General features: G+C 48.4%; 32 protein-coding genes. 19 read left to right on the forward strand and 13 right to left on the reverse strand.

Annotated features, from left to right (window positions below; all coding sequences use genetic code 11):
* Positions 1-50: 50 nt before the first annotated feature.
* The 4 genes from PsW64_RS23000 to PsW64_RS23015 form a co-directional block, all read right to left on the reverse strand.
* The gene (locus tag PsW64_RS23000; RefSeq protein WP_063297700.1) at positions 51-527 is read right to left on the reverse strand and encodes a formate dehydrogenase subunit gamma; all 477 of its coding nucleotides are present in this window, start codon (positions 525-527) and stop codon (positions 51-53) included.
* A 104-nt stretch (positions 528-631) separates the two neighbouring features.
* Complete coding sequence (locus PsW64_RS23005; RefSeq protein WP_057463682.1) at positions 632-1,528, reverse strand: LysR family transcriptional regulator; 897 nt, start codon at positions 1,526-1,528, stop codon at positions 632-634.
* Between the two features lie 204 nt (positions 1,529-1,732).
* Positions 1,733-2,554: an EamA family transporter gene (locus PsW64_RS23010; RefSeq protein ID WP_063289343.1), complete on the reverse strand. Its 822-nt coding sequence runs from the start codon at positions 2,552-2,554 to the stop codon at positions 1,733-1,735.
* Between the two features lie 232 nt (positions 2,555-2,786).
* Positions 2,787-3,560 (reverse strand): DeoR/GlpR family DNA-binding transcription regulator, encoded by a 774-nt coding sequence (locus PsW64_RS23015; RefSeq protein ID WP_063299015.1) that lies wholly within the window; start codon positions 3,558-3,560, stop codon positions 2,787-2,789.
* Positions 3,561-3,774: 214 nt separating this feature from the next.
* On the opposite strand from PsW64_RS23015, the gene PsW64_RS23020 reads away from it, so the two are divergent.
* Positions 3,775-5,289 (forward strand): alkaline phosphatase family protein, encoded by a 1,515-nt coding sequence (locus PsW64_RS23020; RefSeq protein ID WP_063305120.1) that lies wholly within the window; start codon positions 3,775-3,777, stop codon positions 5,287-5,289.
* A gap of 59 nt (positions 5,290-5,348) precedes the next feature.
* Here PsW64_RS23020 and blaPSV read toward each other — a convergent pair whose 3' ends face one another.
* Positions 5,349-6,203 carry a PSV family class A beta-lactamase gene (gene blaPSV / locus PsW64_RS23025; RefSeq protein WP_063305121.1) on the reverse strand — a complete coding sequence of 285 codons (855 nt, stop codon included), beginning with the start codon at positions 6,201-6,203 and terminating at the stop codon, positions 5,349-5,351.
* Between the two features lie 277 nt (positions 6,204-6,480).
* Here blaPSV and PsW64_RS23030 point away from each other — a divergent pair, with 277 nt between their 5' ends.
* The 5 genes from PsW64_RS23030 (at position 6,481) to PsW64_RS23055 (ending at position 13,041) form a co-directional block, all read left to right on the forward strand.
* Complete coding sequence (locus tag PsW64_RS23030; protein ID WP_063305122.1) at positions 6,481-7,377, forward strand: LysR family transcriptional regulator; 897 nt, start codon at positions 6,481-6,483, stop codon at positions 7,375-7,377.
* A gap of 426 nt (positions 7,378-7,803) precedes the next feature.
* Positions 7,804-8,508: a hypothetical protein gene (locus PsW64_RS23040; protein WP_063305124.1), complete on the forward strand. Its 705-nt coding sequence runs from the start codon at positions 7,804-7,806 to the stop codon at positions 8,506-8,508.
* Between the two features lie 86 nt (positions 8,509-8,594).
* Complete coding sequence (locus tag PsW64_RS23045; RefSeq protein ID WP_206599573.1) at positions 8,595-9,329, forward strand: hypothetical protein; 735 nt, start codon at positions 8,595-8,597, stop codon at positions 9,327-9,329.
* 56 nt (positions 9,330-9,385) lie between these two features.
* On the forward strand, positions 9,386-12,046 hold the full coding sequence (locus PsW64_RS23050; RefSeq protein WP_153042414.1) for a glycosyltransferase family 29 protein: 2,661 nt from the start codon (positions 9,386-9,388) through the stop codon (positions 12,044-12,046).
* 191 nt (positions 12,047-12,237) lie between these two features.
* Positions 12,238-13,041 (forward strand): FkbM family methyltransferase, encoded by an 804-nt coding sequence (locus PsW64_RS23055; RefSeq protein ID WP_159096948.1) that lies wholly within the window; start codon positions 12,238-12,240, stop codon positions 13,039-13,041.
* 19 nt (positions 13,042-13,060) lie between these two features.
* On the opposite strand, the gene PsW64_RS23060 is transcribed toward PsW64_RS23055, so the two are convergent.
* From PsW64_RS23060 to PsW64_RS23070, 3 genes are read right to left on the reverse strand one after another with little or no spacing between them, the layout of a single operon-like run.
* Positions 13,061-16,384: an error-prone DNA polymerase gene (locus PsW64_RS23060; protein WP_082831193.1), complete on the reverse strand. Its 3,324-nt coding sequence runs from the start codon at positions 16,382-16,384 to the stop codon at positions 13,061-13,063.
* Positions 16,381-17,853 carry a Y-family DNA polymerase gene (locus tag PsW64_RS23065; RefSeq protein WP_082831194.1) on the reverse strand — a complete coding sequence of 491 codons (1,473 nt, stop codon included), beginning with the start codon at positions 17,851-17,853 and terminating at the stop codon, positions 16,381-16,383. The genes PsW64_RS23060 and PsW64_RS23065 overlap by 4 nt, the downstream gene beginning before the upstream one ends.
* Positions 17,807-18,442: an ImuA family protein gene (locus PsW64_RS23070; RefSeq protein ID WP_208980979.1), complete on the reverse strand. Its 636-nt coding sequence runs from the start codon at positions 18,440-18,442 to the stop codon at positions 17,807-17,809. Before PsW64_RS23070 ends, PsW64_RS23065 begins: the two co-directional genes overlap by 47 nt.
* Positions 18,443-19,997: 1,555 nt before the next feature.
* Here PsW64_RS23070 and PsW64_RS23075 point away from each other — a divergent pair.
* From PsW64_RS23075 to PsW64_RS23095, 5 genes are all read left to right on the forward strand, one after another.
* Positions 19,998-21,179 (forward strand): MFS transporter, encoded by a 1,182-nt coding sequence (locus tag PsW64_RS23075; RefSeq protein ID WP_063305130.1) that lies wholly within the window; start codon positions 19,998-20,000, stop codon positions 21,177-21,179.
* Between the two features lie 22 nt (positions 21,180-21,201).
* A complete protein-coding gene (locus PsW64_RS23080) occupies positions 21,202-22,542 on the forward strand; it encodes a lysine N(6)-hydroxylase/L-ornithine N(5)-oxygenase family protein (protein WP_063305131.1) in 1,341 nt (446 codons plus the stop codon).
* Between the two features lie 154 nt (positions 22,543-22,696).
* Entirely contained in the window at positions 22,697-24,421 is a 1,725-nt protein-coding gene (locus PsW64_RS23085) for an IucA/IucC family protein (protein ID WP_193757851.1), read from the forward strand.
* Entirely contained in the window at positions 24,408-25,466 is a 1,059-nt protein-coding gene (locus PsW64_RS23090; protein ID WP_082831195.1) for a GNAT family N-acetyltransferase, read from the forward strand. Before PsW64_RS23085 ends, PsW64_RS23090 begins: the two co-directional genes overlap by 14 nt.
* Entirely contained in the window at positions 25,463-27,247 is a 1,785-nt protein-coding gene (locus PsW64_RS23095; RefSeq protein WP_082831196.1) for an IucA/IucC family protein, read from the forward strand. The genes PsW64_RS23090 and PsW64_RS23095 overlap by 4 nt, the downstream gene beginning before the upstream one ends.
* 148 nt (positions 27,248-27,395) lie before the next feature.
* On the opposite strand, the gene PsW64_RS23100 is transcribed toward PsW64_RS23095, so the two are convergent.
* The 3 genes from PsW64_RS23100 to PsW64_RS23110 are packed head-to-tail and all read right to left on the reverse strand — an operon-like array spanning position 27,396 to position 30,505.
* Positions 27,396-28,610, reverse strand: coding sequence for an aminotransferase class V-fold PLP-dependent enzyme (locus tag PsW64_RS23100; protein ID WP_193757852.1), 1,215 nt, complete (start codon positions 28,608-28,610; stop codon positions 27,396-27,398).
* 47 nt (positions 28,611-28,657) lie between these two features.
* The gene (locus PsW64_RS23105) at positions 28,658-29,782 is read right to left on the reverse strand and encodes a cupin domain-containing protein (RefSeq protein ID WP_063305135.1); all 1,125 of its coding nucleotides are present in this window, start codon (positions 29,780-29,782) and stop codon (positions 28,658-28,660) included.
* A 54-nt stretch (positions 29,783-29,836) separates the two neighbouring features.
* Complete coding sequence (locus tag PsW64_RS23110) at positions 29,837-30,505, reverse strand: helix-turn-helix domain-containing protein (RefSeq protein WP_063305136.1); 669 nt, start codon at positions 30,503-30,505, stop codon at positions 29,837-29,839.
* 346 nt (positions 30,506-30,851) lie between these two features.
* Between PsW64_RS23110 and PsW64_RS23115 the strand changes: the two genes are divergently transcribed.
* The 5 genes from PsW64_RS23115 to PsW64_RS23135 all read left to right on the forward strand — a co-directional run bounded on the left by PsW64_RS23115 (position 30,852) and on the right by PsW64_RS23135 (position 35,504).
* A complete protein-coding gene (locus PsW64_RS23115) occupies positions 30,852-32,057 on the forward strand; it encodes an ABC transporter substrate-binding protein (protein WP_063305137.1) in 1,206 nt (401 codons plus the stop codon).
* A 115-nt stretch (positions 32,058-32,172) separates the two neighbouring features.
* Positions 32,173-32,949, forward strand: a complete 777-nt coding sequence (locus PsW64_RS23120; protein ID WP_063293621.1) for an ABC transporter ATP-binding protein — start codon at positions 32,173-32,175, stop codon at positions 32,947-32,949.
* Entirely contained in the window at positions 32,942-33,667 is a 726-nt protein-coding gene (locus PsW64_RS23125; protein ID WP_063293620.1) for an ABC transporter ATP-binding protein, read from the forward strand. Before PsW64_RS23120 ends, PsW64_RS23125 begins: the two co-directional genes overlap by 8 nt.
* Positions 33,664-34,551, forward strand: a complete 888-nt coding sequence (locus PsW64_RS23130) for a branched-chain amino acid ABC transporter permease (RefSeq protein WP_063288917.1) — start codon at positions 33,664-33,666, stop codon at positions 34,549-34,551. The genes PsW64_RS23125 and PsW64_RS23130 overlap by 4 nt, the downstream gene beginning before the upstream one ends.
* A complete protein-coding gene (locus PsW64_RS23135; protein WP_063305138.1) occupies positions 34,551-35,504 on the forward strand; it encodes a branched-chain amino acid ABC transporter permease in 954 nt (317 codons plus the stop codon). Before PsW64_RS23130 ends, PsW64_RS23135 begins: the two co-directional genes overlap by 1 nt.
* Before the next feature lie 51 nt (positions 35,505-35,555).
* Here the strand turns inward: PsW64_RS23135 and PsW64_RS23140 are convergent, their stop codons facing one another.
* Together PsW64_RS23140 and xrtT are read right to left on the reverse strand one after the other, a co-directional pair.
* Complete coding sequence (locus PsW64_RS23140) at positions 35,556-37,748, reverse strand: VIT and vWA domain-containing protein (RefSeq protein WP_063305139.1); 2,193 nt, start codon at positions 37,746-37,748, stop codon at positions 35,556-35,558.
* Between the two features lie 19 nt (positions 37,749-37,767).
* Positions 37,768-39,228 (reverse strand): exosortase T, encoded by a 1,461-nt coding sequence (gene xrtT, locus PsW64_RS23145; protein WP_063305140.1) that lies wholly within the window; start codon positions 39,226-39,228, stop codon positions 37,768-37,770.
* A gap of 1,365 nt (positions 39,229-40,593) precedes the next feature.
* Here xrtT and PsW64_RS27440 point away from each other — a divergent pair.
* The 3 genes from PsW64_RS27440 (at position 40,594) to PsW64_RS23160 (ending at position 42,078) form a co-directional block, all read left to right on the forward strand.
* The gene (locus PsW64_RS27440; RefSeq protein ID WP_153042415.1) at positions 40,594-41,259 is read left to right on the forward strand and encodes a DUF11 domain-containing protein; all 666 of its coding nucleotides are present in this window, start codon (positions 40,594-40,596) and stop codon (positions 41,257-41,259) included.
* A gap of 144 nt (positions 41,260-41,403) precedes the next feature.
* A complete protein-coding gene (locus PsW64_RS23155; protein ID WP_153042416.1) occupies positions 41,404-41,862 on the forward strand; it encodes a hypothetical protein in 459 nt (152 codons plus the stop codon).
* Positions 41,863-41,889: 27 nt separating this feature from the next.
* A complete protein-coding gene (locus PsW64_RS23160) occupies positions 41,890-42,078 on the forward strand; it encodes a hypothetical protein (protein ID WP_063305143.1) in 189 nt (62 codons plus the stop codon).
* The last annotated feature ends 26 nt before the right edge of the window (positions 42,079-42,104 follow it).

A 42,104-nucleotide genomic window follows, 5' to 3' on the forward strand; every position in this document is an offset into this window, starting at 1 on the left:
GCCAACCGCCAAAGCAGCAGCGTCGCAAGGAACGTAAAGGACAGCCCCCATCACTTCACCTCCTCAACAAGCTTCAGCACAGCGTCTTCATCAAGGCGGCCATGCAGGTTGCCATCCATCATGGCAGCTGGTGCACACGAGCACAGGCCAAGGCAATAGACCGGCTCCAGTGTCACCTTCCCATCAGGCGTGGTTTCGTGCCACTTGATGCCAAGGTCTCTTTGAATATCATCTGCAAGCTTTTCGCCGCCCATCGACTGGCAGGCTTCTGCACGGCAAACCTTCAACACATGGCGTCCGGCAGGTTCTGTACGAAAGTCGGGGTAAAAACTCATTGTGCCGTGCACTTCAGCACGGCTCAGGTTCAACCGATCTGCGATCTTTAAAAGCGCATCCTCGGGAACATAACCAAATTTCCCCTGCACATCGTGCAGGATTGGCAGGAGCGGCCCTTCCTGATGTTCGTGGACATCAATAATCGCGGCCGTTTCTTTTTCTATATCCTGCGATTGCGTCTGCAAGGCCATAAAATCCTCCCTCCTCGCACGTCAATGCTTCGTGTTGGCACAATATGTCGCAGGCAATCAATATGATATATCCGTTGGGCGATTGCACATCCCTATCAAGGAAATCACGTAGAGAGCTCTTTGCCCTGCGAAATTCTAGTAATTCTCTTCAAAAAAATGTCCAAAAGCGGCGCACGAGGCTCACGCTGCGTCGCAATCAATCCAACCATAATACTGGCATAAGGATCAGAGATCGGGATAATCTCCAGATGATCGGAGGCAATTGTCTGCGCCACGGCCTGCGGGATAATCGTCCCCCACCGCCCGGTACGCACATGCGCCAGCAGGCACATGATGGAATCTGACTGCAGTACAGGCTTTGCCACCACATCAACATCATGCAGGATATTGTTGATGATACGCCGGCATTGCATGTCACTGGTCAGCAAGCACAACGGGACCCTGCTCACATCCTCCAGCGTGGCATGCTCGCGGCCAGAAAGCGGCCCACCTTCAGCCACTACAAAGCAGTAGCGCTCCCGGTAAAGAGGAATTTGCAAAACCCGCCCCAAAGGCTCGTTATCCAGATAGGTCAGCCCCACATCAATTTCCAGATTTTCCAGCTGCGCCAGAATCTCAGAGGACGGTCGCGAGAACACCGCAAAATCAACGCCCGGGTTTTCCTCGCTAAAGCATGTGGTGAGTTCTGGAACATAGGTCAGAGCTGTGGGGATGGAGGCAATCCGCAACGTACCCGATTGACCATCACTGACCGCCTTCAGCTCCTGCTTCATGGTCCGCGTATCAGCCACAAGCTTGCGGGCCCATTCCAGCACCCGCTCCCCTTCAGGCGTCAGCCCCTGAAAACGCGAGCCACGCAGAACCAGCAGAGCGCCAAGCTGTTCTTCAAGATGTTTGATGTTGGCCGAAAGCGTCGGTTGCGTCACACCACACTCGTCCGCCGCCTTCCCAAAATGCTTCTCACGCGCCAACGCAATAAACATCTCCAGCTTGTCGATCATGGATTATCCTCGCAAACGTTCCCGCAACACCATCCATCAGCAAGCACCAGTCTGTCAGACCGATACCGCTCGGGATTGCTCATATCCTCCTACAAGCAATCCCTTAGATGTTTTTTCTTAGCTCTGAAATGAACTAGCATATTCAGAGCAAGAACGATAACGCGGAACGTCAAGAACACGGCGCGGTTTGGATAAACTCTGCAATCAGACGTTCATACCGATGAAGCTTACACCAGCGACCATGAATATGGCGGCCAGCATGCGGCGCACCCAGTTGCCTTCACCCAGGACGACAAAACCGATTAAGGCGGCAAAGATGACGGAGGTTTCGCGCAAGGCTGAGACAGCGCCCAGCGGGGCAAAGTTTTTGGCGTAAAGCACCAGACCATAAGCAATCATGGAGACCAGACCACCCGTCAGGCCCAGCGCCCATGTTCTCCTGGAAAGGCTTGGCAAAACAGACCACCGCCGCACACCAATGAAGGCTGCGATAAAGACCTGCAAAAACGCACCCCACGCCCAGTAACTCAGCGTGTTGCCAGAAAGCCGGACACCAACACCGTCAACCAGCGAGTAAGCGGAGATACAAACACCTGTGGCAACCGCAAACCCAAGCGCTGCACCGCCAACACCTTGCCGCAAGGCAGACCAGCTGGACATCTGAATACCAAACCCGATCAAGCCAATGCCAAACCACGCCCAAAACGGCAGCACTTCCCCCACAAACAGCATGGCCCATAAGGAAACCAGAGCCGGGACAATACCGCGTGCGATGGGATAGACCACACTCAGGTCCCCATGACGGTACGCCTGCCCCAGCGTGTAGTAGTAGACAAAGTGAATGCAGGTGGAGAGCGCCACATAGCCAAAACTCTCAGGTGCAGGCAAAGGCAGGATCATGATCATGACACCTGCCGGGATCACATGCCCAAACGCCACAAGTCCGAGAGTAAGTGTACGGTCACCCGCTGTTTTAACAATCGCATTCCAGATCGCATGCAACAGTGCTGCTGCAAGGATTATCATTATGATGGATAGGCTCATCAATCAAAACCATTCGTAGTGTGGAAGCCTGCCCGGCAGCTTTAAAAAAGCTCCATCATCCGATCTGCGACTGACCTCGCAACACCAGATAACCGGCTTCCATCTTGTTTTATCTATCTTTTAAAATGCTGTAATTTCGAAGGTTTTCGATTTCTGCATCTGATTGCCTGCGTGCCGCTTTAAGCAGATCACAGGCGGGTAGTCTTGTTTCAACTCAGCTTTTTCGGGAGGCTATGAAGCTTTGAATGCCCCAGTCCGCAAAGGCAGTCACAAACGGTTCGTCAAGCGGGCTGTCGGTCACCACATAATCCACCTGTCGTGGGTCCGGTCCTACATACGGTGCTGTCTCACTCAGCTTGCCATGATCAAACGCAACCAGCACCTGATCCGCTTTCTCTGCAATGGCAGCACTCAGTTGGGATTCAACACTACTTTGATAGAGAAACCCCTTGCTGGCAGAGACCGCATCAAGGCTGAAGATGGCCATATCAAGCGCGAACCGCTGTACCTGACAATAGGTGTCGTGACCAAAGGTTCCCCGGTCATTGACCTGCATTTCACCACCAAGCAAATGCACGCGGTTGCCGTTCACATTCACCAGTGTCTGCGCAACACCAATGGAGTTTGTGACCACCGTCAGGTTCCTACGCAATCTCAGGTCTTCCGCCACATATGCCGTGGTGGAGCCGACATCCAAATAAACGGTCATGCCATCTTCAACCACATCACACACAACAGCGGCGATCAGCCGTTTTTCATTGGTTCGCTGTGAAATACGGCGAAAGAAGCTTGGATCATTTTGCGAGCTCGCCAGATAGGCCCCGCCACGCACCCGCTCAAGGTCTGAAGTCATCGACAAAGACTTCACCGTCCGGCGCACAGTTTCTTCAGAAACATCCAGTGCCTTTGCCAGATCAGCATTGCGTGCCGATCCGCCAAGTCGTTTCAGAACTTCCAGCAGTTCCAGTTCGCGGTGGCTATGAGACATCTGCCCCTCACGTTTGCGCGGATAATCACGTTCTGTGACTGCCTTACTCCACAACTACAGTCAAATTCCAACACATATGTCGATTTATGTTGGAATTTGTGTGCAACTGTGGATTATTTGCTGGCAAACGACCACAGTTACATCTCTCTTTCATATTGCCGGAGTAACGGTCTGTCGGACTGCGCCACACCTGTGGCTTTGGGGGATCAGGAACATGCAAAACAAACGCAATGTGCTTTTTATCATCATCGACCAGCTGCGCGCGGATTGTGTGTTCGGTGAACTTGGCAAACACGTAAACCTGCCAAACCTGCGCGCGTTCATGGAAGACAGCGTCACCTTTACGCGTCACTTCTCCGTCACCAATCCATGTGGCCCGTCCAGAGCGTCACTGCTGACAGGGCAATACGCCATGAACCATCGCTCCGTGCGCAATGGCACACCGCTGAGGCACGACACGCCCAACATCGCAACGCAAATGCGCAAGGCGGGCTATCTGCCCATGCTGTTTGGATACACGGACACCTCACAGGATCCCCGTGCCTTCCATCCGAACGACCCAGCAGTCAGAACCTACGAATACCCGATGAACGGCTTCCATGAGATAACGGAGATGCGCATGGATATGTCCTATCCATGGCAGTCTCACCTCATGAACCAGGGGTATAAATTTGAGAAGTACTGGGACGTCTACAAGCCCATCTCACCCAAAGGCAAAGCCCCACGCCTCAACGATCCTGCGCTCTATGCAGCTGAAGACAGCGACACGGCGTTTCTAACAGATGCCTTCCTCAAGACAATGCCAGCCTACAGTCAGCAAAGCTGGTTCGCGCATCTTACCTACATTCGCCCTCACCCTCCGCTCGTCGCTCCTGCCCCATATAACGACATGTACGATCCGCAGAGCCTGCCGCTCCCAGAGCGACTGGAAAGCGCAGAAGACGAGCAGGCCCAACATCCGTTCTTCACCCCGGTCATGCAAAACAACAGCGCAGCCAGCTTTGTTGAAGGCTTCCCGGATCTGGAACCAACAGACGAGAACATCCGTACCCTGCGCGCAATCTATCTCGGGCTAGCCACAGAAGTGGATCACCATGTAGGCCGTGTTGTGCAGTTCCTCAAAGACACAGGACAGTACGAGGATACTATGGTGGTGATCACGGCTGACCATGGCGAAATGCTGGGCGACCATTACAGCTGGGGGAAAATGACCGTTTATAATGCGGCCTACCACACCCCTCTCATCATCCGCATGCCAGAGGGAGAGCACGGAACGCAGGTCTCACAGATCACCGAGCCCATCGATATCATGCCGACCATTCTGGAATGGGTCGGGCAAGATGTTCCAGGCTCCGTGGATGGCAAGTCCCTACTCCCGTTCCTCCAAGGTGAAACACCTGAGAACTGGCGCACAGTCTCTATGTCAGAGCTGGACTTCGCAGACCCGTTACAGCCAACTCTCTGGCAGCAACAGCTTGGAACCAAACTGGACAACTCCTGCCTGAGCATCTTGCGCGATGAGCGTTTCACACTTGTGGAGTTTGCAGCTGATCTGCCCCCCATGCTGTTTGATGCTAAGGGCAAAGGTGAAATGGAAAATCTGGCGCAAAAGCCAGAGCATGCTCAAACACTGGCACGTATGACCCGTGAACTGCTCCGCCACCGTATGAAGAACATGGACAAGACCCTGTCCAACTGGATGATCACCACAGACGGCCCGAAACACTGACCCGGGAACGGGGCATCACACAATGCCCCGTTTTTCATCACGGACAGACAAACAGCTGATCAGCGCTGTTTAATCTCCTCAATCATCGCCTTCCCGATCTCAGCAATCACCGCATTGCGCTGCTTAAAACTCGCATCACTGCCCGTCATATAGGCTGCTGCAAGATATGGCTTCCCCGTTTCCGGCCAAATAACACCGATAATCCCCCGCGAACCATTGTGACCAGCACCGCTCTTGTCTGCTATGCGCCAGCCCTTCGGCAGATGCTTTCGGATCAACTCATCCGCAACCTTGTCATCCACCATCCACTGCTGCAGCTGTGCACGGGAAGATGGAAGCAACACATCCTCAAACAGCAACCTGTCCAATGTCTTGAGCACAGCAGAAGGCGAAGTAGTATCACGGGGATCTCCGCGCCTGGCTTCGTTCATAGCTGGCTCATTCCGGTCCAGACGCGTCACCCGATCACCAAGCCCACGTAAGAATCTGGTCAGCCCTTCCGGCCCATCAACGCGTTTCAAAAGCAAGTTTGCAGCACTGTTATCGCTCATGGTGACCGTCGCTTCACACAGCTGGCCAACACTCATTCCAGAAGCCACATGGTTCTCCGTAACAGGAGAATAAGAGACAAGCTCGGTTGCTTTGTAAGTGACAAGATCACCAAGGCTCTCTTCACCGCGATCAACACGGCTTAAAACGGCTCCGCAGAGCAATGCCTTAAACGTGCTGGCCATAGGAAACCGCTCATCCGCCCGATGCTCAACGGCCCAGTCAGAACCGGTATGGCGCAGCACCACACCAATGCGCCCTCCAACCTCATCCTCCAACTGACCGACTGTATCCATCAGTGGCCCAGCCTCACTGACCAAAGGCAAGCTCAACGTGAAGGCCAACGCACATGCAAACCGTTTCATAGGAACGCAGCTTTCCTCTAAAAAACGCAACATTCTCCAATTCCTTTCATGACGAGCAGCGGCCCCATCAACAAATAAATTTCATGAAACAGGCACAGCGTATCCCCTGCTGTAAAGCAGAACACTCAGCAGCATAAATTCGCCAAAACCAGCGCTTAAGCTAGAAATTTCATGTGGTGGGCACCGGTATAATCAGATGCATCCTCAGACCTAAACACTTTTAGGTAGAGCCACAAACGACTAATTCTCGACACAAATATTAGAAAAACTAATAGGCATGGACCGACCAAACATCCCCCTCAACGCCCTCCGCGCCTTCGAAGTCGCTGCCCGGCAAGGCAGTTTTACCCGCGCGGCAATCGAGCTGAGAGTCACACAAGCTGCTGTAAGTCATCAACTTATCGCTCTGGAAGAACTACTGGGAACACCTCTTTTCCACCGCACCCCGAAAGGTCTGATCCTCACCGATGAAGGCACAGCCCTGCACCCCATCCTCACTCAAAGCTTCGACAGGATCGGAAACATCCTCGACCGTTTCCTTGATGGTCGCTATCAGGAAACCCTCAATGTCGGCGTGGTAACCACCTTTGCAACTGGCTACCTCATCGAGCGCCTGCCGGACTTTCAGCAAAAGCATCCCGGTGTGAACCTGCGCCTGTTCACCAACAACAACCGCGTCAACATCACCAAAGAAGGTCTTGATATCGCAATACGATTTGGCGAAGGCCTCTGGCCGGGCCTGCAAGCAACACCATTGCTGACCACCCCTTTAACCCCATTGTGTTCACCAGATATCGGACTCTCTCTCAAAACCCGTCAGGATCTCACCAATCACACGCTCTTCCGGTCCTACCGTTCAGATGAATGGGAGTTATGGTTCCAACACGCAGCGACAGCCTGCCCCAAAATCACAGGCCCGGTCTTCGATTCATCCCTCGCCATGGCCGACATGGTTGAAGCAGGTTTAGGCATCGCCCTTCTACCCCATGACATGTTCAAGCGCAGAATTTCAGAAGGTCGCCTCGTCAGACCATTCCCCCTCGAAGTCACAACCGGCAAATACTGGCTCACCCACCTCAAATCCAAACCCGCCACCCCAGCAACCACCCTCTTCAAAAACTGGCTACTCACCCAAAAGTTAGTTTCCCTCAACTCGACACACACAGCTTCCTAAGTAATGGGCGCACTTTCATTTGCGCAGTTCGACAAAGTGTGGCCAATCATAATTAGGTCGGCAAGTTAGACTGCAGTTAAGGTTCATGCCCCTTCAAGGCAATTACCAGCCACCCTAAACATTCGAAAAGCGACTGGAGATTTAATAGCCACCTAAATAAATTTAATTATTTGGCGATCATCAACAACCTCAAACAACATAAAAATTATATCATTTACTATTCTCACAATAAAAACAATGATATAATAAATAACTATTGCACAGAGCATAAATTTGCACCAATCTAAAACAAACCCCACCCTTTCAAACTCACAACAAATCAAATTAACACTATTATATCTTGACATTTAACTTCTAAGATGAAGTATTCATATTATTTTCATGCCAAGCTAAGAATCTCTGGCACGCCACTTTGAGGCTTTTAAAATGTCTATACCTCGTATCTTCATCGGCTATGATAGCCGTGAGATCATTGCCTACCATACACTTTGTCAAAGCATAATTGATACCGCATCAATCCCAGTTCAAATATGCCCGATTGAGAAATCCTCATTAAGAGAGATTTTTAATCGCGAAACACATCCTCTTCAATCAACTGAATTTTCATTCAGTCGTTTTCTTACACCTTATCTCTCGGACTACGAGGGATGGAGCTTGTTTATGGATTGCGACATGATATTTCGTAAAGACATTGCAGAGCTATGGGCACTTCGCGACGATCGGTATGCAGTTATGTGCTGCAAACATGATTATGAACCGGAAGAAGGCATCAAATTCTTAGGAAATCTTCAGAGCAAATATGCAAAGAAAAATTGGTCCAGCGTCATGCTGTTCAACAATGCTCAATGCAAATCACTTACTCCTGAATACGTTAACACGCGAAGTGGTTTAGAGCTTCACCAATTCAAATGGCTTGCAAATGATGATCAGATCGGTCCACTTCCGCTAGTGTGGAATCATCTAGTTGGTGTTTATGATTTTGACCCGAATGCCGCCATTGTGCATTACACAATTGGAGGCCCTTATTTTGAGGAGTTCAAACACTGCGATTATTCTCAAGATTGGGAGCGCTATAAATCACGAATGCTTTCTGCGCAGCAGATTGAAAAGTCCAAACCAGTTCCAGCCTAAAGATAATCATGAAACATTGTGTCGTTACTACATTTCACGAAGCTGGGTATCAGCAATATGGAAAACGGTGTATCGAAAGCTTCCTAATGAAGTGGCCAGACACAGTCTCAATGCTAGTTTACCCTGAAAAGACTTCCGTTAGCTTCTCAGAGCCAAGATTACAGTTGATAGATCCTTTGGTAGCTCTACCAAAGCTACAGCAATTTAAATCTTCTTATTACGATAACCCTTTTGCCAACGGCACCAATCCAATTGTTCCAGAGCAAACGAATAACTTTCGTTGGGATGCTTATCGCTTTTCGAACAAAGTCTTTGCAGTGACAGATGCAATTCGTCGCTGCCATGGCACCTTCGACCAACTTATTTGGCTGGATGCTGACACTGTTACGCACACTGTAATACCAGAAAAGTTTCTTGATAAAATGGCACCCAACGCGAGGCAACTCGCCGCCTACCTCAATCGACGCGGATATCCAGAATGTGGTTGGGTAGGGTACAATCTAAATCATCCTGAGATCTTGAATTTTGCCAACAGATTTGAGCAGATTTATCTCTCTGGTGAATTCCTTACATTCAAAGAAAATCACGACAGCTACATTTTTTGGGAAATCGTTCAGGAAATGGAGCAGGCTAAGAAAGCAACTTTTAAGGAGCTCGGAAGTAGATGGCAAACAGGACATATTTTTATAAAAAGCGCGTTAGGTAAATATGTTGATCACCTCAAAGGGGGCCGAAAAATTGAGGGACGCAGTAAAGAGCGGGATACTCTATCCTTTACACGTAAACTTCCTCGTTTTCTGAAACAAAGTTTTTCTAAATAAAATTTTCAAAAGAAGTGACGTGGCTTAAATGCTCACGACACATCCAGGAGCTATCTGTGACTCATTCTATTCAACGCCTTGGTTTCGATAAGTCAGACCATAGCTTTTGGCAGATATTGATTGTTTGTAGCGGGAAGGAATTTCTCGCAACTGGTGAACAGTTTTTACTCAGTTGCGAGGCATGCTCTCCAGGCCTTCGTGTTGTGATTGGAATTTCAGATGGTGATGAAGAAGCTACTAAGCTTTTACAACAGGTAAGCCAACAACTCTTTGCCACAACAATTTACAAATTTGAATTTACTTCAGATTATGTTTCTACCACCAATACAGCAGCCCTCTATGAGGCTGCAAGCTGGCTGGCTGGTCGATCAAACCACGCCCTATTGATTTTAAGAGTCGATTTTACTGTTGTTGAAGATCTGACATTATTGCCTGTTGTCCTACAAAACTGCGATTTGTCGGTGCATACCATCCGCCTTAAAGAAGACGGACATCGTATTGCCTACCCTCAACCTCTTTGGTTAAAACACTCTCCTAAAACTTACCGCCTTCTGGAGTTCATGAAAAATCACATTGCTCCAGCCAACATACAGACAGACGTTTCTGAAGTGGGCCTTATCAAGAAAGCTATCCTTAAAGAAAACAACAAAATTAAGACTGGGTGTATTCCTGAATATTATCGCGATAAGTCATTACGCAGAAACTCATATATTTTGCGCCGTCCAATTGATCATGTCAAAGGTGAACTAAAGCAACTTACCGGTCTGAAAAGTAAGATCGAGTGCACCAAGAGCAAACCAAAGAACCTGGTGCTATTTCCACTACAGGATATCGGCACTAAGCAGCCATTAGACGATAATAGTTTTTCAATTCGTGTTTCCCGATTATCTCGTCCGGGTCGGATTGGATGGCGCGCAATGGCACGCCTTATTTCTCTGTCGACACAACCTGAAAATTCTGCCAGAATCTTACCTGTAGCTCAATGGGAGATAACTCAGGAGCTAGTGGACCGACTCCATTTTGTCGATCGGCTTTACATTCCCCACAAAACACACAATCAACTTCCAGTTGATAATGCTACTTACTATATGCAGGAGTATCTACCAGAGATATTTACTTGTTCTTCTACTGGTTGGGGCCCTTCCGCAGATTGGGCAAGTTCAGATGATTTTTTAGACTTCTCTATTGAAACACGACTAGAGAAATTTAAAGCTGAACTAAAAGCTGAAAAAAAAACCAAAGCTCCGCAAAAGAAACAAAAACATCAATCAATACCAGATTTTGATATTCTTGCTGTCCTTCAGGTTCCTGATGATGAAGCTCTGACTCTACACGCCAGTTGTACATTAGAAAACTTCATTGAAGATATGGCAAAACTTGCTGAAAGTCAGAGCCTTAAAGTATTACTTCGAAAGCACCCTCTGGATCTTAGCGATTTTTACGACACAGCAAGGAAAAAATGGCGAAGCAAGCATCTGCTCTTTTCTAATGTCGGACATATTCACGACGTACTGGCAAAATCCAAATGTGTAGCTGTCATTAATAGTGGTGTCGGTCTAGAAGCAATGTTATTGGGGAAACCTGTTATTGCTTTCGGTAGAGCTATCTACGATCAAGCAGTCACAACAGTATCCAGTAAAGTCCTCATTCCGTCCTATCAACGTGCTATCTCTGAAGATGATGTCTCACGTATCAAGCGATACGATCATTTCCTTTCATGGTTCCTCTACCATACAAGCTTTAAACTTGATGAAACTCATCTTTATAATACACTTGCGGGCACCGAAGCTACTCGAGTAGTTGAGAACCCAGTCTACAACTACTATCAAGATGAGAAAAAACTAGCGGCATCGCGAGCAAAAAAAGTTGAGTTCAAGAAGTCCAAGCTTTTGGGATTGTCTTTTGCTGATGTTGTTGGAAAAACTAATAAGCCTTTAAAAAAAGCAAAGAAAGTCATCCAAAAAAACTATTACCATGAAGCCGTTAACCGCTCGAAGGGTTTGTTTATGCCGCACTTCCAAGCGGACATGTTGACAGGAAAACGTGTGTGCCTTGTCGGAAATGCTGGAAAGTTACTCGAGAGCAATGCAGCTGAATTTATCGATAGTCACGATATTGTTATAAGAATGAACCTTGGGTGTCCCTACATCGTTAAGAAAGGTATGACTATTGATTCCACATGCAAAAAGTACATTTACGGAATATTTACTGATGCCCGTTCTAGTCAATCAGAAGATTACACCGTCTTAGATCCTAAAACACCAAATCATATTTTAGAGGAATATACCGCGATCTCAGCGATTGGCACAAAATCAGACATCTGGTCATGTTCAACGGCAGATCGTTCAAGACAACTATTCTTTGCGCCAATTTTTAATACTCACAATGTCGCACCTCACCCAAGTTTACATCACCTGTCATCAAAATTTATTCTAGACCACAAAGTAGAACGATTACCGAGTTTCTATACAAAGAAATTGCAGAAAAAGCTCTCAGCAGAGCCTACTTCCGGAATCATTTGGCTTGAGTTTCTCCGTCAGACACAGCTTGAGGAGTTATCCTTGGTGGGCTTTGACTTTAACAAATCCAAACACATCATCCGTGAGGGACTGAGCCTCCTAGAAGCTACTGGAAGATACCGCCATAACCCTCAAAGGGAACAAAATTACGTGAAGAATTGCGTTCTACCAGCACACAGCAATATACACCTTTATTAATTTTTATACTGAATGTGCAGGCACAATTCTTAGTGCATCTCGATGCAACGCTCTTATGATAACTTTAAAATCAAATGAAAGCTTATAATATGTCATTGAAAGAGACCTTAACTACAGAGCGATCAGAAATAGACAGTAAGCAACAAGAGATAGCGCAACTAAGTAAACGGCTACTTCAACTAGAAAATAGAATGTCTGCGGTTGAAGGAAAGAAAGCACGACCACTTGAAAAGCCTGAGATGTCAAAGGCCGCGCAGGAGATGGTTGAAACTCTCTTTTCTCGGCTAAGTCCCATGGATGTTGCCGGGCATGAGTTAGCTCGAGTTGGACGCACCTTTGATGGAGGCTATGTCATGGTGCCTCCACGATCAGAAGAGAAAATTGCGTATTCCTTGGGTATCAACCGTGATGTCTCTTGGGATTTAGAGATGGCGCATAAGGGTCTTAAAATTTATCAATATGACCATACAATTACTGGGCTACCTTGCCAGCATAAGCAGTTTAATTATTTTAAGAAAGGTATAACTGCTTCATTTCAGACCAACAAGCACATGACCTGCTTACGAGATGAGATAAAGAAAAATGGGCATCAGAATGCAAATGACATTTTGCTGAAAATAGACATAGAGGGTGACGAGTGGGAGGTTTTTGCAGATCTAGAGACAAACGAATTACAGAAGTTCTCGCAGATACTGGTTGAGTTTCACGATTTACATAAAGTATATAAGCTATTTTGGTTTAGAACTGCTTTGGAAGCATTGAATAAAATTTTTCAGACACATCAAGCTGTTCATGTTCACGGGAATAACAACACAGCATTGCGCATTGTTGGCGGTTATGCAATTCCACCGGTTCTGGAAGTCACATTTTTACGCCGCAACTCATATCAATTCTCACCATGCACGCGAATTTTTCCGAATAAGTTGGATCAACCAAACAATCCAAGTTTTGCAGAGCACCAATTGGGTAGTTTCCAGTTTCCACACACAGACTAAGCTTGGGCTGTTTCTCATCCTAATGAAAATCCCGGCTCGGGAAGAGTCTCTTTGCTTGTTCTCGTGGGTGGCGAGCTCGTGTGGCGCTGTTTGGGATGAGAGGTCGACGTGGGGCGTCATCGGCTGCTGGTAATGTTTGGCCGATAACTTCGTCCAGCGGATGCCCCAGCAAGGATAAACGGTCTGAATAGTCACTGATTTCCTGCGCGATGAGATGCACGACAATCCCCTCTCGTTGCAGGTAACCTGTAACGTAGAGCAAGCGACCAGAAATGACTTCTCCTCGGAATTTTTGATAAACCTTTGGCCAAACCACTACATTACAAACCCCAGTTTCGTCTTCAAGCGTCACAAAAATAACTCCAGACGCCGTTCCGGGACGCTGACGTGTAACAACAACACCGCAAACACTTGTTCGATCCAGAGAAGCTTTCTGCAAGGCAGCATGTGTTGTAAGTCCGGGTATTTCCGGACGTAGCAGTTCCATCGGATGCGCTCGCAATGACAATCGTGTTGAAAGATAGTCTTCCACCACCTCTTCCCCCAAATGCATAACAGGCAAGTTCACATCTGGTTCAAAGATCGCCTCTCCATCAAAGGGGTCATTAAACAGAGGTAACGGCGTGGTACCTTTAATGGCCTTCACTTGCCAAAGAGCATCACGACGATTGAGCCCCATGCTAACAAAAGCATCTGCCTCTGCCAGCTTCTCAAGTGCTGCCGGGATCACATGAGCACGCTGCCAAATGCTTTGTGGATCTGGATAGCCATTGCCACGAGCGGCTACCAGCCAAAGAGCATCTTCTTCATTAAAACCCTTGATCTGACGAAAACCAAGTTGAATGGCCAGTTGCCCGTCACTACGCCGCTCCAATGTATTATCCCACTGGCTACGGTTGGCACAAATAGGCCTCACCTCCACATCATGCTCTCGAGCATCTCTTATAATCTGAGCTGGAGCATAGAATCCCATAGGTTGAGAATTAAGGAGCGCACAGGCAAAAGCAGCTGGATAATGGCATTTAAGCCAGGCAGAAACATAAGCAAGCATACCAAAAGCAGCAGCATGGCTCTCAGGAAAGCCGTAATTACCGAACCCTTCAATCTGAGAAAAACATCGCTCTGCAAACTCTAACTCATAGCCACGCTCCAACATGCCATTAACAAAACGGGTCTTGAAAGAACTGATGGTCCCCATACGCCTGAAAGTCGCAAGTGAGCGCCGCAAGCGATCTGCTTCTTCTGCAGAAAATCCTGCTGCAACTTCCGCAATCCGCATAGCTTGTTCCTGAAAGAGAGGCACTCCAAGTGTTTTCCCCAAAACGCCTTCTAATTCTGTTGAAGGAAACGAGACTTTTTCCAGGCCTTGTCGTCGCTTAATATAGGGGTGCACCATACCACCTTGGATCGGGCCGGGACGCACAATGGCAACCTCAATCACCAGATCATAAAAGGTGCGTGGCTTCATACGCGGCAAAAAATTCATCTGAGCACGACTTTCAACCTGAAAAACACCCAGTGCATCTGCAACACAAAGCATATCGTAGGTTGGCTTATCTTCCTGTGGCACACTGTCAATTGTGAGTTGGCGCCCTTCTTTTTCTTCAATCAAAGCGAAGCACTTGCGGATGCAAGTGAGCATACCAAGGCTCAACACATCGACTTTCAGGATGCATAATGCATCAATATCATCCTTATCCCATTCAATGACTGTGCGGTCTTCCATAGATGCATTCTCGATAGGGCATAACTCATCGAGCCGACCTTGGGTAATCACAAAGCCACCTACATGCTGAGACAAATGACGAGGAAAACCAATAATCTCTTTTATGAGGCGAATGGTAAGAGCAAGGCGATGATCTGACCCAGACAGGCCGAGTTCTTTTAGTCGTTCTTCGGGTACACCTTGATCAGAAGATCCCCACATCTGCCCTGCTAAGTTAGCAAGCAGATCCTGCGACAAGCCCATAACCTTCCCAACCTCGCGGATGGCAGCACGAGATCGGAAATGAATGACGGTCGCGCACAAACCTGCGCGATGGCGACCATACTTCTGGTAAATGTGCTGAATAACTTCTTCACGGCGCTCATGCTCAAAGTCTACATCAATGTCTGGTGGCTCTCCGCGATGCTCCGAGATAAAACGTTCAAACACCATAGAAATGGTTTCTGGAGCCACATCAGTAACACCAAGCGCATAGCAGATAATGGAATTGGCGGCAGACCCTCGACCTTGACATAAAATGCCTTGAGAGCGGGCAAAGGTGACAATGTCGTGCACCGTCAGAAAATAAGCAGCAAACTTAAGCTTAGAGACAAGAGCCAACTCTTTTTCAACAAGAGAACGAACACGCTCAGTCTCTCCCTTGGGATATCTGCGTTTAATGCCTTCAAGGGTAAGCCGCTCCAACCGCTGTTGAGCCGTTTCGCTCTCACTTCCTTCCTGTGGGTATTCATAGGACAGTTGGGATAAGCAAAAAGAGCAGCGATTAGCAATCTCCTGCGTTCTTTTGACCGCAGCTGGGTACGCACGAAACAGCTGAGCCATCTCCAATGGTGTCTTGAGGCGGCGTTCACTATTAGGCAGAGCACGGCGACCAATCTTGTCTATGGTCACCCCCTCACGAATACAGGTCAGAACATCAGCCAGTTGCCGGCGACGTCCATGATGCATAAGCACATCACCAACAGCTACCATTGGTGTTGCAAGACGCAGAGCCAATTTCGCGCAAGCATCAAAGTAAGCTTGATCATTCCCATCATAGTGTGGCACAGCCCCTAAAAAGACATGAGAAGGATAAGTATGCGCCGCCTGTTGAATATGCTCTCGAACTTGGAGCCTATCGATCGCCTCTTGAGGCAAAGCGATCAACATTAGACCACAAGCCCCTTCCAGAAGATCTTTTAAGAATAACTGGCATTCACCTTTTTCAGTGCGCCTTTTTCCTTTGGTAAGAAGCCGGGACAAGCGAGCATAAGCAGAGTGGTCTTGCGGTAAAGCAATCCAATCAACAGGGCTGTCCTCCAAAACCAGGCGACACCCCACCAGCAAACGCGGCAGAGACATAATAGGTTCTCGTAGGTCGTCAGCACCTTCCAGAATTTCTTGTCTATTGTTTGGATCAGTACGATGGCAGGAACGGACAGCCAGGGCCTCGTCTCTTTTGCGAGCAAGTTCCTTAAGCGCTGAATAAGCACGTACAACTCCAGCCAGAGAATTTCGATCTGTTATAGCAATCGCCGAAAGCCCCAGACTGGCAGCTCGAACCACCAGTTCCTCAGGATGGGAGGCTCCGGTAAGAAACGTGAAGTTGGAGGTAACACACAATTCAGCGTAGCTCATGCAAACTCTCCTTGCACGAACCACGCTGGATTTAGTGGCGTGAAAAACATCCAGAGGCGTCGGCCTTGTTCAGTTTCCACACGCCAATAGTCTCTTACACCGGATCGCCAATTGGGATCGTCCAGCCACCACTCTGGGCAAATACGTTCTGGTCCTGTTGCGGCGGCAACCGAAAAACGCATGCGCCGCCAGCTGAATACGTTAGGCGGCTTCTTTTCATGGCCTTCAACAAGCTCTGGAGAAAACAGTTGTAAAGGACGCAAATTCTGTTCTTTCCACTGTCCCTCAGGTTCACAATAGGCTGCAGGCGATACAATGAAACTACGCTCAGGAATATGGCTATCTGCTGGCTGAAAACGCTTAATCTTTTCCAGACCAATGCGACTCCCGAGCCGCGTAATCAGATCACTCAGCACATCATTTTTCTTTGACTGAGCATTGCCGGTTTCCAGTTGCTTTAATGGCAAAGCCTCAATAGCCAAAGCTTCCAACCGTATCTGATCGATACCAAATCCTGCATCTAACTCTCGCACACTTCTCTCAAACAGCGGCAGAATGCTCGTCCCCTCACGCATGGGCCGAGCAAGTCGCAATTCTACCTGCACGCTGGCCTGATCAACACGCTGACAGGTCATAAGCAACACCCGGGTGCCCATCTCTTGGCTTTTTAGCTTATCACAGATGCGTTGCAGCAATCGCTCAAGAGCAGCCATCACATCATCATAAAGACCGATAGGATCAGGAAAATTTAGCCGGGCAGCATAAGAGGTATCTGGCGCCATAGCATTGATTTGTTCTGGCTGATCACCAAACGCTTGGTCGATACGGCGCATCAATGGCAAACCAAAGCGTCGACCTAGCGTGGCCCGCGGTGTTACCAGAAGGTCACCGATAGTACGCAGACCAAGGCGCTGCAGTGTCGCACAGGTTGCCTCATCCAGCCTTAATGCAGCAGCAGGTAAAGGGCCTAAAGCTGCCTTGAGTTGTCCATTAGGGACAACGCCTCTACCGAAATGAGAAACAGCCCAAGCCCCACCAATTGTACCAGCCAACCCAGAGCGAACATTGAGTTGATAACTCTGGAGCCGATCATGAATATCCGCGAGAAGTTCAGCTTCACTGCTGAAGAAATGAGTTGAGCCAGTGACATCAAGCAACAAGCCATCGTTTCCATCAAAACCGACCCATGGGCAATACCGATCAGCCCATCGCGCCAACAGCTTTAAGAACCTGTCATCAGCATACCGGTCTGCTGAGCGTGTCAGCAAATCAGGGCATAACGCCTTAGCATCTGAAAGCCCCATACCTGAAGCCAGCCCCAATTGCATCGCTCTGCTGTTTAAACAGTATAATCGCTCTGTACTTTTTTCATGAGAGGTTACAGCAAAAGGCGCAGATGTGGGATGTGAGCGTAAAATACGATCACTGGCCATCCTCGGAAACCACAATGACACGATGCGCCTTGGCATCCCAATACACCTTCCAACCACTCAATGTTCCTATTTTGTTCTTAATGAGCTGCCAGTGTTGAAGAGTCAAGTTCTTATCGGATATATGGTTTCCCTTGAATATAGGAGAGCAGTGCCAACGAGTTTGTGTCGCATTGCTCCCAGCCCCTTCAGGTATAATGAGAATCCCGGTAGAGCCACCTTGCTCAGCTGCCAACTGCAAACGCCTGCCTGCAGTCAGATCGAGCTTTTGAGTGGCCACAGAAATTACTAGATCCACAGCGCCAGAACGCAAGCCATCTTCTGTACATGCGAGTAAATCATTGTGGTTCTCAACCTCAACCAAAACGAGATTCTTGGGAGACATAAAAGCTGCTAAACCTGCTGGATTGAGTTGCTCAATTTGCCAACCAGTCTGAAGCCACAACACTCTCATATCAGCTTGCCCGCAGGCCATCGCTGCAAATGCTGTCGCTCCGGCTCCACATACTTCATGAACCCGGCTGACTTGAAGCGGAAAAAAACTCTTAAACTCTGCCATCACAGCCCGATTATCTCTCAACGAAGAGAACATATCAAGAACATTATTTTCATAAATTCCCTTACTCATTCGCACATACATGAACGAACAATATGAGGCAAAACTCTCATTTCACAAACTGTTGGCTACCAGAAATTTCGCAGGCATAACACACACGCAAGCACGTCCTCTGGCATATTCTATTAGGAATAGGACAGGCTACGCAGCACTCTTCATTAATTTCACTAGCTGGACAGTCATAGCAACATATTTTCAGTGCGCCTAACGCAAACAAACGCAAAGCTGAGGTAACTTCTCTTGACACCAATCACATTGCACCAACTAAGAATATCACTTTTTGTCCACCTGTCGTTGGCTTAGTTGGGAATTCAAGCGCAGCGAATCCACACGCTTACTGCCTTCTCTTAAGGATGTACAGAGAGCTTAAGCTTTCGTCACATTACAGCATTATCAGGCAACACCGTTGAATTCCTTGAAGTCATTGTTAGGGTTTCATTCAGGCAAGCAGTGGATTGTTTATTTAAGGTTAAGACGGTGCGTTGGTGCTTGGAAGGCAGCTTGTAGTCATCCTTTAGGCTCAGCAGCAAGCTTACTCTCCATACGTAAGTACCTAAGAGATTAGTTCGAAATTCTTGTCATACCGATGATCTTTAGATCTTATTTTGGTTGCGAGGCAGTATTTGAACTTACTACCTACATATTAAAAATATCTAATGTAGTAATTATACCATATCTTGCTTTTCAATTACTTATCCCACAAGAGACTAATGCCGCTTAGCAGCTCTCACAATACGTTAATGGAGTATAAGGCCTCAAACGACGTAATGTACAGTTCAAAATGAATAGGCCGGTTGACATAGTGTTGACGCGGGACTTCAAGGTGATCAAGACACTCTATATGATATTAGCTCAGGAGGACCAAGTATCTTCTTAATCATGAGCTTTTACCAACTTTAATGCACCCCTTTGATTATCAATGAGTTTTTCATCTTTCATTGCGTTCGATTATCCGGCTTTGAAGGCTCGATCGTTAGAACTCTGGCATTAGAGCAATGCTGTTGCGCCAAGTGGTGCCCAGCCGATGCTATACACATCTGTGCCCATCTTTTCGCAGAGAAGGTTTTCAGTCTTTTAAAAGGCTTAGCTCTATCTCATCGATATGGCTTTTATTTCTTTGCGGCCTTCAATGCCCGTAGATGCAATCCAGACAGGCTCACTGACATGGAGTCTTTTCCAGACATCTACAGGGGAGGCTTTCTCTCAAGTTAGATTCACCAAGTCTTAAAATATCTTGTTCATCCACTAATTACAACATCTTCCGATCCAGCAAAAGCTGAGCTACTGCACCCAACAGCGTCGCCCTCTCGACATACTGCGCGGCCATTTACAAACACAGATCCAGCCCCCGCAAACATGGAGCGAGGATGAGACTACATCTCAACTATGCAACCGTGGTAGTTTCTGTATTTCAAGAGAAACACTCTCTTTAAAGCCCTGCAATGTTTGATGGATCAGCTTGACAGAACGGTTGCAAAATTATACTTGAATGTATTACTCATATTTAATACACACCTCCTGATTGTATTGAGAATAGTGGTCTCCATTGTTTAAACCTGCGATAATTATGCCTGCCATTGCGGCGAGTACATTCCATCAAGCGTGTCTGGTGGTCATGGTGCCGTTGCTACAAGACGCCTTTGATCTGACACTCAGTATGATTGGGGTTGTTGTAGGAACAGGCTTGATGGCAACAGCGATCAGCCTGCCAGCTTGGGGACGGGTAGAAGCATATATCGGAGCTCTCGGTGCCTTGAGGATCATATTGAGTTTCGCGGTATTAAGCGTGTCTGCAATTGCAATCAGCTTTTTGCTAGTCAGTTATGCTTTAATCTCCCCTCTTCTCGGATTAGCTGTCCTCATTACGGCACGAGTTGCTTATAGCATTACAGTTCCAGCTCTCCTTCCGCTTACTCAAGCCATACTCGCAAGAAATACGCAAAACTCTTCCAAGCTTCTGGCTCCTATAGGTCGTTTGAGTTCTATGACAGGTCTTGGACGACTTGCAGGAAATGCAGCTGTAGCTCCGCTCTTGCTTCTTGGAGGAGCCGCTCCGCTTGTTGCTCCAATTCCAGTCTATGCGGTTTGCTTATTTTTCGCATTCAAGCAGTCATCACCGGCAACGATAAAACGCCCAAAGAGCCGCGAGCAAAAAGACCGTTTCACACTTCCCAAAACTGCACTTTTGATTGGATTTGCCCTGCAATTGTGTCTTGGTGCAACATATGTGTTGCTGGGCCCGCTCATAAAAGACAGCATGCAGCTGGACTCAACTGAGGCAACCACTTTTGCAAGTTATTGTCTTACCGCTGCTGTTCTAAGCGGATTGGTTGCTCAATTGGGGCTCTTACAAATCTTTCGCAAACATACAAGCATTGTGCAAATCACCAGCGCAATGAGCTTTACGGCAGGCCTCAGTCTGCTTTGCGTAGCGCATACGCTGCCTTTTATCGCGATGAGTGCAACTATCATTGGCGCCTCAGCAGCGCTGCTCTCAGCGACTAATTCAGTATATTTGCTGAAACAATTGCCAGCTTCATTCAAAGCAAAAGGTTCGACCACTCTTTCCTGTTCTCAGTTTGCCGGATTAGCCACAGGTTCCCTTCTTGGAGGCTTTGGTGGAGAGGCGAGTCTGACCCTAACTTTTTCATTTGCCGCCCTAATCGCACTTGTTTTTTGCGTGGGTGGCTCCGGGTTCGTGATCAGCCACAAGCCAGTTGCGCGACCTTTGCGTCCCTCTGATATTTAACAGAACACAAAGGAGCCTTGAGATGTCCCAGATCGTCAAGATGCCGAAGAACACGCAATCAGTTTATGACCTGATCGGACTAGGCATAGGGCCGTTTAATCTGAGTGTTGCCGCACTGGCACAGAGCTCATCACGTATTCGTGCAGCATTTTTTGACAGCAAGTCAGAATTCAGCTGGCATCAGGGATTGATGTTTTCGCGATCTGTTTTGCAAACGTCGTTCTTGAAAGACCTTGTCACAGCAGTACAACCGACCAGTGCATACTCGTTTATGGCGTTTCTGGTTGAGAAGAAGAGGTTCTATGACTTTTTAGCTGGCCGTTTCACCGGAGTAACCCGTGTGGAGTTTAATGAATATCTTGCATGGGCTGCTGGCAAGATGAACCATCTTCATTGGAACCACACTGCCCAGGAAGTCTCGGTGAAAGACAACCGGCTCTCTGTGGCGTTTGAAAACGGACGAGTTGAGCACACTCCCAATCTTGTTGTGGGTACAGGCATGAAGCCTTTTGTACCACAATGGGCGACCTCTTACTTGGGTGAAAATTGTTTTCACGCAAGCGGTTACCTCAACAAAGCACGGCAGACAAGAAGTAAGCGTATTGCAGTAATTGGCGGCGGACAAACCGGTGCGGAAATTGTTCTGGACCTTTTGACAAATACGCAAGCAGCTCCATTGGAGGTCCAGTGGATTAGCAATTTGCCCCGGTTCTCCCCCCTCGAAGAAGGTGGGTTTGTTGATCAGGTTTTCACACCTGCTTATGTTCAGAGCTACCAGACACTGCCCAAGCAAAGCCAGCGACAAGAATTGGTAAACCAGAAGCTCGCAAGTGATGGCCTAACCCCAAGCACAGTCGATGAGCTGTACGCAGAAATCTATCGCCGCAAGCATCTTTGCGCGGATCCTTGCACCATCACCTTGCTGCCGGGACGGGACGTAAAAGCCATGGAACAGCAGGGAACCGGCTATCGGCTGACCTCAAACTCTACAATCAGCGGTCAGACGGAAACGCAGCACGTGGATCAGGTCATACTAGCGACAGGGGCAAAACCAGCGCTTCCGGAGTTTATGACGCCGCTCTTACCGCGCCTTTCATTAGATGAAAATGGCCTGCCGGAACTGGATGCATCCTACCGATTGCAATGGGACGGACCAAGAAACCTACAGATTTTTGGGTTAAATCTCGGCCTTTCCTCTCACGGCATTGTGGATCCGCAAATGAGCCTCATGACGTGGAGGAGTGCAACCATATTAAATGCTGTTGTCGGAGAGCCTCTCTTCGATCTGGAAGACGACAGTGAATTAATCGATTGGCCAAGTGTGCCACGAGCGGAAATCTTAAATCAGGTCATACCAGCCTGAACCGCTGATTAAATCATTAATTGCTCTATTCATCAGGTTCGCCATGAACAAAACCTTAGTTTACACTCAGGCAAACAATCGTCCTGTGTCTGCACCTCCGACACCTTTACAAAGGGCTGAGCATGCCACTGCAAGTGCGTTCTTAAATGCGCTCTTGCGCGAATGGTCAGGCTGGTCTTTTTTATCACACGAGCAAAAAGAGCTTTTATGTTTTTGTGAGGATACAGTTTGTCTTCCTCTGCAAAACAATGATCGCTTGTTGCTGCAAGTCCCTCACCATACGGCTGCTCGATTTGAAATACAGCTGCCCTTTTACCTCTGGAACAGAGAGGGGCATTGCAAGCCTGTTAGCCTCATGAGCGCGCTGACTGCACTTATTACAGATAGTACAATCAGCGGTGAGCACAGCGAAAAGCAGTTTATGCTTTTATCGAGGGTGTTGGATAGTCATCAGGCTCAAATGCAAGCTTATGAGCTGGACGCCAACAACTCTCCTCATGCTGCAGAGAACTGGAATTTTCAGGACGCTGAGCAAGCGCTTATTTCCGGCCATCCGACCCATCCAAACCCACGTAGCAGAGACGAGCTGACCAAAGCCGATGCCTTGTTGTTATCGCCTGAATTAAAGGGGCAATTTCCTTTATTCTGGGTCTTGGCAGATCGTTCGATCCTGGTTTCAGGTTCTGGTGTGCAAATAACTGCTTTTGACATGTGCCAGAACCTTGCCAAAAGCGATGAAACCTTGCCGGAAACACTGCGGACCAAAGTTGATAAAGGTTACGTGCCTTTTGCCTGGCACCCATGGCAGGCAGAACGTTTATTGGCTCGTCCTCAAGTTATCCGATGGATACAGCAGGGTTTTCTCAGACCCTATGGGTCAGCTGGCCAACCATTTACAGCAACCGCATCAATGCGCGGAGTACACGCTTTCAAGGCGCCGTACATGCTTAAGTTTTCACTTTCCATGCGGCTGACAAACTCAAAAAGAGTACTTGCTCGCAAGGAGGTTGAACGCGGTGTGCAGATGGCAGAGCTGCTCTCTGGTCCCTTGGGGGACAAGCTGGCAAATAATTTCCCAAATCTGACCATCCTTACTGAGCCCGGATATGTTGCTCTGCAAGATGAAGACGGCGGCGCATTGGAGGATAGTTTTGTAGTCTTGCGGGACAACCCGTTCCATGAACCGACACAAACCGGCCCTGCGATGCTCGCCAGTTTATGTGAACCTCATCTTGGTGCTCCATCCCCACTTAGTGACTTAATTTATAGGCAGGCGGCGCAAAAAACACTCTCCCCTCAGGAATTGGCAGAACGATGGCTGGATGCATTCATGGAAGTGGCTATCCTGCCTCTGCTTGATATTCGCGCCAGACATGGCCTCCTGTTCGGCTCTCATCAGCAAAATATGATGATTGCACTGAAAGATGGTATGCCCGCTCATCTTTATGTCAGGGATTGTCAGGGGACAGGTCACTTAACGACCCATCATGATGTCCTATCTGCATACGTACCTGACATTGGCAAAAATGCTGAAAATGTGGTCCCCCCGGAGATTGGTGATGAGCTTCTTTGCTATTACGTGATTGTCAATAACCTACTCCACACCGTGAGCACTCTGGTTATTGATGGCTTGATGGACGAGGCCCGCGCCTATGACACGCTCCGCAGAAGATTTAAAGCTGCAGCTCAAAGTACAACCGGCGATCCAGCCTTTTATGACTATCTGCTGACCTCTCCAACATTGGTCAGTAAGGGTAACTATCGCACTAGCCTTAGCAACGTAAACGAAGCATCGGGCGACGGAGCTGGCCAGCTCGCAACATTCTTCAAAATAGCCAACCCATTTAATAACAAGAGAAATAACGATGACATTGCATAGGATGCCTATTGGCTCATCACTTTCGATTGCCCATGAAACACATGATGGCTCCTCTGATTGCAGATTAGCTCGCGTTGTTACATCCGGAGATTGGAATGGTGGACAGCTAACTGTCTTGCGAGACACCAAAGCTTTTGCTTGTGCTCATTTGGAGAATGCGACAGAGACAAGCCTGAGTTTTTCATTCTATTTAGAAGGTTCTGAAGAAGAAAAACTTGAGGCAGTATTGCTGTGTCTGGAGGCATGCTTTTCAGCACATCCAGAGATAGAAACTTTAAAAATCAGCCTGCCTGCAGACGTTATTGATCCGCGTGACCTGCCATTTCTTGCAATAGCAAATGGGCAGTATCAAGTGTATCGCTCCGGCTTCTATCAAAACCCACAGCTCTGGCTCCTTCACAGATCCACAGGCCGTCTTCGCACCGGTTTGGTCGAAGGGCCAGATGGTCGGGATCATCCATTAAGACCGCCACATCCAATCGGGCTGTGCTACGAGCGTTATGATCCCGTTGCTGACGTTGTCGTATCATTTCGTGCTGTTGATATAGACCGTGATCTGGACAGGTTTCATCGCTGGATGAACGATGGTCGTGTCGCATATTTCTGGGAGTTGGCAAAATCTAAAGATGAGCTGAAGGCATACCTGGAAACATCACAGGCCAAACCCCACACCTATCCACTAATTGGTTGTTTTAATGGTGAGGAAGCAGGTTACTTCGAAACTTATTGGGTGCGAGAGGATCGGCTTGGCCCCTATTACGCCTCTCAAAGTTACGACAGAGGCTGGCATGGCCTGATTGGCGAACGCAGGCACCTTGGAAAAGTGAAAACCGGCGCTTGGTTGCGCGGGCTGACACACTATCTTTTCTTGGACTGCCCGCTGACTGATAACATAATGGGTGAGCCCCGGGTGGATAACGCCAAACTGCTCTCCTACGCAGATTCTCTTGCCTATGAAAAACTCATGGAATTCGATTTCCCGCATAAACGCTCGGCACTCATGTGCTGTCGGCGGGAGCGTTTTTTTGGGGAGGTTCGTTTATGACCCTCGACAAATCGCATTGCAGCACAATGGCGGCGGACACGACGTGTCCCTCGCCCTTGTGGCCAAAAGTCTGCCAGACAGCGCTCGCAAAATTACTTAGTGAACTAACTTATGAAGAAGTGTTAGACCCTGCTTGTACTGGCGGCGAAACTTTTGAGTTACGCCTTTCCTCAGGTGTACTCTACACGTTTCAGGCGCAAACCATGGTCTGGGGGAACCTCTGGGTGGATGCAGGCAGTATCACCCGGGCTCCCGCATTGACACTGCCATTGTCTCCTCTTCAATTCTCAGTGGATGCACAGGCCGAACTTGGAATGAGACCGGAAACACTGGCCACCTTTTTGCGTGAAATGTCCAACACTCTGCGCCAAGATTTATTTCTGGCTCAATCCTGCGAAGGTTATGATGCTGACGCGCTCCTCCAGATGCAACCATATGAGTTACACGCGCTGCTGGAAGGGCACCCAAAAGCCGTAGCAAACAAAGGACGCCTTGGTTGGGGAGCAGAGGATGTCGCCCGCTTTGCGCCGGAGAGTCGGCAACCGATCGAGTTGTTATGGCTTGCTGCTCGCCGTGAGAACTGCGAGATCAGCGATAGCGATATCCATGCAGAAAAAAGCTTTCTGAAAGACACTTTAGGCGCAACTGAAATGGAGCACCTAATGGACACTCTGAAAAGCAAAGGAGGTACTCTAGAAAGCTACTGTCTCGTTCCTGTACACCCCTGGCAATGGGATCACGTGCTCCAACAAACGTACATCAATGATCTACAAACAGCAGACCTGATCATGCTCGGTAGTTTTGGTGGACGTTATGTTTCTGGCCCATCTTTGCGGACACTCACCAGTCTGGATCGTCCTGAAAGCCCGGATGTAAAGGTTGCTCTGACGATCCTGAATACTTCCGCTTGGCGAGGAATTCCTGGAAAATACATCGCTCATGGATCTGACTTGTCTGAGTGGTTGGATGGCATCGTTCAAGCAGATGATCACTTGAAGAATAAGGTTATCATTCTAAAAGAACTGCGCGGTGTATGGTATCGCCATCCGTTTTACCAGCAGCTTCGCGATATTCCCTATCAGCATGATGAAACTCTGGGTGTAATCTGGCGGGAACCTGCAGACTACAAAGTGGGACCAAATCGCAAAGCTTATCTTTACGCTGCCTTGTTGCACAAAGATGGTTCTGGCATTCCCCTGGCTGCTCATCTCGCGCAAAAGGCAGATCTTGATTTAGCGGATTGGCTGCAAAAGTTGTTTGAAGTCACCGTTGTGCCGCTCTATCACATGCTCTGCGTATATGGGCTTGGTTTTATTGCTCACGGACAAAACATAACAGTTGTCCTGGAAGACAACGTACCTGTCGGTATAGCAATCAAAGATTTGCAAGGAGATGTCGATCTCGTAAATGAGGTTTACCCTGAGCAGTGCGATCTAAGTGATGAACTGCGCGCACTACTGCCAGCAAAGCCACCAGCTTACATTGTACATGACATTCAAACTGCTCACTTCGTCACGGTGCTCAGATTTCTGTCATCTTCACTGGCACAAGCCGGGCAGATGACTGAGGCATGTTTCTACCAAATTCTTACAGGTACGCTGAAGAACTATATTGCCGCCAACCCGGAATATGACGCGCGCTTTAAGACATTTGAGCTCTTTGCACCAACCATTCCCAAAGTGTGCATCAACAAGGTGCGTTTTGAAATTGGATATGGTGACAGCACTGAACGCCCCTTGCCTGCGCTTGGTATGGATTTGAGTAATCCCCTACTCTGCTAAGATGAAAAGGCAGCTCTGCAATGTGATAGAGCTGCCTCTCTGCCTAATTTCTGACAATGAAGAAGTTGGCTAGAACCCAACAAGAAGCGATCAAAGGAGAGCTGCATTCAACGAGTTTGTCGTCTCGCAGAAGCGCCCCTCTTACAAATCAGGCTTGCGTAGCCATTGCCTGCTCTTCCAGAACAGCACGAAGTTGTTGTGTTGCCTCCCACAAATCTGCGTGTGAATGATAGAGCGGTGACAGACCAAATCTCACTGCATTCGGAGAACGGAAAGAAGAGGTTATGTTCTTCTTCTTAAGCGCTTCAACGATTTTGCTCCCATCTCCCGGAATGCGAACGCATACATGTCCGCCGCGTTCATCGTAATTTTCAGGGGACGCAAGTTGGACACCAAAATCACCGCATTGTTCTTTGATTAGCGTAACCAGTGTTTCACTCAAAGAGCGATGCTTGGCCCAAACCTGATGCGGGTCAACCGAATTCCAGATCTCTGCTGCACACCAAAAAATCTCATTTGCAATCACCTGCGGAGACCCGGTCATGTGGCGCAGAACGCCTTCAGCTGGCTCAAACTGCTCAGAAAATGAAAATATATTTGCATGACCGATCCAACCAGAGATCTCCGGCCAAATCTTATTCTGATGCTTTTTGTTGATGTATAACCATGCAGGACCACCAGGACCGCCACACAAATACTTATAACCACATCCAACCGCGAAATCTGTTTGTGTGCCCTCAACATCCAGCGGAATTGCACCCGCAGAATGAGAAAGATCCCAAAGTGTTAATGCACCCACAGAACGGGCTTTGGTGTTGATTTGCTCCATATTGAAACGGCGACCAGAGCGGTAATCCACTTGAGACAGATAAACGACTGCAACATCCTCAGTGATGGCATCAAGAATGTCTAAATCTGGGTCCGCATAGGCCACTTTCAGCTGATCGCTGTGTGCGTTCTCCAGGCCTTGCGCTACGTGAAGGTTGGTGGGGAATGTGGTCGTCTCGCTCAAAATCACCTGGCGATCCGGGTTAAGCTTCAGTGCATCCGTCAGCAACTTAAACAGGTTTAGCGTGGTATTGTCATAGGCAAGCGTGTCTTCTGGAGCAGCGCCAATTAAACGACTTATCGCAGCACCAATTTGCATAGGCCGGGCCATCCAACTGGCCGCTGCCCAACTTGCACTGCGTTCATCCGCCCATTCACTTTGAAACACATGTGCAAGATGCGCCGGAACTGACTTTGGCATAGATCCTAGAGAGTTCGCGTCTAAATGTATGACGCCAGGCCGTTCTTCAAACAACTCCTTGCAGTGTTTGAGCGGATCGTTATCGTCAAGCGCTATAATATCTTGATAATTCACTGGATTTCCAATCTTCATAATAAGATGTATGGAGGCAGCGAAGCCGTTTAAGGGGTAACGTCGTGAAGCTTGGTCTCAAAGCCTCCCGGCAACGAGACTTCCAAAATCTCGAGATCATCAGAACCATTCAGCAGAGATGTTTTCATCGTTGGCGGTATGACAAACGCATCTCCAGCTTTCAATTGATGGGCTTTGCCCTCTTCATTGACCAGGGTAACGCTGCCTTCCATGACAAAAGAGAACAAGATATCCGAGGTGTGACTGGTAACAGCCCCAGATGGCCCCGTCGTTGCACGGGCGACTTGCACATTGGCAACCTGTTTTGTTGCTAAACCAATGCCTGTATCTCTGCATTCAAAGCCATCAAGGCGATGGGGCTGCCATATGGCGCTATCCAATTGATGATGAACAAATTTTTGCCCCTGAAACTCGCGTTCTGGGTTCACAGTTCCATTCGGCAAGTCCATCTCGTGATCAATGCTGGTGATATGTTCTGCGGGAACGCCAATTTCGATCACCTCAAGCTCACCAGAGGATTCCAGTACACGATGCCGAATCTCTGGAGGTTGGATAACACAGTCGCCAGCTTTGAGGATAAAAGGCTCACCTTGATCTTCATAAACAAGCCGGACCCAGCCGCGATAGCAAAAAATCAACTGAAACCCAACGGTATGATAATGCACCATATCCGGAACAGGGCCTGCATCTGGAATGCGGATGTGAGAGGCAATAATACTGCCACCCAGACGATCCGGGATCAGGTCACGATACTGCATACCAGCGCGGCCAATCACCCACGGATCATTGTCAATCATATGCCTGACAATGAAAGAGTGCTGGGTTTTGGGCATTTCCAGCGCAGGAGAGGCATCAACAATCTCAATCTTAGTGCCATTTGGCGCGATCAGTTCGGTTTGCCCTTCAGCAAAATCAGCAGGCTCTTTGCATAGCAAACGCAGTGTTCCTGGTTGCTCTGATGCACCTTTTTCCAGGCGCACCCGAAGACCGTGACCGGACATCACCGCAATAGCAGGATTATCAGCTGGGAAAATCATATCCAGCTTCATACCGAGGATCTTGCTGAAAAACGGCAAATCCTCCTTTAGATCGTTGGTTGGCAACCGAATTTCAGCAGATGCAATATGATCTGTCTTGGTTTCTAACTGTGCCACTTGACGTCCCTCCCAGAATTTCAAATGTGATAAATAAAATTGAACGCGTGGTGCTTATTCACCCTCACTTTTGATGTGCGTGGCATCAATCGTCGCGATTACCAAAATACGCGCCGGAGTATCACCAGCACAAACGTAAGCATGCTTCATTGAGCTATCGAAATAGATGGAGTCTTCTGCCTCCAGGAGCAGAGGGGCATAGTGTTCTGAATGCAAATGCAAGTTTCCCTCCAGCACAATCAAAAACTCTTCACCCGGATGAGCATGCAATCCGCCAACCTCTTCCAGAGTTCGCCCTGCTACAATATCAATGGCTGGGTTCATCATTTTGTTGGTGATGTCGTTACTCAACACCTGCGCACTATAGCGTTCTGTTTCCAGAAAAACGCCCTGCCCTTTGCGGGTGATGCTGCGAATGCCACTGCGAGCCGGACTTGCCGGGTTTTCAAAAAATGCAGACATATCTACATTGAGAGCTTGCGACAAAACATAAAGATTGGCAGCACTCATCAGCGTTTGATCATTCTCCACTCGGGACAATGTCGCCTCTGAAATTCCAGTCTGTATGGAGAGCTCACTGAGTGATAACTGCAATGCTTTGCGGAAGGTTTTCACGCGCTCGCCAATGTGCAGTTTCTCTTGCCTCTTCGCGTTCGTAGGCTTTCCAGAGATCGCTGCCGTATTATTTGTTTCACGTCGCAAAATAGATAACGCCTCGCTCATTTAGATTACTTGTTTGTTCGTGCATATAAGTGTTGTGCCACACAATAGAATGACTAATTTCATTAGCGCAAGAGAATTTCATAATTGAAATATGAAATAGCATTTGGCTCAGATGCCAGAACAAGTGAGTGACTTCTGATGATATCTCCCTACCATCAAAACAGGAAAACAGCTGTCTGTGAGGACACTTGCACTTCTGGAGAGGTGATTGACAGCATCTTGCGCATATGCAAGTGTTTTTACTTATTACGCCGTTTGTAGCAGTAAGAATCTCCGATATTGGAGGAGATAGCTGAAATCAATGAGGCCAAAGCCTTCCGACGGTGCAATGCAATGGGAGGGATTTATGAATAAGACTCTTTTGATGCTGACGACAGCAGCATGCATAACATTTGCAGGTTCGGCTTGGGCCGAAGATATTAAAGTTGGGGCATTGATGGGCGTGACGGGGCCTCTCGCCAACTTTATTCCACCAATCCTCAACGGGGCAAAACTGGCAGAGGCAGACGTGAACAAAGGCGGCGGTTTGTTGGACGGGCAAACCATGAAGCTTGTTGTTGCGGACAGTCAAGCATCTGCACAGCCATCGGTTGATGCTGCAGGTAAACTGGTAAACATTGAGAACGTTGTTGCGATCATGGGAGCACTGTCTTCTGGCGCAACCATTGCTGCGGCAAATGCGGTTGCTATTCCAAATGGCGTGCTTCAGGTTTCCCCAACAGCGACTGCACCAAGTATGACCAATTTGGAAGACAACGACTATGTCTACCGCATTGTTCCAAGCGACAACTATCAGGGCAAAGTGCTCGCACGCGCCGTTTTGGAGGAAGGCTTTAAAAAGGTTGCAATTACATATGTTAACAATGACTACGGTGTGGGCATAGGTAATACCTTTAAGGTTCAATACGAGAAGTTGGGTGGGGTCGTCACCAAATTCTCCAAGCATGAAGACAAGAAAAACTCATACCGTGGTGAGTTGGCGACCCTGGCATCCAGCGGTGCTGATGCACTTGTCGTTATCGCTTATGCAGCGGGCAGTGGCGCGAAGATCGTCAAACAATCATTGGAAAATGGCTTCTTCGAGAAGTTCATTGGTACAGACGGTCTGAGGGATGACATCTTAATTCAGCAAATTGGCGCAGAAGCTCTTGCCAGCACCTTCTTTACCTCACCCAGTTCCCCGAGCTCAAATGCAGCTACAGAAGCGTTCCATGCCCGGTTTGACGAGACATTTGGCGGCGGATCTGACAAGCCATTTGTAGATCAGGCCTATGACGCTACCATGTTGATTGCGTTGGCAATTCAACAAGCGGGTTCAACCGATCGTGCCGCTGTAAAAAATGCGCTTCGTTCAGTTGCGAATGCACCAGGTGAGATTGTTGGCCCGGGAGAATGGGCGAAAGCACGTGAGTTGATCTCTGCGGGCAAAGACATCAATTACGAGGGCGTTTCTGGTGCCCACGAGTTTGATGAGAATGGAGATGTCGCAGGTTATATCGGCAAGTATATTGTCGAGGGCGACAGCTACAAGCAAACCAAAATCTTCAATTAATTCAGCCGTCTACCACAAGAGGTTGAATTTTACCGAGTAATGACCGGGCTCTTCTGGGCCTGGTCATGTTGGACCGTGTCATGACGGTGCAGTCAATGAGATTTTGGGAATACAAATGATCCAGCTTGAGAATGTATCAAAACGATTTGGTGGATTAACTGCCGTTCACAACTGCTCATTTTCAATTCCAACTGGCCAAATTACGGGAGTCATCGGGCCAAATGGAGCGGGTAAGACTACTGTTTTCAATATGATAGCCGGGCTACTGCAACCAAGCAGCGGACAAATTTTTCTTGATGGAGAAGACATTACTGCATTGCCAGCGCATAAGCGTCAGAGCAAAGGGCTTTATCGGACTTTCCAATTGGCGCACGAATTCTCACGCATGACTGTGGTTGAGAATCTGATGGTCGCAGCGGATGGCTCTATCGGAGAAAATGTACTCAATGCAATCTTCCGCCCCTCCGTCTTTCACAAGCAAGAGCATGCGGCCTACGATAAAGCTATGGAAACACTGCGCTTTCTGGAGATTGAGAAACTGCAGGACGAACTGGCAGGAAACCTTTCCGGCGGGCAAAAGAAGCTGCTGGAACTTGGCAGAACCTTGATGCAGACACCAAAGGTCATTTTGCTGGATGAGATCGGTGCCGGCGTCAACCGCAGCCTGCTCAGTAAGATCGCTGTGAAGATCCAACAGCTGAATGACGACTTCGGTTACACTTTCTGCCTGATCGAACATGACCTGGACTACGTCTCGCGGCTTTGCGACGAGGTTGTCGTACTAGCGCAAGCCACTGTTTTAACAACAGGAACCATCGAAGAAATCAAACGTGACGAACGCGTGGTGGAAGCTTACTTCGGTGGTGGCAAGTATGAGGATGTCCATGCCTGACCCAATTTTGAACATCCAAAACCTGACTACAGGCTATGGCGCAACGCCTATTATTCATTGCGTTGATCTGTGCGTTGATTTGAAAGGAATAGTGGTAATTGTGGGACCAAATGGGGCTGGCAAGTCCACTTTGCTGAAATCAATCTTTGCGCTCAATAAATACTTTTCTGGCTCCGTGGAGTTCATGGGGCGTTCGATTGTCGGTGTCAAAACGGCAGACCTCGTCCCTATGGGCATTTCTGCTGTTCCACAGACCAGCAATGTCTTCGCAAACCTGACAGTGCGTGAAAACTTGCAGGTTGGAACTTATGCAGCACCACCGAAAAATCCAGCTTCAACATTAGATATGATCCTGACGCTGTTTCCTGACCTTCGTGAAAAGCTAAACCAGCCAGCGGGGCAGCTTTCCGGAGGTCAACGGCAAATGGTTGCCATCGGAAGAGCAATGATGAGTGATCCAAAGCTGCTGCTGTTGGACGAGCCGACAGCCGGTTTGTCGCCTGCATATCTGGAACGGATCTTTGATATGATCCTGAAGATCAGGGAGACCGGTATCTCCGTGTTGTTGGTAGAGCAAAACGCCAAACAGGCGTTGCGCATTGCGGACATTGGATATGTGCTGGTGAACGGCAAAAACGGATATACGGATACGGGCAAAAACCTTCTGGCTAATGATGAGGTTCGGCATGCATTTCTCGGCGGAGGGCTGCCAGCATGATTGATTTCATCAACTATTACCTCATACCGGGCATAACTCTTGGCAGCATTTATGCATTGGGCGCTGTCGGGATCTCAATGATTTTTGGCATTCTGCGCTTTGCACACTTTGCTCATGGCGACTTGATGACAACTGGCGCTTACATCGCACTAACTGCTGTTTGGACACTTGGTGTTCCAGCACTTGCAGCTATTCCGATTGCCGTTGTCGGGACGGCTCTGGTGGCAGTGTTCTTGGATAAAGCCTTTTATAAACCACTGAGAGATCTACCGAGCATCTACACTGTCATCGCATCCTTTGGGGTTGCTCTTATTTTACGTTCAGCCATCCAGTTATTGTGGGGCACGGACTCTCAAGTCTATGTGGTCGGCTTTCAAAAACCGCTGATCTTTTTTGATAGTTTCCGCATCGCTCTTCGGCATATGCAAATCATCGCGTTTACAGTTGTTATTGCCATCACGCTGCATTTCTTCCTCTCGTATTCTAAAACGGGAAAGTCCATGCGAGCGGTTGCAGATGACCCAGAACTGGCAAGGATTGCCGGACTGGATACGGAAAAAATCATCCGATGGACTTGGCTGATTGGAGGTGGCCTTGCTGCCATTGGTGGTGTGTTTGTGGGGTTGGATACGGACATCCATACAAACCTGGGTTGGAACTTGCTGTTACCTATGTTTGCGGCAGCTTTGTTGGGCGGAATTGGCCGCCCCTTAGGAGCTATGCTGGGAGGCTTGATAATCGGCGTTGCAGAAGAGATTTGTACGTTCCCGATCATGGAAATAGAGATCATCTCGCCCAGCTATAAGAGCGCAATTGCCTTTATCATCATGTTGGTGCTGTTGTTGTTCCGTCCGCAAGGCCTACTAAAAGGAAGGGTACTTTGATGGAACTCACAGGGCTGTTCTTCTATTTCGTTTCCTTCCTCACCATGGCTGGCATTTATGCTGTAATTTGCCTGGCACTTAACATCCAATGGGGGTTTGGCGGCCTGTTTAATGCCGGGATTGCTGGCTTTTACGCTATCGGTGCATACTCAGCGGCTATTATCACTTCCACAGCGGCATCAAACAGTGTTGGAGGGTTACAGCAACCCATTTTTGTAGGCATGGCCGTTGCAGCTGTCATTGCAGGTCTTGTCGGCTGGGGCATTGCGCGCTTATGCGTTTCTCTCAAAAGCGATTACCTCGCCATGGCAACAATTGGAATTGCAGAGATCATCCGACTTGTCATCGTAAATGAGGAGTGGTTGACCAACGGGAGTTTGGGAGTTTCCAACATCCCGCGTCCCTTTGAAGGGGTGTTCAAAGGGCAAACAGCCGAAATTGTCTTCGTTCTTTTCGTTTGGATAATCGTATTGCTGACTTATTTCATTTCTCAGCGCCTCCACAAAAGTCCGTGGGGCCGGGTTTTACGAGCGATCCGCGACAATGAAGACGCAGCTGAATCCATCGGCAAGGACACTCACTCTTTCCGCACGCAAACGTTTGTGATTGGTGCCATATTTATGGCGTTGGCTGGCGCGTTGAGTGCGCACTATTTCAAGTACTTCAGCCCAGACGCAACTGAGCCAATCCTGATAACATTTCTTGCCTGGGTGATGTTGATAGCAGGAGGAAGTGGAAACAACAAAGGGGCTATCGCGGGAGCGCTGATCGTTTGGGCGATCTGGTCAATGACAGAGATCCTAACAGGCTTCCTCCCCTCCGAGTGGGCAACCCGATCCTCCTACATGCGCATGCTGCTTATTGGCCTATTCCTGCAGTTCGTTCTGCAACGATATCGCTCTGGCTTGCTACCAGAAAGAGCGCCAAAACTGGACAAGTTGAGACGCTCTTAGCTTGCTGGAGGCAGAAGGCATCATATTCCGCTATGAGCCCCGGATTTTAGTTCAATCCAGCCACCAACCATCGCGGCGGAGTTTATAAGGCAGTGAGCGATCCAGGCCCTCCAGAGGAATGGAGCGTTGACCTGTTCGAGTAATGTAGCAACGTATTGTCCGAACCATGCTGACAAGGTTTTGGCGGAAGCGCGCGACAAGACCCATAATCACGATCAAGAGCCCCATAATCCCTTCCGGTTCTGGCGCTGAACTTCCACTGAGGTTTGGATAGGCTTTTGTCGTTACTCCAGAAACTTGCGGCATTGGGACCGACGCTGAAACTGCATTTTCTGGGGCATGATTTACGGGGCCCTCAGAAACCGCAATGAACGAAGTGAAGCGGGTTTGCAGAGAATGATCCAGACCAAGCTTAATAATCTCGTTTTTTAAGGCCTGATTTGAACTGCCTCCAATCGTATATGCTCGATTTTTTGCAAAAATCTGCTCACGCGCCCAGATGATTGGAAGCGCTTTTTTTTCTGGGCTCTGTTGCTGAGTTCTCCCTGACAGATCAATCTCCAGCGGCATGCGAGCTGCCTTTCCATTCACTAAGCCACTTATGAAAATGGTGTGCTTTCCACTTTTTTGATAGCGCCCCAGAACTCGAAGTGCGCGCCCTTCGAACAAATCAGGCAGCTTTGTCGGGCTTTGCTCTTCAACTTCTAATTCGTTCCAATCAATTGAGACATCGGTCAGCACAGGCGTTTTCAAGTCTTTTGCAAAGGCCTCTGCAGTCTCATGGAAGCTCTCGTCAGCCTCAACGTAGCGTGCATATCCCCGTCCCTCTGTTGCCAGCGCCTCAAGCAGGAAGCGATTGACGGACGAACCCACTCCAAACGCATAAAGACGTGCCTTTCCAATGCGATTGGCAACGGTTTGGATTACTTTGCGCTCATTGCCTATGTAACCGTCTGTCAGGAAAACAACTATGCGTGTTGTGTCTTTAGGTTGTTGCGTCCCAAACGCAGCATTGAGCGCTGCATTCAGTTCTGTACCGCCACCAGTATAAAGACCGGAGACATACTCAAGCCCTGCCTGTTTGTTATGCTCGCTTGCAATTAAGGACTGCTCCTCAAATGCAGTTGTCTCATTTGCAAACCGAAGGATCCGAAAGTAATCATCTGGGCGTAGATTATTAATCGCGGCACGCATAAAGGCTTTGCTTGCAGCGATCGGAGCGCCCCCCATGGAGCCGGAGGTGTCCAACACAAACACCAGCTCTCTTTTACCAATAGTCGCTTCAGCCGTAACTTTAGGCGGCTCGATGAGCAACGAAAAGAAGCCCCCTTTTTCTTCCTCGTAGTAACTGTCTAGACCGGCAGTCACACTCGTCTCAGCGGCCAGTTCGTAACGCAAGACAAAGTCTTTATTGTCGACTTCCCTAGCTTTCTCAAAAGTCGCCTGTTTTTTGGTTTCATTTCCGGAGATGTTCAACTTGTGTGTTGAGCTCCAAAGGCCGGATATAGGCAGAGCTGCGGTCATGGACATATCCAGGGAGACCCGCCGATGATTGATGGCCTTGGATGTTGAAACGCCTAACCCCTGAGGATATTTCGGTAACCGATCAATTTCCCAGCCGGAAACGACGTCAACATCATCACTGCCAGACATCGCATCTGGCTTGCCCTGCTGGGCGGGCTCGGTTGCTCCTTCGTATCGCGGCCCAACCACCATGGGAACAACCAGTTCATAAGCCCCATCCAACTTCGGCACGGACTGCACATATTGCAGGTGCACGGTCACTGACTTACCCGGCATCAAGTTGGCGATATCCTGAGTAAACATGTTTGGTCGATGCTGTGTCAGAAGGGACGCGGCTTTCCCCTCAGCCTTCGCTTGCTTGAATACAGCATTTGCTTCTTGTTTTTCTTTGATTTGCGCGACGATCCGCTGCCCTTCCAACTCCATTTCCATGGCATGAACGGCAGCCTTCTGATTTAGGGGAAACAGATAGGTTGCATGGAGCGGCACATCATTGGGATTGAGGAATGTCTGTGAAAGCGTAACCTGGGCGATATCTCCAACCACATCCACATCGTAGTGCGCAGAGAGCAAGGGCAACTCGACCTGTTGTCCATTTAACATGGCAACAATTGTGCCCGCCTTCTTTCCCAGTTGGTCTGGCTGCTCGGCACCAGCATCGGAGCTCGTGCTAACTACGAAAATCAAAAGCAAAGAGAGAAAGCGCGTTATCTCAAACATCAAGAATATCCTCTAAATTTCAGGTCCTGGGGAAATCAAAGGCAGCAAAAACCGCGGCCTCAAACTGGTTTTGGTTGGAAAGGGCACCCTGCCATGGTGAAACGCGCTGAATGCTGGTCCAAGAGAGCGACGGGTTTTGCAACCAAATCCAGATCGCTTCGGCCACGTTGTTGGTGACATGCCCGTCATCAGAGAAAAAAGAGACGGAGACCTGCCATTGCTGGCCGTTTTCTGCAGTGGCTCGATACAGCGCTGAAGGCATTGCCTCAAAACGAGACCCAAGAAACTCGACCCGGTAGCCCAGACCGCGCAAGCAATCATCCGGCGCATGAAGATGGCGAAGCGGGGAGCTGGTATGTACAAGAGTAAGCGCATGCTCTCCATAGCGCTTTTTGACTGCATACCCTCCATACGCTTCGAGATACTGTTGCTCGACAGGAAGTAATGGGATGTCCTGCCCGGACTGCCCATTCAAAAACAAAGGCAAAACAGGGAGCGTAGTTGCTCTCGCCACATCAACAGCCTGTCGGGGCAGGCTGACAACAACAACAGCAAGACCAACAAAGGCGAGAGCCAGATACTTTTGAAGTGACTTAGGCAGCTCATGACCTTTAACCATATGAAGAGAGGCAACGAACATGCGTGCCTTAGGCCGATACAGCCTCAGGATTGGCAGAAGGGTGAGAGCAAGAGTGATGTACCCAATCACGCTGTGCCATGGTTCCATCATAACGTTTACGTCAAGAACCCAATGCGGATAGGCGATGCCGAGCGCTAATGTGCTGATGCGGAGAGAGTTGCCTAAGATGCTGAGAACGAGCGTAATGCCGACCCAAAGCAGAGCGACACTTAATCGTGGGCGATAGATGGCATTCAACACCACAATAAATGCCAAGCTGAGCATAAGGCTGGACGTGCCAGAACAAGGCAAATCAACCAGTACGTCTTTGCCTTCAAGTGTCAGCCGCACGCCATTGCAGGAAAGATTCTCAGTGACACCGCTGAGAAGAAAGCAAGACGCGTTCGCAGACAGTTCCTGCAATGGGTAACCCAATAGCCTTTGAACAATCCGCTCAACAGGCAGGGAGAACAGGAAAAGCGCAGAGAGCCAGAAGGGAGAGAGTGCACGCTTGCGTTCCCCTACCCTCAAAAGCGTAGCAATCGCGAAGATATCAAAAGCCAGAGCCAACCCGCCAATAACATTGATTGCAAACACCTGACTGATCAGCCGAATGAAAGCCGAAGCAACAAGAAGCAAAGCTGCAGTTTGGCGATGATGATTAGCGGAATGGTCCACGGGGCTCGACAGCGACCAAAGCAATAAGCCCGCGACCGCGACCAGATAAACAGCGCCGGAGGATGAATAAGAGGGATCAAACCATGTTCGCACCAGCCATAGCGCAGGTTCAAAAGCCAGAATGGCGGAAGCGAGCCCAAACCCAAAAGCTGTCACGCGATGATTTGCAAGAGTCTTTGTCATGCAAACCGTTATGCCAACCTGATTTGCAGACCCTACTCACCACCTGTGCAGATTTTCAGCATTTCATTCAGCCAAAGGCACAAACCTGTCGCCAGTAAGACCGAGACATGACAGTTCACTCTTCATCTCTCATGCCAATTTCAATACACATTTGCAAGTATGACGAAGCCCTCTTGTAAAGAAATGCACTTCGCTTCAACAAATGAACATATCGGTCATTTGCCTCGTCACCAGTCTGAACGTTCTTGCTACTTCTCGCTGCCCTCGCATCAACAAAACCGTGTTAAAATCTAATTGGCTTAGGTACCAGCCAAGTATTGCTTCTCGTGATTCTGGAAAAATATCGAAGCCAATTATAGCACTTAATCGGAATTTGTTGTTGTATGCTGCGGAGTTGACATCTACTCGCCTTCATCCCCGGATATGCGGCTCCTCATCCATGTCAGTAATAAATATATCACGCGTCCCTGCGTCTGCCCTTGAACTGTACACCACTATGTCAACGGCAAATAAACCGGTCTAGTTTTAGACGAGCTAGCAAGCAGAGATCGATAATTGGGGATGAGGTCGTGGTTGCCCTAATGATCATCGTCAAGGTGCAAAAAATAATCAATATCCGTAGGAGAAAGCTCGATTAAGGAAAGGTAGCGACAATATAGCCCTCGGTCAGCATTTCTATTGTTAGATCAGGTGGATTTTACGGGTTGTCAATAAAGGATCATCGCCACTTCGTATCAACGTAATCATCTATTCGGATGACATATCCAAGGTTTCATATATCGAGCTGTATGCACATCAGACTTTTTGGCTTCCGTAATATAAGCGAACTGCAATACAGGGGTTGCTTAAATGATGCAGATTTCAATGATCCAACTCATCGCCCCTAGAACTTCTGAACGCCATCTGTTTGATTGCAAAGACTGGTCGTAGGCCAAAGCGGAAAGTTCTAAGTATGGCAGCTAGATAAAATGTAGGGGCATTGTCAAACCTAGTTACCCGATGACGAATGACGTGTTTCATTGTCGTGTGCAACATAGATTAAATTGAACTAACCAAGAAATCAGATGTGGCACTGTGTTGGGCAATAGACAATTGCTAAATAAACGCATGAGTTATTTAGTTAATACTTAGATATCAAGATCCGAGTCACCTAAGTATTCGCTAACATCAAGCCTACCTCCCAAAATCAAAACTTAATATCCACATTGCATTTGTCGATATGTCTCAAATTCGGTCGTTGCAAAGCCTTCATAGTTAACGACTTGTCTCAAGTAGTTAATCTCGCTAACTCATTGTTTAATTGTAATAATTTACAACATACAATTTTAGCCAAAATGAATGTAACTCTAGGAAGAGATATTTCTCGTGAGAATTGCTCATTACAGCTATTTGAAGTGCTTTGTTCCATTATTTCAGCTTTTTTCGGCAGCTTTGCTATTGAGCGGTATATCTGTTCAGGCAGCGCCATTGGATACTTATGACTGGGTTCTCAACGTTAAGGACAATGCAGAGTCTGCCGGAGGAAGTACACCGAAAGTCGGCGACTACTTTTCATACGAAATATCCGTCACAAATAAGCCGACTGACAGCGAGAACAGAGCGGCACCTGTTACGCAAATTAATCTCACAGTTCCGACGGCGATACAACTTGTGGAAGTCTCGGGGTTAATCTGCAGGAGTACATTGCCGGTTGATGGACCGAATGTTGTTTCCTGTACTGTGCCCTCTCTGGTGGCTTTTGAAAGCATCTCATTTACTGCCACAATGCGTGCCAATGAGGCGTATAGCTCGTCACGTATCATCAATTTTTATTCTGAAATTCCTACCGTCAATGACCCTGTTGTAGATAACAACTCTCATTCGGAGCCGACAACAATCGCGGCGGGGCCCGGAATTGTCGTCCCTGATGAACCAGACCAAACAGATTTGGCACTCTCTGTGAGCGGGCCAGCTTCAACCGCTTCGACATCCGAAGTAAGTTATACCTTTACAACAACCAACAGAGGGCCTGATGCAGCGAATAAATGGTAACTCTCTGTTCCAATTGTAAACGGTTTACATTTCACGAGTTTGCCATCCGGCTGCGGTCTCGTGGCGGACAGATATAGTTGTACATTTTATAGCAATATTGTTCCCAGTACCGAAAGTGACCCAGATCCTTCCAAACATACGGCTGTGTTTACTGGGATTGTGACTCAGGCTGGCGGTCCTGCTGGTTCAGAGCCGAGTATTACAATTTCTGGTACTGTTGAAGCGCCACGAGATGAAGATGTTGTTGATGGCAACAATACCGCTTCTACAACGACTGCCGTCTCATTGGGAACAGACATTTCTGTATCTGCCTCTGCAAATGGCACAGCTGTATTGGGCCGTACCAATGAGTTAACAATCACCTCTGCTTACAAGGGGGATAGTCCAGAAGGCCTCGAAATGCGAACCGTTATTCCTGAAGGCTATGGGATCTCAGGTACAGGCTGGACTAGCCCAACGGGAGGTTGGACTTGCTCGTTATCTGGCAGGGAGTTTGTTTGTCAGAGACCTCACCCAGGTTTATCGAGCAGTGTAACGAACATTGATTTGGGCTCAGTCGTCTTTGATCTTGAAGTACTCGATGATCCTTCCGCGCTGACATAAAGGATCCAAGAGGATGTTGACACCAGCGTGACAATCACCTCAAGCGGCCCCGCAGATTTAGACACGACGAACAACACAGCCAGCATTCGCCAAGACTTGCAGCGGCCCAATGTTTCACTGTCAATCAGCAAATCTGCCTCAGATAACAGCGGTGTGCTTGCTGCGAATGACCATGTCGTGGTCAGCCATGTCCGTCGTCAAATGAAGTGGAACTGATTAGGCTTTTGAATAATGGAATGCTT

This window comes from Pseudovibrio sp. W64, assembly GCF_001623145.1.
In the GTDB taxonomy this organism is placed as follows: Bacteria; Pseudomonadota; Alphaproteobacteria; order Rhizobiales; family Stappiaceae; genus Pseudovibrio.

Coding starts and splice junctions, on each gene's coding strand:
- PsW64_RS23120 (WP_063293621.1), top strand. CDS start 32,173: ATGATCCAGCTTGAGAATGTATCAAAACGATTTGGTGGATTAACTGCC.
- PsW64_RS23130 (WP_063288917.1), top strand. CDS start 33,664: ATGATTGATTTCATCAACTATTACCTCATACCGGGCATAACTCTTGGC.
- PsW64_RS23065 (WP_082831194.1), bottom strand. CDS start 17,853: ATGCCAAGGCGCATCGTGTCATTGTGGTTTCCGAGGATGGCCAGTGAT.
- PsW64_RS23030 (WP_063305122.1), top strand. CDS start 6,481: ATGGACCGACCAAACATCCCCCTCAACGCCCTCCGCGCCTTCGAAGTC.
- PsW64_RS23045 (WP_206599573.1), top strand. CDS start 8,595: ATGAAGTGGCCAGACACAGTCTCAATGCTAGTTTACCCTGAAAAGACT.
- PsW64_RS23125 (WP_063293620.1), top strand. CDS start 32,942: ATGCCTGACCCAATTTTGAACATCCAAAACCTGACTACAGGCTATGGC.
- PsW64_RS23010 (WP_063289343.1), bottom strand. CDS start 2,554: ATGATAATCCTTGCAGCAGCACTGTTGCATGCGATCTGGAATGCGATT.
- PsW64_RS23055 (WP_159096948.1), top strand. CDS start 12,238: ATGTCTGCGGTTGAAGGAAAGAAAGCACGACCACTTGAAAAGCCTGAG.
- PsW64_RS23080 (WP_063305131.1), top strand. CDS start 21,202: ATGTCCCAGATCGTCAAGATGCCGAAGAACACGCAATCAGTTTATGAC.
- PsW64_RS23140 (WP_063305139.1), bottom strand. CDS start 37,748: ATGTTTGAGATAACGCGCTTTCTCTCTTTGCTTTTGATTTTCGTAGTT.
- PsW64_RS23005 (WP_057463682.1), bottom strand. CDS start 1,528: ATGATCGACAAGCTGGAGATGTTTATTGCGTTGGCGCGTGAGAAGCAT.
- xrtT (WP_063305140.1), bottom strand. CDS start 39,228: ATGACAAAGACTCTTGCAAATCATCGCGTGACAGCTTTTGGGTTTGGG.
- PsW64_RS23015 (WP_063299015.1), bottom strand. CDS start 3,560: ATGTCTCATAGCCACCGCGAACTGGAACTGCTGGAAGTTCTGAAACGA.
- blaPSV (WP_063305121.1), bottom strand. CDS start 6,203: ATGAAACGGTTTGCATGTGCGTTGGCCTTCACGTTGAGCTTGCCTTTG.
- PsW64_RS23075 (WP_063305130.1), top strand. CDS start 19,998: ATGCCTGCCATTGCGGCGAGTACATTCCATCAAGCGTGTCTGGTGGTC.
- PsW64_RS23095 (WP_082831196.1), top strand. CDS start 25,463: ATGACCCTCGACAAATCGCATTGCAGCACAATGGCGGCGGACACGACG.
- PsW64_RS23090 (WP_082831195.1), top strand. CDS start 24,408: ATGACATTGCATAGGATGCCTATTGGCTCATCACTTTCGATTGCCCAT.
- PsW64_RS23135 (WP_063305138.1), top strand. CDS start 34,551: ATGGAACTCACAGGGCTGTTCTTCTATTTCGTTTCCTTCCTCACCATG.
- PsW64_RS23110 (WP_063305136.1), bottom strand. CDS start 30,505: ATGAGCGAGGCGTTATCTATTTTGCGACGTGAAACAAATAATACGGCA.
- PsW64_RS23070 (WP_208980979.1), bottom strand. CDS start 18,442: ATGAGTAAGGGAATTTATGAAAATAATGTTCTTGATATGTTCTCTTCG.
- PsW64_RS23020 (WP_063305120.1), top strand. CDS start 3,775: ATGCAAAACAAACGCAATGTGCTTTTTATCATCATCGACCAGCTGCGC.
- PsW64_RS23060 (WP_082831193.1), bottom strand. CDS start 16,384: ATGAGCTACGCTGAATTGTGTGTTACCTCCAACTTCACGTTTCTTACC.
- PsW64_RS23000 (WP_063297700.1), bottom strand. CDS start 527: ATGGCCTTGCAGACGCAATCGCAGGATATAGAAAAAGAAACGGCCGCG.
- PsW64_RS23040 (WP_063305124.1), top strand. CDS start 7,804: ATGTCTATACCTCGTATCTTCATCGGCTATGATAGCCGTGAGATCATT.
- PsW64_RS23115 (WP_063305137.1), top strand. CDS start 30,852: ATGAATAAGACTCTTTTGATGCTGACGACAGCAGCATGCATAACATTT.